Origin of the sequence: Janthinobacterium sp. PSRC1-1, from assembly GCF_049897525.1 — a bacterium.
In the GTDB taxonomy this organism is placed as follows: Bacteria; Pseudomonadota; Gammaproteobacteria; order Burkholderiales; family Burkholderiaceae_D; genus Janthinobacterium; species Janthinobacterium tructae.
Window position 1 is genome coordinate 147214 of record NZ_JAFCWK010000003.1, and the last position, 56007, is coordinate 203220.

The window sequence follows — 56007 nt, forward strand, 5'->3', positions numbered from 1 at the left end:
TTTCCTGTCGCACGGCGGCGGCCCGTGGCCGTTCATGAAAGAGCAGTTCGGCGGGCGCTACGACGTGCTGGAAGCGTCGTTGCAGGATATCCCGCGCCAGATCGGTGCGCGCCCGAAAGCCGTGCTGGTGGTCACGGCGCACTGGGAAGGGCCGCAGTTCCTCGTCTCGGCCAGTCCGCAGCCAGGCATGATCTACGACTATTCGGGCTTTCCTCCGCATACCTACCAGATCCAGTATCCGGCACCGGGCGCGCCGGCACTGGCGGCGCAGGTAAAACAGTTGCTCGATGCGGCTGGCCATCCGGCGCGCCTGGACCACGAACGCGGTTTCGATCACGGCACCTTCAGCGCCCTGTTCCCCATCTACCCGCAAGCCGACATGCCGCTGGTGCAATTGTCGCTGAAACACGGCTACGATCCGCTCACCCACGTCGAGGTGGGCCGCGCGCTGGCCAGCCTGCGCCGGCAAGGCGTGCTGATACTCGGCAGCGGCCTCAGTTATCACAACCTGCGCCAGTTCGGCCAGGCGGGCGCCGTCGCCTCGCACCAGTTCGACGCCTGGCTGCGCCAGACGATGGCCTTGCCGCCAGAACAAAGGCTGGAGCAATTGCTGGCCTGGGACCAGGCCCCCGGCGCGCGCCAGGCCCATCCGCAGGAAGATCACTTGCTGCCGCTGATGGTGGCGCTCGGTGCGGCCGAGCAGGAAGCGGCGCACGTGGTGTACCACGAGGACGATTTCTTTGGCGCGCTGGCGGTGACCAGTTTCAAATTCGGATAATCGGGCAGCGCATGAAAAAAGCGCCGCGACAGTGATGTCGCGGCGCTTTTTGCATGGCTGTCGCTTGAATTACGTGCCGCGCTTGCCGCGCGCCGCATTTTTTGCTTTTTCGGCGGCAATCGCTGCCGCTATGGCCGCTTTTTCCGCCATCTCGGCCGCGTGCTGGGCCAGCAAGGCCGCGCGCGTCTCCGGCGTTTCCAGCGAGATACGACCGAGGATACCGCTGCGGTAGTCGAGCAGCAAGGTGTGCGAGGCTTTCTCGAAATCGTAATCGCCGCCCTTGATGCGGAAACCGCGCTTGGCGGCGATGCCTTCAACCACGCCGATGGCGTCGACTTCATCGACCTTGGTGCCATAGCGCGCCGCCAGCAAGGCCGGATAGCGCTTGAGCAATTCCTCGGCCAGGAACACGGCCACTTCTTCTTCGATCAGCGCGTTCGAGCCGATGGCGTGGCTGGCCGCCAGCATCAGGCCATCGCTGGGGATGGCGATCTTCGGCCACAGCATGCCGGGCGTGTCGACGAGGATGGTGTTCTTGTCCAGATACAATTTCTGCTGCATTTTGGTCACGGCAGGCTCGTCGCCCACCTTGGCCACGCGCTTTTTCAGCAGCGCATTCATCAGGGTCGACTTGCCCACGTTGGGGATGCCCATGATCATGATGCGCAGCGGTTTCGTTGGCACGCCGCGGTGTGGCGCCAGCGATTTGGCCAGCTCAGGGATACGCGCCACGTCGCCCGGCTTCTTGGTCGTCATCGCGTACGCGGTCACGCCTTCCTGGGCATTGAAATAGGCGACCCAGGCGGCCGTGGCGGCAGGATCGGCCAGGTCGGTCTTGTTGAGGATCTTCAGGCAAGGGCGCTGGCGGAACAGGCGCAACTCGTCCACCATGGGATTGCAACTGGCTGCCGGCAGGCGCGCGTCCACCACTTCAATCACCAGGTCGGTGTTTTCCATGGTCTCGGCCGCTTTCTTGCGGGCCGCGTTCATGTGTCCTGGGTACCATTGTATCGCCATGCTCTTGCCTTCAGTTCGTTCAGTCAATCCGCTATTTTACGTGGTTGCCGCCACGACGTCGCATTTTCCGCCGCCAGCGCCAGCCGTGCGACGCGAACGAGACAATTGGTGATAATTTGGCAGTTACTTGAATGATAAGATCCGCAGTCCGTCCAGCCTGGCCGGTTTCCCCATTGCACGCTTAACCTGGCACGCATTCCATGCATCTTCCCCGTTTTTTCCTCCTCGCCCCCCTTTGCGCCTGCCTGCTGCCCGCCCTGGCCCAGGAACCAACGGCGGTGCCTGGCGACACGGCCAGCCAGGAAATACAGCAGGTTGTCGACGTGCAAAGCACGCGCGATCCTGACTTGCGCCCCTACCGCACCATGCTCAAGGGACTCGACGCGTATGCCGACCACCAGCGCCTGGCGCCGGGCGCGCCGCTGCGCTTCATGCTGGTCCCCGCCACGCCCCAGGCCAGGCTCGATGGCGTGACCCTGCACCTGTCGGCCGACAACCTGTCGATCCCCGTGCCGCTGGCGGCCGATGGCGGCTTCACCTTGACGCGCGACAAGACGGCCTACGATGCGAATGCCGACCTGGTCAGCAACAAGAAGCGCGACACCCTGCGCTGGCGCGCCGACATCCACACGCCGGGACTGCCCGCGAACGTGCGCCGCCTGGGCGACTTGCGCCTGGAATGCGAAATCCGCTGGGCCGTCGAGCAGGACCAGCTGCCGTTTGTGCGGCGCAACCTGTTCCGCCTGGCGGGCGGACCGTGCCACTCGTCGCTGATCCACGTGCTGTATCCCGTGCCGCGCAACCTCGCCGCCGTGCAGGCGCGCTCGGGCGAGCGCGCGCTGGAGATCCGCGTCACGCAAGACCGCCAGCGCTACGTGCCGCCGCTGCATGACCAGAGCTGGGACGACAATACCCTGCTGACACTCACTTACGCCGACGACGGCCACCTGGCCGAAGCCGCCCCCGCAGCGCCCTTGAAGGCGGCGCAGCGCCAGTGATACGCCCCGGGAAGCCGGGCAAAATATTTCCACAAGGATTTTCATATTTACTGCAAGCAATAAAAAAGTATGCTCTAATATCGCCTCTTAAATGAAAAGCAATTATTTCCAGGCTGGCTCCGGCAGGTGCAGGGAGATACGCGATGGGGATAGGTCGATATGATGATGGAACACACTGGCATGGCGCCCAAGCGCATGCCGCGCAATGACTGGAAGAAGGAATGCCGGCAGTTACAGGGGCAAGTGGCGCAGCTGAAAGAGCGCCTGAAACGCCAGAGCGCCGACAGCTATGGCTTGCAAATGCTGTATGACCAATTGGTCAATGAAATCAAGCACCACCGCGACATGCTCCAGCTCGACAGCTTCGACGCGGAGAAATCATCGCTCGTCTACACGCAAGCCTGGCGCCGCTTCATGGCCGGCGACGCGCTCGACTACCAGACCCACCGCCACACCAATTCCAGCAGCCTTCCTAGCTTGCTGTAGTTCGCTGCAGCGTTACAGCTCCGCCAGCGCCTTCACGTGCGCCGCCACGCTGCGGCCCAGCGACGACAGGTTGTAGCCCCCTTCGAGGCAGCTGACGATGCGACCCTTGCCATACTGATTGGCCACGGCCATCATTTGCTGCGTCAGCCACGTGTAGTCGGCCTCCACCAGGCCCATGCCGCCCACATCGTCTTCGCGGTGGGCATCGAAACCGGCGGAAATGAAAATCATCTGCGGCTGCTGCCGGTGCAGTGCCGGCAGCCAGTGGTCAAGCACCAGTTGGCGCACGGCATCGCCCTTCGAGCGGGCTGGCACGGGCACGTTGACGCGCGTATCCGTGTAGGACTCGACGTCGCTGTACGGATAAAACGGGTGCTGGAAAAAACTCACCATCAGGATGCGTGGATCGTTTGCCACGGATTCGGCCGTGCCATTGCCATGATGTACGTCAAAGTCGACGATGGCGACTCGGTCGAGGCCGCGCACGTCGAGCGCATGCTTGGCGGCGATGGCGACATTGTTGAACAGGCAGAAACCCATGGGCTCGCTGGGCCGCGCATGGTGGCCAGGCGGTCGGATCGCGCAAAAGGCGTTGCTGATCTCGCCATCGATAACGGCGTCCGTGGCAGTCACGGCCGAGCCAGCGGCGGCCAGGGCCGCCTCGTAGCTGTGCGCATTGAGCAAGGTGTCGCCGTCGAGCGGATAGTAGTCGCCCTCGGCCGGCACATTGTCGCGCACCAGGCCGATGGCCGTGGCACTGTGGTTGCGCTCGATGTCGGACAATTGCGCGCGCACGCCGTCGCGGTGCTCGACCAGGTCGCTGATATGCGCGAGGATCAATTGATCGTTGATGGCCTGCAAGCGGGCCGGCGATTCAGGATGCCAGTCGCCCATTTCATGGCGCTGGCAATCGGGATGGGTATAAATGGCTGTGCTCATGCGCTGTACTGGTTACCTCTGTCTCTGCTCTCTATCCATACCGGGAACGCGCGCCGGAATCACTGCAGAGCATTCCTGCCTGCCTGGCGCGTTCTCGCATAAAATCACTGGCTGGTCTGTGCTGCCCTTGCCGCCTTTGCTGTGACTCTAATCTACCACGAGCGCGCAGCTGGCGGGCGGCGCCGTTTGACCTGGCCAAAGCGATTGTAAATTAAATAATCCCTTGTACTGTGATAGAAATAACATGTTTTCGAAAATACACCAGGCCGCGCAGCAAATCGGCGAAGTTCTCGTCGGCAAACACTTGCAGATCCGCCAGACCCTCGCCTGCGTGCTGGCGGGCGGCCACCTGCTGATCGAAGACGTGCCCGGCGTGGGCAAGACCACGCTGGCGCATGCGCTGGCCATCTCGCTGGGCCTGCAATGGAAGCGCCAGCAATTTACCAGCGACCTGCTGCCTGCCGACGTGGCCGGCATGAGCGTGTATGACCGCGCCAGCACCAGTTTCATTTTCCACCCCGGCCCCCTGTTCACGCAAGTACTGCTGGCTGACGAGATCAACCGCGCCACGCCGAAGACGCAATCGGGCTTGCTCGAAGCGATGGAAGAGCGGCAAGTAACGCTCGATGGCGTCACGCACGCGCTGCCGCAGCCGTTTTTCGTCATCGCCACGCAAAACTGCGCGCACCAGCTGGGTACTTTCCCCCTGCCTGAATCGCAGCTCGACCGTTTTCTCATGTGCGTCACCCTGGGCTACCCCGATGCGGCAGCCGAACGGGCGCTGCTGCTGGGCGCCGACCGCCGCGCCATGCTGCACACCTTGCCGGCCGTGATGAACGCGGAAGAATTGCTGCAGGCGCAAGCGGGCTTGCGCGCCATCCACGCCTCACCCGCCGTGGTCGACTACGTGCTGGCCCTCGTGCATGCCACGCGCGCGCCCGGCGTGTTTGCCGACGGCCTCAGCCCGCGCGCCGCGCTGGCCCTGTTGCAGGCGGCGCGCGCCTGGGCCGCCCTCGCCGGACGCGACCACGTCACACCCGACGATGTGCAAGCCGTGCTGCTGCCCGTCTGCGCCCACCGCCTGCATGCGGCGCAAGGGACCACGGACAGCCGCGCGCTGCTGCAGCATCTGCTGTTGAGCATCCCCGTCTGAGCGGCATGCGCTGGCGCACTATTCCATGGCTGCCGGCGCGCCCCTGGCTGGGCGCGCAGCGCGTGCACATCCGCCCCTCGCGTGCGGGCCTGGCGTTTGCCGTGCTGCTGCTGGCACTATGGATCGCCGCCGTCAATTACGGCTTGGGCCTGGGCTATGCGCTCACGTATGTCGCGGCCGCCTGCGCCATCGCCGACATGCTGTTTAGCAGCCGCAACCTGGCGGGCCTGGCGCTGGCCGCCACGCCGGGCAAGCCCGTCTTCGCGGGCAGCCATGCCTTGTTTACCTTGCGCCTGATCAACCGCAGCAGCCGCCCGCGCCATGCGATCCACGTGGCCGTCAGCGATTCGCCAGCGGCACCCGGCCTGGCCGATATCGCCGCCCACGGCGAAACGGCCGTCAGCATCGGCATGCCGGCGCAACAACGGGGCTGGTTCCATGCGCCCGCCGTGCGCCTGTCCGGCAGTTTTCCGCTGGGCCTGTTTGTTGCCTGGTGCCATTGGCAGCCCGAGGCGCGCGTGCTCGTGTATCCGCAGCCCGAGCAAGATGCACCGCCACTGCCCTGGCCGGCCGGCACAATACAGCAGGCACGGCAGCCAGGCTGGCCAGGCCGGCCAGACTTGCCCGGCGGCGCCCTGGAACTGGCCGGCGTGCGCGCCTACCAGCCGGGCGACCCCTTGCAGCGCCTGGCCTGGCGCCAGATCGCCCGCCATGATGGCGAGCATTTATTCAGCAAGCAATTCCAGCCTGGCGCCGATGCACCAAAGGGCGCAGCGCACGGCACGCATGGCAAGCTCATGCTCGACTACGCCACGCTGCACGCGCTGGCGCCGGAAGCGCGCCTGTCGCGCCTGGCCGCCTGGGTGCTGCAGGCGGAAAGCACGGGCGTGCCATATGGCTTGCGCCTGGGTGTGCTGACCCTGGCGCCGGCCGTGGGCGCCGGCCAGCGCGACGCCTGCCTGCGCGCACTGGCGCTGCATGACTTACCTCCCAGCAAGGAGTCACCATGATCCGCTGGTTCAACAGCTTGCCGCGCGAGAAGGCCGACATGCTGCTGCTGTTGCTGGCCGCCGCCATGGTGCTCGCGCCCCACGCGCTGCACCTGCCCCCATGGCTGTCAGTAGCGACAGCCGCACCGCTGCTGTGGCGCGCCGTCATCACCGTGCGGGGCCGGCGCCAACCGCCGCTCGCCGTGCTGGCGCCGCTGGCCCTGCTGGGCATCGCCGGCGTGTACGCCAGCTATGGCACGCTGCTGGGACGCGATCCCGGCGTGGCCATGCTGGCCCTGCTGCTGGCCTTGAAGTCGCTGGAAATGCATGGCCGGCGCGACATCTTCGTGCTCGTCTTCCTCAGTTTCTTTTTGCTATTGGCAAACTTTTTCCATACGCAAGGCATCCTCGGTGCCGCCTGGATGCTGGCCACCGTGCTCGTGCTGCTGGCGGCCCTGCTGTCGGCCCAGTACGGCACGCTGCAACCACGCCTGGCGCAAAGGCTGGGCTTGCTAGGGCGCATGCTGGCGCTGGCCCTTCCCCTGGCGGCCGTGCTGTTTCTTGCCGTGCCGCGCCCCGGCGCCCCCCTGTGGGGCGCGCCGCACGAGGGCTTGCAGGCGCGCACGGGCTTGTCCGACAGCATGCAGCCGGGCGCCATCGCCTCGCTGGCCGTATCAAACGAGCCCGTCTTCACGGCCCGCTTTTCCACGCCGCTCCCGCCGCAAGACCAACTGTACTGGCGCGGCGTGGTGCTGGGCGACTACGACGGCGCCACCTGGACGCGCCGGGGCGCTGGCCGCGCACCCGCCAGCGACAGCCGCATCGACATCGCGCTGGAAGGACCACCCAGCCACTACGAAGTGACCTTGCCAGCGAGCGGCCAGCGGCGCATCTTCGCGCTCGACGTGCCGCGCAGCATCGAACGCCTGCCTGGCAATCCGTATGTCGTCTCGTCTGCGCTGGAAGTGCTGACCATACAGCCCATTACTTCGACCGTGCATTACCGCGTCAGTTCCCAAGCCCGCTACCGGCTGCAGGCCAAGCTGCCGTTGGCCCAGCAACAGCCATGGCTGGCCTTGCCCTCTGGCAGCAACCCGCGCAGCATCGCCTGGGCCCGCGCACTGCGCGGCAGCGGCGCGCAGGCGCTGGCGCCCGCCGCCGCCATCGCCGCCGTCCTCACGCACTTCCGCCACGCGCCCTTCCGCTACACCCTGCAGCCACCACTGCTGGGCAAGCATGGCGTCGACGACTTCCTGTTTACCACGCAGGCGGGCTTTTGCGAGCATTACGCGGGCAGCTTCGTCGTGCTGATGCGCGCCATGGGCATTCCTGCGCGCGTCGTCACGGGCTACCAGGGCGGCACACGCGATGGTGGCGACGGCAGCCCCAGCCTGACTGTGCGCCAGTCCGACGCCCATGCCTGGAGCGAAGTGTGGCTGGCCGGCCGGGGCTGGGTGCGCGTCGATCCCACCAGCGCCGTCGCGCCCCTGCGCACGCAGCGCAACCTCGATGCCGCCCTGCCAGCGGCCGCGTCGCCGCTGACGGCCTGGCGCGCCCTGGCCGGCCTCGATGGCGGCGCGACAGGGGCGCTGGCCGCATGGCGCCAGCAATGGCAGCAGGCCGAGCACGCCTGGAGCAGCTGGGTGCTCGACACCACGCCGCAACGCCAGCGCGCCATGCTCGATGGCTTGAAAAACCTGCCGGCGACGACCCTGGCACTCGCTTGCGCCGCGCTGGCCCTGCTGTCCGCCGCGGCTGGCGCACTGGTCTGGTGGCGCCAGGCCAGGCAAGGCGATCCGCTCGACGCCCTGTACCTGCAGTTTTGCCACCAGCAGGCGCGGCGCGGCTACAGCCGTGCGCCGCATGAAGGGCCGCACGGTTATGCTGCGCGCCTGGCCGCAGGCATGGCCACACCCGAGGCGCACGCCGCCATCGCACAGTTTCTGGCAATCTATGCCACGATGAAGTATGGTAATGCCAGCCCAGACGAACAATCCCGCGCGCGGCGCAGCTTGCGCCACCTGTTAACCCAATGCCGATGAGACGCTCCTTGTTACCGATCAAAACCTCCGCCCTGTGCCTGCTCCTCTCCCTTCCCCTGTGCCTGGCGACAGCGCATGCTGGCGAAAACAGCAACATTTCCGCCGCCGACCGCGCCCGCGCCGTGCGCGCGGCCAAGGCCCCGCCCGCCAAGGCGACGGCCAAAAAAGCACCGGCGAAATTCGACTTCGAAGGCGAATTTGTCGACTATGCCAACTGGAAAGAAGTGCGTGCCTTCCTCGACGAGATGTCCGCCAAGCATGGTTTTGACCGCGCCGAACTCGATAGCCTGATCGGCAAGGTGCGCTATGTCGAGTCGACCGTGCAGCTGATGAAACCGGCGCCGCCGGGCAAGCCGAAGAACTGGCAAGCGTACAGCGCCCGCTTCATCGAGCCGGTGCGTATCAATGCGGGCGTGAAATTCTGGGAAGAGAACGCGGCAGCGCTGGCGCGCGCCGAACGCGAATATGGCGTGCCGGCCGACATCATCGTCGGCATCATCGGCGTGGAAACCGTGTACGGACGCAACACGGGCCGTTTCCGCGTGCTCGACGCGCTGACGACCCTGGCGTTTTCCTACCCGGAAAGCCCGACGCGCGCCGCGCGCATGGAATTTTTCAAGGGTGAACTGGAAAACGCGCTGCTTTATGCGCGCAAGGATGGCATCGATCCCTTGACCCTGCTCGGCTCGTATGCGGGCGCCATCGGCCTGCCCCAGTTCATGCCCAGCAGCATCATGAAATACGCGGTGGACTTCGATGGCGATAGTCACATCGACTTGCGCAATTCCACCGCCGACGCCATCGGCAGCGTGGCGCATTTCCTCGTCGAACACGGCTGGCGGCGCGATGACCCGGCCATCAGCACGTATCGCGTCACCGTCTCGTCCAGCCACGCCTGGGAAAAATTCATCAGCCAGGGCTTGCAAGCCAAGTACCGGCTGGAGGAATTGCAGGAAGCCGGCGTCAGTACGGTCTCGGCCACGCCCCAGAACATGTTGTACGGCCTGATCGATCTGCAAAATGGTTCAGAAGCAACTGAGTATCACTTGGCAACCAATAACTTCTTTGCTATAACTCAGTACAACAGAAGTTATTTTTATGCCATGTCAGTGATTGACTTGGGCAAGGCCATCAGCCAAGTGCGCGCACGCTAACCGAAAGTCAGTGTAAAGTTATAATATTACTTGTAAGAAAGCGTAAGCGATGTTGAAGCGACCAGCAAACAGGTCTATGGTGGGGCCGATAACATGTGCCAGCCTCGCTCGCCAGCCTTTGTGCGGCACGGAATACAGAAATGGTTTTATACTTAACTTTTGTCAAAGTACAATTTTTGTTCTATCATAGAGCATAATAAAGAATAAATAGCTGTTGCAACATGACAACAGTTATTTTATCCAAAGCAAGATTACAGAGCTTTCCGGCCTGAAATGGAATCCTGCTGTACAATTGTGTATATATCATGAAAAACTGTATCCCGGATCGTACCGTGTGTGAATTTGTTCCTTTTAGTAAAGAATGAACATGAACGCAGCAAGAGCGAGCTCCGAGTGTTTTTTACTTTGCAGTGCAACTACAGAAGGAACATTAACATCATGACAAACCAAGTCGGCATTGATATGAACAGCGATTCGGACTCCGACGATCTGCTCCAGTACAACCCAAACAGATTGCTCGATACCCTGATCGAAAACCTGCGCCTGAAAAACGACGCAGCCCTGTCCCGCGCGCTGGAAGTGGCGCCACCGGTCATCAGCAAAATCCGCCACCACCGCCTGCCGGTCGGCGCATCGCTGCTGATCCGCATGCACGAAGTGAGCGACCTGAGCATCCGCGACCTGCGTTACCTGATGGGTGACCGTCGTAACAAATTCCGCATCAGCGACAAGCAATTCAAGCCAAAAGAAGGCGAAACGCCACAAGGCTGATCCTGCCAGTTTCGCAGGTTTTCCCTCCCCGCCATGGGGAGGGGGTAATTTTCAGGCCGTCCTGGCCGACCCGAATTTCCATTTTAAAATTGAACAATCAGGCTGGGAATACGCCCGTGGACAAGTAACGGTCGCCGCGGTCGCAGACGACAAACACGATCGTCGCGTTTTCCACCGTTTGCGAGATGCGCAGCGCGATTTCGCAGGCGCCGGCCGCCGAGATGCCGCAGAACAAGCCTTCTTCCGCCGCCAGGCTGCGCGCCATGCGCTCGGCCACGCCCTGGCTCACGTATTCCACCTGGTCCACGCGCGACTTGTCGTAAATTTTCGGCAAGTACGCTTCCGGCCACTTGCGGATGCCGGGAATCTGCGAACCTTCCTCGGGCTGTGCGCCGATGATCTGGATGGCGGGATTCTGCTCCTTCAAATAGCGCGACACGCCCATGATGGTGCCCGTCGTGCCCATGGCGCTGACGAAATGCGTGACCTGGCCATGCGTATCGCGCCAGATTTCCGGTCCCGTGCTTTCGTAGTGGGCGCGCGAATTGTCTTCGTTGGCGAACTGGTCGAGGATGATGCCACGGCCATCCTTCTGCATCTGCTCGGCCAGGTCGCGCGCATATTCCATGCCGCCCGTCTTCGGCGTGAGCAGAATGTCGGCGCCGTAGGCGGCCATGCTCTGGCGGCGCTCCACGCTGAGATTGTCTGGCATCAAGAGCAGCATCTTGTAGCCGCGCAAGGCGGCGGCCATGGCCAGCGCGATGCCCGTATTGCCGCTGGTGGCCTCGATCAGGGTATCACCCGGCTTGATGACGCCGCGCTCTTCAGCGCGCTTGAGCATGGACATGGCGGCGCGGTCCTTCACGGAGCCGGCCGGGTTGTTGCCTTCCAGCTTGCCGAGGATGACGTTGTTGCGCGCAATCGCATCGGCGCCCGGCAAGCGCGTCAGTTGCACCAGCGGGGTGTTGCCTATCGTATCTTCAAGTGTCTTGTAAGCCATCGTGTCTGTTTGAGTAATTTCAACAAAGACCCATTCTAATATGAGATGCTGGACGGCGTATGGCTAAAAACCGCCGCCGCGCCAGGCCGCCTCCACTACGGCCGCCCGCGCGCCAGGCCGCATGGCGCCTGGCGTTGCGCCATGCCAGGACTGCCGCGCGCGGTGCGCCAGCGGGCCGCGCGCGCATGCGCTAGACTCGTGACGGTTAGTTATTTTAGTAATTTGCTTATTCAATCAATGGATATGTCATGAGCGCAAGCGCCCCCGAATTCATCCCCGAAACCACGCAGGACGATCCCGTCCAGGCCAGCAGCCTCGACATCCAGGGCCGCATGCACCAGATTTCCCCCGTCTTCAGCGAGACCGAACTGCGCCGCCTGCAACGCTATGGCAAGGTCTGCCGATACGCGGATGGCGCCACCCTGTTCGAGGCGGGCAACAGCAGCTTCGGCATGCTGGTCATCCTGGCGGGCCACGTCGCCGTCACGCGCCACGAAGGCCTGGGCCGCACCTCGCTGATGCGAGAAGTCGGCCCCGGCCACTTCATCGCCGAAGTGGCGCAGCTGTCGGGCCGCCCCGCCCTCGTCAACGGCCATGCCGTGGGCGACGTGGAGGTGCTCGTCATCAGCTCGGAATCGCTGCGCGCGCTGATCGTGGCCGAGGCGGAAATGGGCGAACGCATCGTGCGCGCCCTGATCCTGCGCCGCGTGGCGCTGATCGAAGCCAATTCGGGCGGCCCCGTGCTGGTGGGGCCGCGCGGCAATGGCAATCTGTTCCACCTGCAAAGTTTTCTGTCGAGCAATGGCCACCCGCACACGGTGCTCGATCCGTCCACCGATGCGGCCGCCGCTGCGCTGGCCCAGCGCTACCAGCCCACGCCGCAGGAATGGCCGCTGGTGGTCTGTCCCGATGGCAAGGTCATGAAGAATCCCGGCAATGCGGAACTGGGGCGCTGCCTGGGCATGCTGCCCGATTTGTCCGGCGACAAGATCTTCGACGTGCTGGTAGTGGGCGCGGGACCGGCCGGCCTGGCCACGGCCGTGTATGCGGCCTCCGAAGGGTTATCGGTCCTGGCGCTGGAACAGCGCGCGTATGGCGGCCAGGCGGGCGCCAGCGCGCGCATCGAAAACTATCTCGGCTTTCCCACCGGCATTTCCGGCCGCGCCTTGGCCGGGCGCGCCTATGTGCAGGCGCAAAAATTCGGCGTCGAGATCGCCACCCCGGCCAGCGCCGCCAACTTGCTGTGCGACAGCTGGCCCCTGCGCGTCAAGCTGTGCGACGGCACCCAGGTGCGCGCCCGCACGGTGGTGCTGTCGTGCGGCGCGCGCTACCGCCGCCCCTCGCTGGCCAACCTGAAAACGTATGAAGGACGGGGCGTGTATTACTGGGCCTCGCCCATCGAAGCCAAGCTGTGCAAGCAGGAAGAGATCATCCTGGTCGGCGGCGGCAACTCGGCCGGCCAGGCGGCTGTGTTTCTCTCCGGCCACGCGGCCAACGTCCACATGCTGATCCGCGGCGCAGGGCTGGCGGCCAGCATGTCGAGCTACCTGATCGAGCGCATCGCCGCCACGCCCAACATCACCTTGCACACGCACACGGAAATCATCGCCCTCGAAGGCGACGACGATGGCTTGACGGGCGCCCGCTGGCGCAATAATCAAACGGGCGAAGAGTGCGACTGCGCCGTGCGTCGCGTGTTTCTCTTCGTCGGCGCCGATCCGAACACGGACTGGCTGCACGACTGCGCCGTCGCCGTCGACGAACAGGGTTTCATTCGCACGGGCTTCGACGTCACGCGCGCCGAATGCCGCGCCCAAGGCCATGGCGCGCTGTTGGCCGCCCCGCCGCCCGACCTGCCCGAGCGGGCCGCGCTGGAAACGAGCGTGCCGGGCGTCTTCGCCATCGGCGACGTGCGCGCCGGCTCGACCAAGCGCGTGGCGGCCGCCGTCGGTGAAGGCGCGGCGGTCGTGTCGCAGATCCACGGTTTTCTGGCGCGCCTGCCCGTCAACAGCGCCTAACGCAGCGGCGTGGGGTATGTTGCCACGCTGACATTACCGTCGCGGTCGATAGCCTGGACGCCAAAGAAATAGTTATCTTTCGACAGCTTGAGCCTGGCCTCGGTGACATTGCCCACGTCCTGCGCCCCCTGCCACTGGTCGGCCGTGGTGGCGCGCCAGACGATGCGGTAGCCGGCCAGATCCGGCTCCGTGTTCGGCTGCCATTGCAAGGTCGTGGCGTTTTCCAGCTGGGCCGTGCGCACCTGCACACCAAAGGGCGCGGCCGGCGCCAGGGCCAGTGAAGCGAGCGCCGCCGCATTCACCCTCGCCACTTTCGCCACGTAATCGTAGTCGACGAATTGCGGCAGGTCGCCATACTGCACGCCATTTTCCACGCGCACATCCTGATGCTGGTGGGTGAAATCCTCGTTCGGCTCCGTGAAACGCAGCGCCGCATACCCTTGCGCGAGGAAGGGCATATGGTCGCCGCCGCGCAGGTAGCGGTCGGCGCGCTGGATGACGTTGATCTTGAAACCGGGCACATAGCGCTCGCCCACCTGCTTCACGTGGCGCGCCAGCTGGCGCGAAATCGAGTCGTTCTCGCCGCCCGTCGCCACCAGGGCACGCACGCCATCGCTCATTTCCTTCACGGCAGGGATGCCCTCGGCAAACAGGCGCACCTGGCCAGCGTCGACGGTGCCATCGTCGGCGCGCGAACTGCCGATGATGTCGTTATTGAGCATGCCGGCGATATTGAGCTTGTTCAGCTTCGCCTGCTGCGCCCAGTGGCCGGAACCCAACAAACCTTGTTCCTCGGCCGCCACGGCCATGAAGACGAGCGTGGCGTCGAACTGGTAGCGCGCCATCGCGCAAGCCATCTCGATCACGGCCGCCGTGCCCGAGGCGTCGTCGTTGGCGCCGGGCGCGTCGCCGTGCGCATCCATCACGTCGGTGGCGCGCGAATCATAGTGGCCGCTGACGACATAGATGCGCCCGGCAGACTGCGGCTGGCTGCCCGGCAGGGTCGCCACCACGTTGACGATTTCCGTCGGCCGCGCGATGCGCTTCGACACGGGCGCCATATGGCTGTCGAACGCCACCTGCAGGCGTGCGCCCGCCTGCGCGCCGCAGCGCTCCAGCTCCGCCTTGATCCAGCGCCGCGCCGCGCCGATGCCGCGCGTGTCGGACACGGTATCGGACATGGTGTGGCGCGTCTGGAAACTGACGAGCTTGCGCACGTGCGCCTCAATGCGCTGCGGCGAGATGTCGGCCACCAGCTGGCGTATCTGCTGCTGCGCCGGTTCGGCGCCCGGCGCCGCCGCCACACTAGCCGACAGCATGGCTGCCGTCATTGCCGTCAAAATCCGTACCATGCCTGCATCCCCCGATGATTGATTGAGCTGGCCATTCTCGCATTTTTGACGGCAGGCAAGGATGTTCCAGGATGAAAATCGTGCATTATAGAAACTGCTACAATCGGCCACTTCCCGTTCCGCTCACGAAAGACATCCGCATGCGCCAGCCCATCCTCCACCCCGCACGCCGCAGTCTCCGCCTGCGCGCAGTCCGCTGACGGTGCGCCGCATGCTCGTCAAATTGCTGCTGCTGGCCACCCTGTTTGCCGGGCTCAGCATCGCCGCGCTGTACAGCTACGGGCGCTTCGCCGAACGTTCGCTGGGGGCGCCGGGAACGGCCTTGCCGGTGGCAGCCGACGCTACCCTGCTCGACCGCGTGCTGGCGCCGCAGCTGGCGCAACGCCCGGAACAGAGCGGCACGGCCCTGATCGACGACAATCTGGAAGCGTTCGCCCTGCGCGCCCTGAGCGCGCGCGAAGCGGGCCGCAGCCTCGACCTGCAGTACTACATCTGGCATAACGACGTCACGGGCCGCCTGCTGGTGCGCGAACTGCTGCGCGCGGCCGACCGCGGCGTGCGCGTGCGCGTGTTGCTTGACGATATCAATGCGCGCGGCCAGGACGCCGCCATCCTCGCGCTCGACAGCCATCCGCTGATCGACGTGCGCATCTTCAATCCTGGCCGCAACCGTGACGGCATCTGGTGGCGCGCCGTGGAAATGGCCTTGCGCGCCGTCAGCCTGAACCGGCGCATGCACAACAAGGCCTGGATCGTCGACGGCAGGGTGGCCCTGGTCGGCGGGCGCAATATCGGCGATGAATATTTTGATGCCGCCGAACAAGTCAATTTCCAGGATGCCGACTTGCTGCTGGTGGGCCCCGCGGTGCAGCAGACGAGCGACATCTTCGACCGCTTCTGGAACAGCCGCGCCGTCATCCCCATCGGCGCCTTGCACGCCGGCAAGAACGCGGGCGCGCCGGAACTGCAGGCGGTACGCGCCCGCCTCGATGCGCTCACGGGTGAACTGGGCGCCTCGCCCTACCTGCGGCAGCTGACCGATACGGGCCAGCTGCAGGCCCACCTCGATGGCCGGCTGCGCCTGCACTGGAGCGCGCAGGTACAAGTGCTGTCGGACCCGCCGGAAAAAGCCGCGCCCGTGGCCAGTTTGCAGCGCAGCGAGCACTGGCTCATGCACAGCTTGCTGCCCCTGCTGACCGAAGCGCGCGAAGAAGCGCTGCTCACTTCGCCCTACTTCGTGCCAGGCGCGGCGCTGACGCAGAGCCTGGCCGACAAGGTCGCCGCCGGCGTCAAGGTCAGTGTGCTGACCAACTCGCTGGCCGCCACCGACGTGGCCCTCGTGCATGCGGGCTATGCGCGCTACCGCGAAGTGTTGCTGAGCGGCGGCGTCGACCTGTATGAATTGAAGACCCTGCACCGCAAGCGCATCAGCCTGATGGGGTCGAGCCGCGCCAGCCTGCATACCAAGGCCGTGGTGGTCGATGGGCAGCGGGGCTTCGTCGGCTCCTTCAACCTCGACCCCCGCTCGGCCCAGCTGAACACGGAGATGGGCGTGCTGTTCCACGATGCCGCGCTGGCGGCCGACATGCGCGCGCTGTTCCTGCACTCGACGGCCAGCGACACCAGCTACCGCTTGCTCCTCGACAACGGCACCCTGCGCTGGTCCGACGCCACCGAAGTGCCTGCCAAGGTGTGGACGCACGATCCGGAGTCAGGCTTCTGGCGCCGCCTGCTGGTATCCGTGATGCGCTGGCTGCCGATCGAGTCGCAGCTGTAGGCGCATAAAAAAAACCCCGCGCGGCCGGTACCGCGCGGGGTTTTCTTCCCGTGCTGCGCGGCACCACCACGCAACACGCTTTACAGCAACACGCTTACTTTTTCTCGGCTTCAGCCTTCTTCGCCTCGGCAGCAGCCAGCTTCGCTTCTTTCTTCGCGGCAGCAGCGGCAGCCTTCGCTTCTTTCTTGGCAGCAGCAGCTTCTTTTTTCGTTTCAGCGGCCGTCTTGGCTGGCGCCGCAGCGGTGTCGGTCGCAGCAACTGGCTTCGGTGCGGCTTCTTTCGCTGCAACTTCCTTCACAGCAGCTTCCTTTTTTGCCGGGGCAGCTTTCGCCACCGGAGCCGCTGGCGCGCCAGACTTGGCCTGACCATTCACCTGCAAGCCCGCTTCCGACAGTTTCACGGAACTTTTCGGTCCAATACCTTTTACGCGGCTTTCGAAATCGGCCCAATCCTTGAAGGCGCCGCCCTTGGCGCGTTCATCAAGGATGGCTTTCGATGTGACGGGGCCGATGCCCTTGACGCCGTCGAGTGCCGCCTGGTCCGCCTTGTTGACATCGACCTGGGCAAAGGCAAAACCCATCGTCGCGATCAGGGTGACGATGGCCAGCAGTATTTTTTTGAACATGGGTATCTCTCCGTGGTGTGGTTTCAAGATGACTCGAACGCAAGGGAGGAGCAGCGCCTTAACGGCTTTAACGGCTGTGGCGTGATACGGTTGACAAGACGGGACAGCGGAAGGACGGGAAAACCTGCGCCAGATCAAACGATGCGGCGCAGGCGAAATGCGGAATACGGCGGCGATTACTGCGCGAACAGCTCTTCGCGGGTGACAGTGGCCGTGCCCAGCTTGCCGACGACGATGCCGCCGGCCCGGTTGGCCGTGCGCACGGCGTCGCCCAGGCCCATGCCGGCGCCCAGCATGGCCGCCATGGTGGCGATCACCGTGTCGCCCGCGCCCGAGACGTCGAATACTTCGCGCGCATCGGTAGGCATATGCAGCACCTCGTCGGCCGTGTACAGGCTCATGCCCTCTTCCGAGCGGGTCAGCAGCAAGGCGTCCAGGCCCAGCTGCGCACGCATCTGCTGCGCGCGTTCCGTCAATTGCTCTTCCGTGCTCCAGTTGCCGATCACGCGGCGCAGTTCCGATTTATTCGGAGTGAGCACTGACGCTCCCGCATAGCGGCTGAAATCGTCCCCTTTCGGGTCGACCATGACGATCTTGCCGGCCTTTCTCGCCGCCTTGATCATCTCGGCCACGTTCACCAGGCTGCCCTTGGCGTAGTCCGACAGGACCACCACGTCGTAGTGCGGCAGTAGCGCATTGAATTGCTTGAGCTTGTCGCGCAGCACCGTATCGCTGGGCGCATCCTCGAAGTCGATGCGCAGCATCTGCTGCTGGCGGCCGATCACGCGCAGCTTGATGATGGTGGAAATGGCCGCATCGCGCTGCAGATAGCTGTGGATGCCGCCCCCCTCGAGCAGGCGTTCGACCTGGCTGCCGGCCTCGTCGTCGCCGACCACGCCCAGCAAGCTCGTCTTCGCTCCCAGCGCGGCCGCGTTGCGCGCCACGTTGGCCGCGCCGCCGAGGCGCTCTTCGCGCCTCTCGATGCGCACGATGGGTACCGGCGCTTCCGGCGAAATACGGCTGACATCGCCGAACCAGTAGCGGTCCAGCATCACATCGCCCACCACCAGCAGGCGCACCTGGGCCAGCGCGGCCGGCGCCGTCAAGGCGACCACCTCTTGGGCGCTCATGCGCGCGTCAGGATCGAGCGGCCGATCCCGTGGTATTCGATGCCATTCTCGGCCATGACAGCCGGCTCGAACAGGTTGCGTCCGTCAAAGATCACGGCCTGCTTCAGGCGCGCCTTGACCTGGTCGAAATCGGGACTGCGGAAGGCTTTCCATTCGGTCACGATGACCAGCGCATCGGCGTCCTGCAGCGCATCCTTCGAACTGTCGGCAAAGCGCACCCTTGCCAACTGCTCCGGCGTCAAGTCCAGTTGCAGCACGCGGCGCGCCTCGGGCATGGCGACGGGGTCATACACGGCCACCGTGGCGCCGCGCGCCAGCAAGTCCGCCAGCAGCACGCGGGCCGACGCTTCGCGCATGTCGTCCGTGTTGGGCTTGAAGGCCAGTCCCCAGACGGCGAAATGCCGGCCCGTCAGATCTGTGCCGAAGCGAGTGACCACTTTGCGCCCCAGCACCTGCTTCTGCTGGTCATTGACGGCTTCGACGGCACGCAGGATCAGCAACTCCTGCCCGTAGCCGCGCGCCGTGCGCTCGAGCGCCTGCACGTCTTTCGGGAAGCAGGAACCGCCATAGCCGCAACCTGCGTACAGGAAGCTGTGGCCGATGCGCGGGTCGGAACCGATGCCGTGGCGCACGGCCTCGATATCGACGCCCACCTTGTCGGCCAGGTTCGCCAGTTCATTCATGAAGGAAATACGCGTGGCCAGCATGGCGTTCGCCGCATACTTCGTGAATTCGGCCGAGCGCACGTCCATCCAGTAGGTGCGTTCGCGGTTGCGGTTGAACGGCGCGTACAGGCTTTTCAGCAATTCGCGCGCGCGCTCGCCGTCCGGCGTGCTGTCGCAGCCGATGACGATGCGGTCCGGGCGCATGAAATCTTCGACAGCCGCGCCTTCCTTGAGAAATTCCGGGTTCGACGCCACCGAGAACGTGGCGGCCACGCCGCGCGCGTCCAGTTCGCCCTGGATGGCGGCGCGCACTTTTTCGGCCGTGCCGACGGGCACGGTCGACTTGTCGACGATAACCTTGAAGTCCGTCATGTACTTGCCGATGCCGCGCGCGGCCGCCAGCACGTATTGCAGGTCGGCCGAGCCGTCTTCATCGGGCGGCGTGCCGACGGCGATGAATTGCATCACGCCGTGCGCGGCGGCTGCCTCGACGTCGGTGGAAAAGGTCATGCGGCCGGCGGCGCGGTTACGCGCCACGACTTCTTCCAGCCCCGGTTCATGGATGGGGATGCCGCCGCTATTGAGCAAGTCGACCTTCCGTGCGTCCAGGTCGAGGCAAAAGACATCGTTGCCCAGCTCCGCCAGGCAGGCGCCCGTCACGAGGCCCACATAGCCCGTGCCGATAATGGTGATTTTCATGGTTGTGCCGTATTTGTAAATATAGATGCTGCAAACAAGGACACGCCACGTTGCACTAAGGCAAGGTGGCGTGTCGGGTTAGTTCATGACGTTGAGTTCTTCGGTGCGGCGCGGCGGGTAAGTCTCCCACTTGTTGCAGCCCGGGCAGTGCCAGTAGAACTGGCGTGCCTTGAAGCCGCAATGGCTGCACTGGTAGCGGGCCAGCTTCTGCGTGTAGCCGTGCACGAGGTTTTTCACCATCGACAGCTCGGACCAGATGGCGGCCGGCGCATCCATCATGCGCGCTTCCAGCAGTTTATCGAGGCCCAGCAGGGTCGGTGTGCGGCGCAGCTCGGCGCTGACCAGCTGCTTCGCCGCTTCCACGCCGTCGAGTTCGATGACGGCCTTGAAGACGACTTCGATCAAGTCGATCGACGACGCCTCTTCCAGGTAGGAGCGCAGCAGGTTGACGCCTTCCTGTGCGCGGCCCACCTTGGTGTAGCCATCCATCAGGCGCTGCGCCACCAGGGCCACGTGCGGCACGCTTTGCTGCTCCACGCGGCGCCAGGTGGTCAGCGCGCCTTCCACGTCGCCGCGCGCCAGCAGCACGTCACCCGTCAGGATGGTGGCGCGCACGCTCTTGCGGTCCGTCTGCAAGGCTTTTTCCAGCAGCGGCATGGCGTCGTCCGGCTTCATGTGCACGAGGGCATCATGCGCCAGTTCGCAATAGAACTGGGCGATTTCCTTCTGCCGCGCGCCGGCGCCCGATTCCTGCAAGCCCACGGCCGCTTCGATGGCGCGTGGCCATTCCTTTTCGCGCTGGTAGATTTCCAGCAGCGCGCGGCGCGCCTGGGCCGCATATTGCGTGTCGACCAGGCTGTTGAAGGTTTCCTCGGCGCGGTCCAGCAAGCCCGCCTTCAGGTAATCCATGCCCAGCTCGTAGGCGGCATGGCCCTGCTGTTCCAGCGGCAAGTCCGGGCGCGCCAGCAAATTCTGGTGCACGCGGATGGCGCGCTCCGTCTCGCCGCGGCGGCGGAACAGGTTGCCCAGCGCAAAGTGCATATCGGCCGATTCCGGATCCAGTTTGACGACTTCGATGAAGGCGTCGATGGCCTTGTCATGCTGCTCATTGAGCAGGAAATTCAAGCCCTTGAAGTAATTGCGCGGCAGGCTGCGCGATTCGGACACCAGTTGATGAATGTCGACGCGCGCGGCAATCCAGCCCAACGCGAAAAACACCGGGATACCCAAGAGCCACCAGAGTTCAAAATCCATGCGATTGTTTTTATTCGAGTAAGAGAGATAGGAGCGACGGCGCCGCTTACTGCGCGCTCACGCTGTCCGGTTGCGGCTGGACATTGCTGGCCACGCCAACGGTTTGCAGCGCGGCAATGGTGGTTTTTTGCTTGCTCGCTTCGCGGCGGTGACGGAACACGGTCGGCGTCAGGGCCAATACGCCCAGGCTGGCGCCGGCGACAAAAAAGCCCAGCAGCATCAAGACCAGGGGGCCGCGAATTTCATAATTGAGGAAAACATGCAGGTCGACAACCTGCGCATTCTTCAGCGCAAAACTGAAGAACAGGACGAAGAGAACACAGCCAACGATGGTGGAGATGATTTTCATCGATACGCCCAGAAAGTACAAAAAATGCCCGTATGGCACAACCTTGGAATGCCTGACAGAAGCGTAGCGAGCGTCAGTGAGGCTCGGCGCCCCCTTGTGGCCAAGAAGCGCAACCGTACTTTAGTACGGTGAGCATCGCCGGCCGCAAAGCGCGACGCGCAGTAGCTTATGTCAGGCATTCTCAGCATATTAACAAAAAAAAGCGGCATCCAAGGACGCCGCTCTTTGTGTCGCCTTCCAGCAGACGATTAATCCTCGATAATCGGTTGCCCGACCATCGCGTCCACGCGCTCGCGCAACTGTTTGCCCGGTTTGAAGTGGGGTACCCGTTTTTCGGGAACCATCACCTTGTCGCCGGATTTCGGGTTGCGGCCGATGCGCGGGGGCCTGCTGTTCAGGGCAAAACTGCCAAAACCGCGGATCTCGATACGCTGACCGGTCGCCAGGGCGTTGGTCATCGCATCGAGAATGGTCTTGACGGCATACTCCGCATCTTTCGCCACCAGCTGAGAATAACGCTCAGCGAGGCGGTTGATCAGCTCGGACTTTGTCATCTGCCGTATCCGCAGTCTTAGTTCTTGTTATCGAACTTAGCTTTCAACAAGGCGCCCAGGCTGGTGGTGCCCGAAGCTGCGTTGTTGTCGGTAGCTGCCATCTTCTGCATGGCTTCCTGGGTTTCCACGTTGTCTTTCGCTTTGATCGACAGTTGGATACCACGGGCTTTGCGGTCGATGTTCAACACCATGGCTTCGACGGTATCGCCGACTTTCAGGTGCGTACCAGCATCTTCAACGCGGTCACGCGAGATTTCGGAAGCGCGCAGGTAGCCTTCGACTTCTTCGGACAGTTGGATCACGGCGCCTTTAGGCTCAACCGATTTAACGGTACCGGTGACCAGCGAGCCTTTGTCGTTCATGGCTGCGAAGTTGTTGAATGGATCACCTTCCAGTTGCTTGACGCCCAGGGAAACGCGCTCGCGCTCAACGTCGATGGCCAGAACGATGGCTTCCAGTTCGTCACCTTTCTTGAAGCGACGCACGGCTTCTTCGCCGGTTTCGGTCCAGGACAGGTCGGACAGGTGCACCAGACCGTCGATGTTGCCGGCCAGGCCGATGAACACGCCGAAGTCGGTGATCGATTTGATCGCGCCGCGGACTTTATCGCCCTTCTTGTGGGTAACGCCAAAGTCATCCCAAGGGTTGGCTTTGCACTGTTTCATACCCAGCGAGATACGACGACGCTCTTCGTCGATTTCCAGAACCATCACTTCTACTTCGTCGCCCAGTTGGACAACTTTGTTAGGAGCAACGTTTTTGTTCGTCCAGTCCATTTCGGAAACGTGTACCAGACCTTCGATACCCTGTTCCACTTCAACGAACGCGCCGTAGTCGGTCAGGTTCGTTACTTTACCGAACAGACGGGTGCTTTGTGGGTAACGACGGGACAGACCGGTCCAAGGATCGTCGCCCAGTTGTTTCACGCCCAGCGAAACACGGTTTTTCTCTTGATCGTATTTCAGGACTTTGGCGGTGATTTCCTGGCCAACCGTCAGGACTTCCGACGGGTGACGTACACGGCGCCATGCCAGGTCGGTGATGTGCAGCAAGCCATCGATACCGCCCAGATCCACGAACGCGCCGTAGTCGGTGATATTTTTGACGACGCCGGTCACGACCGTGCCTTCTTTCAGCGTTTCCATCAGTTTCTGACGCTCTTCGCCCATCGAAGCTTCGATGACGGCGCGGCGGGACAGAACCACGTTGTTACGCTTGCGATCAAGCTTGATCACTTTGAATTCGAGGGTTTTGCCTTCGAATGGGGTCGTGTCTTTGACAGGACGGGTATCAACCAGCGAGCCCGGCAGGAATGCGCGGATGCCGTTGGTCAACACGGTCAGACCGCCTTTGACTTTACCATTGACGGTACCGACGACGATTTCGCCCGATTCCATCGCTTTTTCCAGAGCCAGCCACGAAGCCAGACGCTTGGCTTTGTCGCGCGACAGGATGGTATCGCCGAAACCGTTTTCCAGCGATTCGATCGCCACGGAAACGAAGTCACCAACTTTGACTTCCAGTTCGCCGTGGTCGTTCTTGAATTCTTCGACAGGGATGAATGCTTCGGATTTGAGGCCAGCGTTCACGATCACGAAATTGTGGTCGAGGCGCACGACTTCAGCGGAAATAACTTCGCCGGAGCGCATATCTTGACGCGACAACGATTCCTCGAAGAGCGCAGCAAAACTTTCCATACCGGTAGATTCGTTAGTTGTAACAGTAGACATAGGGTTCACACAGGTTATCCAGCAGAGATCGCACCATGCGACTTAAACTGGGTTAGGTTTTTGACACACCCGGACAGGCCAGGAGCCGTCAACGGGCACCACATAGCACAACAACACGCTATTTTGCTGCAGCTGCATACCATTTCAACACGGTTTCAACGGCAACATCTGCCGTCATTTCCGACGTATCGAGAACATGCGCCCCTTCCGCAGGGACCAGCGGCGCAATCGCACGGTGAGTATCACGTTCGTCCCGCGCCTGCAAATCCATCAGAAGGTCTTCCATATTAGCAGAAAAACCCTTGTCTATCAATTGCTTGTAGCGCCGTTGCGCGCGCGCCTCGACGCTGGCCGTGAGGAACACCTTCAATTGGGCGTGCGGAAAGATCACCGTGCCCATGTCGCGCCCGTCGGCCACCAGGCCCGGCGTCTTGCGAAAACCCAGCTGCAAGCCCACCAGCGCATGGCGCACCGTTGGCAACACGGCAATCTTCGACGCCGTATTGCCCACTTCTTCGGCACGGATCTGCTCGGTGACGTTTTCCTGCGCCAGCAGGATCTCGCCGCCCGCGAAATGGCAGGGCAGATGCTCGGCCAGCTTGGCCAGCGCGTGTTCGTCGCGCAAGTCCGTGCCGCGGCGCAGCGCGCTCAAGGCCGTCAGACGGTATAGCGCGCCCGAGTCCAGGTAATGAAAGCCCAGCTTGTCGGCCACGCGGTGCGCCACCGTGCCCTTGCCGGATGCGGTGGGGCCGTCGATGGCGATGACCGGGATGTTGGAGGTTGACATAGTATTAAGCAATCAATTAAATCAAGGAATCTTTGGCAATCCCCGCGAATGCGGCGAAATACTCGGGGAAGGTCTTGGCCACGCATTTCGGGTCGTTGATGCGCATGGCGTTGCCGCGGCGCGCGGCGCCATCGAGCGAGGCGAGCGAGAAGCACATGGCCATGCGGTGGTCGTCATACGTGTCGATGGTCGCTGCGGCGATTGAGGCCGGTGGCGTCACGCGCAGGTAGTCCGCGCCCTCTTCCACTTCGGCGCCCAGCTTGCGCAACTCCGTCGCCATGGCGGCCAGGCGGTCCGTTTCCTTCACCCTCCAGCTGGCGATATTGCGCAAGGTCGAGGTGCCGTCCGCGTACAGGGCGGCCACGGCGATCGTCATGGCCGCGTCGGGAATGTGATTGAAATCCATGTCGACGGCTTTCAATACGCCGTTCGAGCGGGCCTCGATCCAGTTCTCGCCCATGGTGATGGTCGCGCCCATCTGCTGCAAGGCTTCGACGAAACGCACGTCGCCCTGGATGCTGTCGCGCCCCACGCCTTCCACGCGCACGGGACCGCCGCCGATGGCGCCGGCCGCCAGGAAATACGAGGCCGATGAGGCGTCGCCTTCCACGTGGATCGTGCCCGGGCTTTGATAGTGCTGGCCCGGCTGCACGGTGAACGACTGCCAGCCGTCATGCTCGACCGTCACGCCGAAACGGCGCATCAGGTTCAGGGTAATTTCAATGTATGGCTTCGAGATCAACTCGCCCGTCACGTCGATGGTCACCGCATGGTCGCGCGCCATCAGCGGCGCCACCATCAGGAGGGCCGTCAGGAACTGGCTCGACACGTTGCCGCGCACGGCGATGCGCTGCGCGTGGATATGGCCACGACGGATGCGCAGCGGCGGGAAGCCCTGCTCGCCCGTGTATTCGATCTGCGTGCCGACGGCGTTCAGCGCGTCGACCAGGTCGCCGATCGGGCGCTCGTGCATGCGCGACACGCCGTGCAGCGTGTAGTCGCCGCCGATCACGGCCAGCGCCGCCGTCAGCGGACGAATCGCCGTGCCGGCGTTGCCCATGAACAGGTCGGCCGCGTGATGCGGGAACACGCCGCCGCAGCCTTCCACGTGATGCACCTGGTGGGCCGTGGCCGGGTCGCCCGTCATTTCATCCTGCGTCCATTTCACGCCCAGCGACGTCAACGCCGTGAGCATGACGAAGGTGTCGTCGGAGGCGAGCAAGTCGATGATTTTCGTCGTGCCCCTGGCCAGCGCGGCGAGCAGCAGCACGCGGTTGGAAATGCTTTTCGAGCCGGGCAAACGCACCGTGCCTTCGGCGTGCATCACCGGCTGCAAATCGATATGGTGAGGGTAGTGCTTGGTCTGGGTCATGCTGGAATCCTTGAGTATTTATCGTGTGGGCGCGGCAGGTATTTCCGCCGTTTCAATCGCCTCGATCCATTGTTGCCGCGCGTGCTGGGCGTTCGCATACACGCCTTCGATGGCGGCGCCGTCGTTCGCGGCCAGGTGGGCGCGCAAGGTCGTCAACTGCGCCAGGTAGGCGTCCAGTTCATGCAGCAGCGCCGGCTGGTTGGCCAGGCTGATGTCGCGCCACATTTCCGGCGATGAGCCGGCGATGCGCGTAAAGTCGCGAAAGCCGCTGGCCGCATATTGAAACAGCAGGCCCGCGTGCGGTTTGTTGGCGATGTCGTCGACCAGCGCAAAGGCCAGCAAATGCGGCAGATGGCTGACGGCGGCAAACACCTTGTCATGTTCTTCGGCGCTCAAAGTGTGCAGGATGGCGCCGCAGGCGCGCCACGCGGCCGCCACCCGTTCCACGTCAGCCGCAGCGTTTTCCGCCAGCGGTGTGAGCACCACTTTCTTGCCTTGATACAGATCGATGATGGCCGCGTCAGGCCCGTTCGTCTCGCGTCCCGCGATCGGGTGGCCGGGCACGAATTGCGCCACCTTGCCACCGAGCGCAGCGCGCGCGGCCGCCACCACGTCGCTTTTCGTGCTGCCCGCATCGGTGACGATGGTGCCGGGCTGCAGATGCGGCGCGATGGACGCCAAAATAGCGCCCGTCTGCGCCACGGGCGCGGCGACCAGCACCAGATCGGCGTCATGCAAGGCATCGGCCATGTCGCCGCCGATTTCGTCGATGATGCCCAGCTCCAGCGCGCGCGCCAGCGAGGCCGCCGAGCGGCCCATGCCGACCACGGTTTGAACCGCGCCCGCGTGTTTCAGGGCGCGCGCGAACGAGCCGCCGATCAGGCCCACGCCGAAGATGACGACCTTATTGACAACCTTTTTCAGTGCAGGCGTCGTCATATCGTCAGGCCAGCGCTTTCGTCAGCGCGGCGATGAAGATGGCGTTTTCCTGCGGCAGGCCAATGGAAATGCGCAGCCATTGCGGCAAGCCATAGCTGCCGACGGGGCGCACGATCACGCCCTGCTGGAGCAGCGCCAGGTTGACTCGCGCGCCGGCGCCGTCATCGTCGCCCACTTTCACCAGCACGAAATTGCCGTGCGACGGCACGAATTCCAGGCCCAGCTGCGTGAACGCTTCGATGAACTGCTGGTAGCCGGCCGCGTTGTTGCGCGCGCTTTGCTCGAGGAAGGCCTTGTCGTTCAGGGCGGCAATCGCGGCCGCCTGCGCCAGCGAATTCACGTTGAACGGCTGGCGGATGCGGTTCATCAGGTCCGTCAGCACCGGCTGGGCGATGGCGAAGCCGATGCGCAGGCCGGCCAGACCATACGCCTTCGACAGGGTGCGCGAGACCACCAGGTTCGGATACTGGCGCACCCACGCCGTCGATTCGTACTGCTCGTCGGCCGAGAGGAATTCGTTGTAGGCCTCGTCCAGCACGACGACGACGTGCTGCGGCACCTTCTTGAGGAAGGCTTCGAGCTGCGCGGCCGAAAGGAAGGTGCCGGTCGGGTTGTTCGGGTTGGCGATGAAGACCAGGCGCGTGTCGTCGGCGATCGCCGCCGCCATGGCGTCGAGGTCATGGCCGTAGGCTTGCGCCGGCACGACGATGTGGCGCGCGCCCAGGCCTTGCGTGGCCAGCGCGTACACGGCAAACGAGTACTGCGAGTACACGACGGACTGGCCATGCTCGACAAACGCGTGCGCGGCGATTTCCAGGATGTCGTTGCTGCCGTTGCCCAGAGTGATCCAGTCGGCCGGCACGTCATAGCGCTTCGACAGCACGGCTTTCAGGTCGAAGCCGTTGGCGTCCGGGTAGCGGCCCAGGTCATCGATGGCGGCGATCATCGCCTGCTTGGCCGATTCCGGCATGCCGTACGGGTTTTCATTCGACGCCAGCTTGACGATGGCTGCCTCGTCGAGGCCGAATTCGCGCGCGACTTCCGCGATCGGTTTGCCGCTCTGGTAAGGGGCGATGGCGCGGACGTATTCTGGACCGATATTTTTAGACATGGTGTTCTTTAAAAGTTGGTGAATGATTAGGCTGATGGCTGTTGTTGGGTTACGCTGCGCTAACCCAACCTACGACATATTCGCACACGTCGGGTAGGTCGGGTAGGTCGGATTAGCGCAGCGTAATCCGACACCACCACAAACATCAAACGAAGTCACAAACTGACCGGATACGACCCCAGCACCTTGAAAAACGCCGCGTTGCTCTGCAGCTCGGCCAGCGCCTGGGCGACGGCCGCGTCGTGCACGTGGCCTTCCACATCGACATAGAAATAATACTCCCAGCTGCCCATGCGCGCCGGGCGCGACTCGAAGCGCGTCATCGACACGCCGTGCCTGGCCAGGGGCGCCAGCAACTGGTACACGGCGCCCGCCTTGTTCGGCACGGCCAGCACCAGCGAGGTCTGGTCCTTGCCCGACGGCGCCGTTTGCAGGGTGCCCACGACGGCAAAGCGCGTGCGGTTATGCGGGTCGTCCTGGATATGGCCCTTGACCACGCCCAGCTTGTACTGCGCGCCCGCCAGTTCGCTGGCAATCGCTGCAACAGTACCATCTTCGCCGGCCATGCGGGCCGCTTCGGCGTTCGAGGCCACGGCGTGGCGCGCGATGTTCGGATAATTCTGGTTCAGCCACACCTGGCACTGCGCCAGCGCCTGCGAATGCGCGCAAATCGAGGTCACTCCATCCATGTTGCCGCTCTTCGTCATCAGGCTGTGGTGCACCGCAATGGCGACTTCACCGCTGATGATGAGGCTGGTCTGCAGCATCATGTCCAGGGTGCGGTTGACGGCGCCTTCCGAGGAGTTTTCGATGGGCACCACGCCAAAGTCGGCCGTTCCCGCCTCGGCGGAGCGGAACACTTCATCGATGGACGCGCACGGCAAGCCTTCGACGGCGCTGCCGAACTGCTGATATACGGCCTGTTCGCTGAAGGTGCCGGCCGGGCCAAGGTAGGCCACGGTGACGCGCTTTTCCAGCGAGCGGCAGGACGACATGATTTCGCGGAAGATGGTCTGCACTTCGCGGTCGCCCATCGGACCGGGATTGCGTTCAGCCACGCCGCGCAGCACTTGCGCTTCGCGCTCGGGACGGAACACGGGCGCCTGCGTCTCGGCTTTCACGTGGCCCACTTGCTGGGCGATTTGCGCGCGGCGGTTCAGCAGTTCGAGGATTTGCGCGTCGATCGCGTCGATCTGTTCGCGCAGCGGTTTCAATTTATCGGTCATGGTGGTTTGTTTCGTCAGCTGTACTTCAATCATGGCCGCGCGGCCTGCGCCGGCGGCGGGCCGGCGCTCGTCGATGCGACTCAGCGTCCGGCAAACTCGTTCAGATAATTCACTAAGGCTTGCACGCCCTCGATCGGCATCGCGTTATAGATCGATGCACGCATGCCGCCGACGGACTTGTGGCCCTTCAGTTGCAGCAGGCCGCGCTGCTTGGCGCCGGCCAGGAATGCGTCGTTCAGACTTTCATCGCGCAGATAGAACGGGATGGTCATGCGCGAGCGGTACGCGGGATCGACCCGGTTCTGGTAGAAGTCGTCCGCATCGAGCGCCGCGTACAGCAGCGCCGCTTTCTCAATATTACGCTGTTCCATGGCCGCCACGCCACCCTGGCGTTTGAGCCACTGGAAAACCAGGCCGGCGATATAGATGCCGTAGGTGGGCGGCGTGTTGTACATCGACTCATGTTCGGCCACGATGGTCCAGTCAAAGGCGGACGGACAGATCGGCAGCGCCTTGCCCAGCAAGTCCTCGCGCACGATGACCACGGTCAGGCCGGCAGGGCCGATATTCTTTTGCGCGCCGCCAAAGATGACGCCGTATTGCGACACGTCGATCACGCGCGACAAAATGTGCGACGACATGTCGGCCACGATGGTGGTGCCCGCCGGCACGTTCGGCGCCTGCTGGAATTCCACGCCGTCGATGGTTTCATTGGTGCAGATATGCAGGTAGGCGGCGCCCGGCGTCAGCTGCCACTCGGAGACGGGCGGCACACCCGTGAAACGCGTGGCCTTGGACGACGCGGCCACGTTGACGTTGGCATACTTGGCCGCTTCCTGGATCGACTTGCCCGACCACGAACCCGTATGCACGAAGTCGATGGTGGCCGGCTGCTGCGCGGCCAGGCCCACCAGATTCATCGGGATAATGGCGTTCTCGCCCAGGCCACCGCCCTGCAGGAACAGGATCTTGTAGTTCTCGGGCACGGCCAGCAGTTCGCGCAGATCGGCTACTGCCTGCTGGTAGATGGAGATGAATTCGGGACCACGGTGGCTCATTTCCATCACCGACATGCCGCTGCCATGCCAGTCCTGCATTTCCGCGGCCGCTTGCGCCAGCACTTCCTTGGGCAGGACGGCGGGGCCGGCTGAAAAATTGTAGATATGGGTCACGATACGGTCCTTAGTAAAATGAAATTATTGGGGCGGCTGCGTGGCCGCCCGCATGACCTGGTCAAGCACGGCGTTCACGCGCGGAATCAGCACGCGCTGGCTGATGGCCATCGATTCGGCCGACAGCTGCGGCATGGTGGCCAGCATCTTGCGGCCCAGCGGCGTCTTGTAGAAGGCCGTCAGCTGCTCGACTTCCGGCACCGTGTAAAAGCGCGCGTACAGGGGCACCATTTCGGCGCTCAACTCGTCGATCAGGGTCGGGTCGGCCAGCACCTGCGTCAGGGTGGCGATGGCGACGGGAATTTCCTCCTCGGCGCTGGCCAGCGCACGCGCCTTGCGCTGCTCGTCCAGTTTCGGGTTGCTGTTGATTTGCTGCTGCGCCGACTGGCGGATCATGGCGGGCACCGATTGCAGCATCTGGTCGAAGATGCTGCGCGTGAGCTGCGGGAACTGCATCGCGTCGAGCATGCGCCGCACGGCCACTTTCATGGCGGGGCTGGGCGCGGCCTGGCGGGCAGGCGTGGCTTGCGCGCTCTGAGCCAGGGCCGGCAGGGTCGGAAGGAAGGCCAGCGAAAACGCGGCGAAGAAGGTGGCGACGATTTTTCTCATGGCATGCGGGACTTTACAAAAGCGGGGAACAATCTGGGGGACGCAGGCTGGCGCCGCAAGTGGCGCACCCATAGCAATTGGGGCTCCCTAAAGAGCCCCAATCATCTTACTCCGGCTGGGCCGGATCGACAGGATCAACGGGATCGGCTGGTTCAGCCGCCGCCGGCGCAGGCGCGGCGTCCGCCTCCGTCGTCAGCTCGACTTCGTCGATATCCGTTTCCACCACGCGCTGCAGGCCGGACAGCTTGGTGCCGTCTTCCACGGCGATCAGGGTGACGCCCTGCGTCGCGCGGCCCATTTCGCGGATTTCCGACACGCGGGTGCGAATCAGCACGCCACCGGTGGTGATCAGCATGATTTCATCGCTGGTATCGACCAGGGTCGCGGCAACCACTTTACCGTTGCGCTCGCTGGTCTGGATGGCAATCATGCCTTTCGTGCCACGGCCATGGCGCGTGTACTCGGTGATCGGCGTACGCTTGCCGTAGCCGTTCTCGGTTGCCGTCAGTACCGACTGCTGCTCGTTCTCGGCCACCAGCAGGGCGATCACGTGCTGGCCTTCTTCCAGGTTCATGCCGCGCACGCCGCGCGCCGTGCGGCCCATCGGACGCACATCGTTTTCGTCGAAGCGCACTGCCTTGCCCGAATCGGAGAACAGCATCACGTCGTGCTGGCCGTCGGTCAGCGCCGCGCCGATCAGGAAGTCGCCGTCGTCCAGGTCGACCGCGATGATGCCGGCCTTGCGTGGATTGCTGAAGTCCTTCAGCGGCGTCTTTTTCACGGTACCGAGGCTGGTCGACATGAACACGTAATGGTCTTCCGGGAACGTGCGGTTCTCGCCCGACAGCGGCAGGATCACGGTGATCTTTTCGTTGTCCTGCAGCGGGAACATGTTGACGATCGGCTTGCCGCGCGAATTGCGCGAGCCTTGCGGCACTTCCCACACCTTCAGCCAGTACATGCGGCCACGATCCGAGAAGCACAGGATGTAGTCGTGCGTGTTGGCGATGAACAGCTGGTCGATCCAGTCTTCCTCTTTGGTGGCCATGGCCTGCTTGCCGCGTCCGCCGCGCTTCTGCGCGCGGTATTCGGAAATCGGCTGCGCCTTCATGTAACCGGTGTGCGACAGGGTCACGACCATGTCCTGCGGCGTGATCAGGTCTTCCGTTTCCAGGTCGGTGGCATTGAGCTCGATCTGCGAGCGGCGCACGTCCTTGTTGCCGGCGCCGTATTCGTTCTTCGCCGCCGTCATTTCATCGGTGATGATGACGGTGACGCGTTCCGGCTTGGCCAGGATGTCGAGCAAGTCGGCGATATGTTCCATCACGTCCTTGTACTCGTTGACGATCTTGTCCTGCTCCAGACCGGTCAGGCGTTGCAAACGCATTTGCAGAATTTCCTGCGCCTGGTCATCCGACAGCTTGTACAGGCCATCGCCCTGCATGCCGTAGTGCTTCGGCAGGTTTTCCGGGCGGTAGGCATCGATGCCGCCTGGCGTCGTGCCGTCGCCCGTGCGGGCCAGCATTTCGCGCACGACGGACGAATCCCAGGCCTTGGCCATCAGCTCGACCTTGGCGATCGGTGGCGTTGGCGCGGCCTTGATGATGGCGATGAAGTCATCGATATTGGCCAGCGCGACAGCCAGGCCTTCGAGCACGTGGCCGCGTTCGCGCGCCTTGCGCAGTTCGAACACGGTGCGGCGCGTGACCACTTCGCGGCGGTGCGACAGGAAGCATTGCAGCATCTGCTTGAGGTTCAGCAGCTTCGGCTGGCCATCGACCAGGGCCACCATGTTCATGCCGAAGGTGTCTTGCAACTGGGTCTGCTTGTACAGGTTGTTCAGCACCACTTCCGGCACTTCGCCCCGTTTCAGCTCGATCACCACGCGCATGCCCGACTTGTCGGATTCGTCGCGGATGTCGGAAATGCCGTCGAGCTTCTTGTCGCGCACGTTTTCAGCGATGCGTTCCAGCAAGGATTTCTTGTTGACCTGGAATGGCAGCTCGTCGACGATGATGGCGATGCGGCCGCCATCCTTGCCGTATTCTTCGAAGTGGGTCTTGGCGCGCATGACCACGCGACCACGGCCCGTGCGGTAGCCGTCGCGCACGCCCGACACGCCATAGATGATGCCGGCGGTAGGGAAATCGGGGGCGGGAATGATCTCGATCAATTCATCGATCGTGCAATCGGGATTGCGCAGCACGTGCAGCGCACCGTCGATGACTTCGGTGATGTTGTGTGGCGGAATATTCGTCGCCATGCCGACGGCGATACCGGACGAGCCATTGATCAGCAGGTTCGGGATACGCGTCGGCAAGACCGTCGGTTCCTTTTCCTTGCCATCGTAGTTGGGCTGGAAGTCGACGGTATCCTTGTCGATATCGGCCAGCAGTTCGCCGGCGATCTTGTCCAGGCGGCACTCGGTGTAACGCATGGCTGCGGCGCCGTCGCCGTCGACGGAGCCGAAGTTGCCCTGGCCATCGACGAGCATGTAGCGCAGCGAAAAATCCTGCGCCATGCGCACCAGTGTGTCGTAGATCGAGGCATCGCCGTGGGGATGGTATTTACCCATGGTTTCGCCGACCACGCGGGCGCACTTGACGTAAGGGCGGTTCCACACGTTATTCATTTCATGCATCGCGAACAAGACGCGGCGGTGCACTGGCTTCAAGCCATCACGCGCATCGGGCAAGGCGCGACCGACGATCACGCTCATGGCGTAATCGAGGTAGCTCTTGCGCATCTCTTCTTCGAGGGAAATAGGAATTGTTTCTTTTGCGAATTGATCCATTGGCGGTTCGACTGATCTCAGGCTGTGGTTAACTTATCTGTTACGCAATGTATGACGCAATACTGCATATCCTGGGTGGCTGTCGTCGTGGACGCTGCGCCGTGCGCTGCTGGCGCGGCCCGGCTTCCATGTCGCAGAGTGCCGGAACAAATCGGCGCACTGGCGGCACGGCCAGTACGCATACCGCAAGGGTACGTGCTGGTCATGCGGTGCCGCAGTGGGCATTTGCTCGACACTCTTAACAGTCAAGCGCACGATTTTAGCATGCGCGCCCAGCTACCTGTACAAATTGGCCATACCAACAAGATTGGCAGTTTGCACCGGGGGCGTGCATGTTGACCTGTCGATAATGCACAATGACAATATCAGTTCAAGACACCTGCCCTTCAAAGTGGCAAAAAAAGCGATCAAATGTTACAGATGCGTTACAAATGGGCATTTTCGTTGCGCAAATACAACGCACGGTCTAAAATCGGGCAAGCTTTGATTTAACCACCGTCGTGCGCCCCTGATGCGTGTGGCAAAATGACTGAGAAGTTAATTGCTAGTTTCGCAATCTGAAACGAGCGCATATGGTCTACATGATAAAATCTTGGCACGTAGCACCAGTAGCGCAGTGTTGTTCTGCGGATATCACCCCCCGAAAGGAAAAAAGAATGAATAAATTTGTAACGCTGTTTTTCGCTGCATCCGCAGTGATTGCTGGCTCGGCTTCGGCCCAAACCCCAACCTCCCCACCATTCGCGCCAGTTACCACTGACATCAAAGCACCAAGCCCGAAAAGCGCTTACGTGCAAGATGCCCGCGGCGTGATCGTGCGCGATCCATTCGGTCTGTGCTGGCGCACCGGCTACTGGACACCTGCTGACGCAGTGCCAGGTTGCGACGTGCCACTGTGCGTAGAGCCAGAAACCCTGCAAGACGGCAAATGCGTGGCTCCTCCAGCGCCAGTCGTACCAGCACCGGCACCAGTCGTTGTCGTACCAGTACCAGTCGTTGTTGCTCCTACCTCGGAAAAAGTCAGCTTCGCCGCTGATGCATTCTTCGATTTCGACAAAGCTACGCTGAAGCCAGAAGGCAAAGCCAAGCTGGACGAGCTGTCCGCACAACTGGGCGGCATCAACCTGGAAGTCATCATCGCTGTGGGTCACACCGACTCCGTCGGCACCGATGCTTACAACCAAAAACTGTCGGTACGTCGTGCTGATGCTGTCAAAGCCTACCTGGTCTCCAAAGGCGTTGAAAGCAACCGCGTGTACACCGAAGGCAAAGGCGAGAAACAACCTGTTGCTGATAACAAAACTGCCGAAGGCCGTGCGAAAAACCGTCGCGTGGAAATCGAAGTTGTTGGTACCCGCAACAAGTAATAGCTGATCCCCTGGACTTGCCGCAAGTCATCGCGCAAGTCAAGAACAGCATGAAAAACCCCGCCACGGCGGGGTTTTTTTTCGTCCGTGGCTGCCCGATTGTAAAATTGCCGCTATTATTCGACCTATGAACGCCGACCCTCTCGAAATCCAAAAATTCAGTGAGCTGGCCCACCGCTGGTGGGACCCCACTTCCGAGTTTCGTCCCTTGCACGAAATTAACCCCCTGCGCCTGGAATGGATCAACGCGAAAGTGCCGCTGGCCGGCAAGCGCGTGATCGACATCGGCTGCGGCGGCGGCATCCTGGCCGAATCGATGGCCCGCAAGGGTGCCGACGTGACGGGCATCGACCTGTCTGACAAGGCCCTGAAAGTGGCCGACCTGCACAGCCTGGAATCGGGCGCCAAGGTACGCTACAAGCTGATCGCCGCCGAAGCCATGGCCGAGGAAGAGGCGGGCCAGTACGACGTCGTGACCTGCATGGAAATGCTTGAACACGTGCCGGACCCCGCCGCCATCGTCAAGGCGTGCGCCACCCTGGTGAAACCGGGCGGCCACGTCTTCCTGTCGACCCTGAACCGCAACCCGAAGGCGTACCTGTTCGCCATCCTGGGCGCCGAATACATCCTGCGCCTGCTGCCGAAAGGCACGCACGACTATGACAAATTCATCACCCCGTCCGAACTGTCGCAATACCTGCGCAGCGCCGGCCTGGACGTCAACAGCATGCGCGGCATGGGCTACAATCCGCTGACCAAGATTTACTCACTTAATAGCGATACCAGCGTCAATTATCTGGTGGCCTGCACCCGGCCGCTGTAACCATCACGCACAATACAAGGCGGCTGCGGCCGCCATTTTTCATTCTTACTTGACACACTTTGCCCGCCATGATCACAGACCATCTGCCAGCCCCGCGCGCCATCCTGTTCGACCTCGACGGCACCCTGGCCGACACCGCGCCCGACCTGGCGGCGGCCATCAATCTGCTGCGTGCGCGCGCCGGCCTGGCGCCGACCCCGTATGACATCCTGCGCCCCACCGCCTCGGCCGGCGCGCGCGGCATGATAGGCGCGTCGTATGGCATAGGCCCGGGCGAAAGCGGCTACGAAGCCCTGAAAGACGGCTTCCTGAACAATTACGAAGCGGCCCTGGCCGTGGAAAGCCGTTTATTCGACGGCATCCCCGCCCTGCTCGACGGCTTGCAAACGCTGGGCCTGGCCTGGGGCGTGGTCACCAACAAGGCGGCCCGCTTCACCGACCCGCTGGTGGGCCAGATCGGCCTGGGCGCGGCCGGCTGCGTGATCTCGGGCGACACCATGCCCCACCCGAAACCGCACCCCGCCCCCCTGCTGGAAGCGGCGCGCCGCCTGGAGCTGGCGCCGCAAGACTGCTGGTACGTGGGCGACGACCTGCGCGACATCCAGGCCGGCCGCGCCGCGGGCATGCGCACGGTCGCCTGCGCCTGGGGCTACTGCGGCCCCGTCGAACCGCAGCACTGGAAGGCCGACCACCTGCTGGACACGCCGCAGGCGTTGCTCGAGCTGGTCAGTGCGGTGGTGAAGGCGGCGCAGGCGCGGCAGCTGGCAGCATAAATCGGCCTCCACTTGATCTGGCGCGCCAACAAACGAATGCATCATGCAAGAGTGGGCAGATTGCGCTACAATGAAGGTTCTGTGGGGACGACCTGGTTTCGACGTGGGTTGCAAAGCAGCGCAGGGCATACCGAGGGCGGGCTACCTCGTAAATACAACCTGAAAAAACTTAACTGCAAACGATAACTCGTACGCACTGGCAGCTTAATTGCTGTTAGCTCTAGAACACCTCGTCCCTGGGGTGGGCCGTTAAAAGCTCTAGAGTCATTTACAGGGACTCGTCTGATGCTGGGTTACTTAGCGTCCGACTAAATAATAGGTAACTCGCTTGCCCATAACGTGCACATCCGTGCTGGCTGAGTTAAATTAAATGATAGTGCTAAGTATGTAGAACTGTCTGTGGAGTGCTTGCGGACGCGGGTTCGATTCCCGCCGTCTCCACCACTTATTCGTTTTAAGCAGTCTCAGCAAGTACAAAAACCCGCCTCCGAGCGGGTTTTTTACTATGGGGAGTGTCCGTCATCGTTGCAGGACTTCCGCTGGCATCCGGCGGCAACATGGGGTAGTGGCTCGGGGTAATAGCGAACAGCAGCATGGCCTTACCCCACATTATCTCATCCGTCGCTTACCGCGGACTCCTTATCTGGGAAAGCGAACTCTACCGGCTTGAGACCGATCAATCTTTGATGGGAACTATTAATCGAGTGGGTTACTCCAACGCGTCAGACGGAGATACCCCATGCCTCTTACCGATGTGAAGATCAAGTCCTTCAAGCCCGGCGCAAAACCATACAAGCTGTACGATGAACGCGGGCTTTTCCTGATTGTCACCCCAACGGGGGGCAAATGGTGGCGCTTTAAATACCGATTTGACAATAAAGAAAAATTGCTTTCCCTGGGGATTTATCCCGAGATCGGATTGAGGGACGCCAGGGACAGGCGGGATGAGGCACGCAAGCTTCTGGCGCACTCAATTGATCCTGGACTGCATCGCAAAGCGCAAAAAATGCTGAAACAGGCGCAGGCCGCCAACAGTTTCGAGGCCGTGGCCCGCGAATGGCATGCGAAGTACGCGCCCACTTGGGCAGAGCATCACGGCGATCGTATTCTCCGCAGACTTGAGCGTGACATTTTTCCCTGGATCGGCAACAGGGCCATCGCCGAGATATCGGCCCCAGAGGTGCTTGCGGCCGCCCGTCGAATCGAGCGCCGTGGAGCGCTTGAAACAGCCCATAGGGCGCTCGCAAATTGTGGCCAGGTATTCCGCTATGCGGTGGCCACTGGCCGCGCCCTGCGTGATCCCACAGGAGATCTGCGAGGAGCGCTGCCTCCGGTCCGGGTTGCGCATTTCTCCGCAGTGACCGAACCCGGCAAAGTGGCCGCTTTGCTACGCGCATTGGATCAGTATGAAGGATCGTTGGTCGTCTCCTGCGCCTTGCGTCTGGCGCCCCTCGTTTTCGTTCGGCCAGGGGAACTGCGCACGGCTAAATGGCGCGATGTCGATCTGCATACGGCGGAATGGCGATTTCATGTTTCCAAGACTGATACGCAGCATATTGTTCCACTGTCTTTGCAAGCACTGGGTGTCCTGCAGGAGGTAAATGCATTGACGGGTAGCGGAGAGTACGTTTTCCCCAGTGCCCGCACCAACGAGCGCCCGATGAGCGACAACGCGATTCTGGCGGCGATGCGCAGGATGGGCATCGAGAAAGACGAGATGAGCGGACACGGTTTCCGGGCGATGGCGCGAACGATCCTTGACGAAGTGCTTGGCGTGCGTCCAGACCTGATCGAGCACCAATTGGCACATGCGGTGAGGGACCCCAACGGCAGGGCGTATAACCGTACTGCGCACCTGCCCGAGAGGAAAAAAATGATGCAGCAGTGGTCGGATTATCTGGACCGCTTAAAAACGTTGGAGCCGGCTACGGGAGAGACTTAAGGAAACAGAAAAGACTAGCGCCCAAGGTCTGCAGTCGCCCCAAGTCAGACCTTCGCATATTTCCTCTGTTGCAACTCCCTTTTAAGACGTTGCTGCCGAAGTCACAGGAGCTAGCATCGGACCTCGCACGATTCGCCCGTCAGAATCGAACTGTGGACTCAGGGATTCTTCTTGTAGAGCGGGACCTGCCCCCAAAATTCGTACCAGTCTTAAGTAGAAAATTCCGGAGGCTGGTCAGGGCCGTGTCGCCTACTAACATGTGCGATACCGAAATCTAGAGAACCTCAAACTATCCCCGCAAGTTGTGAGACAATAAGGTATGGCTAAAACCACCATCACTGCTGTTGTTGCGAAGAAGTCCTCCGCAAAGAAGAAAGCTGCCAAAAAGGCAACTTCAGAAACGGCTGCACATACTCCCGCAGGTCGATCTGTTGCCGTGAAAGTGGTAGCTGCTGAAGATGCAAAACCTGCACGAAAAACGACTTACGGAGCTCTGGTTCGCCGCCTAGCTAGAGATTACGGTGTAAAAGTCGCTGCGGCACCAGCTGCTTCTCCTGCCAATCCTTATAGCGTGAGTGAGGCGGTAACCAAAAAAGCCCTGCGGAGCGTCGGGGTATTGAATCGTGACGGCAAGCTTGCCTCGCACCTCAAGTGAAGACCGGGCAGCTGCTATTCGCTTATCACGGCTGTGATATTACCCTGCGTGACGATCTCGTCAGCGGCCGTATCGTCGGACTCAACCCGAGCACCAACAAGTATGATTGGCTGGGCGGTGGTGCATACTTTTTCGAGAATGATTACCAGCGCGCGTTGATGTTCGCAAACGCTGCGCGAGCAAATCCTGAGAAACGTTTCACAAAGCAACCAATTGCTACTCCAGCTGTAGTCGGCGCAGTGCTGCAATTTGACTTTATCCTGGATATGACCACGCAAGAAGGTATTGAAGAATACAGCTTGGCGTATAAAGCAATGGTCGAGTATCTGACTAAAAATGGCCAGCCGGAGCCGAAAAATTCGAAAGCCTATGATGATGACGCAGACGTCATCGTCCGACAATTAGATAGCGACGTATTTAACTTCATGCATCGAATTCGTCACGATACTGGCTTAGAGGCGTTTCAAGCTGTTCGGTCAGCATTCCCGCAAGGTGAAGAGGTTGCACCATCGTCAGCTTTTAAACGTAGCTCGCACATTCAGATCGCTCTGCGCGAAAACGCCTGCGTCCGCGCCTGGTTCTTGCCAGCTGGTGCGCAACTCATGACCGAAGCGAAATATGCAACGGCTAAGACAGATCTCAACGCGGCAAAGACCGCATATGCTGCTAAAAAGCCGCGAGTTCGAGTACCTAATACCCAGAAATAAATCCACTTCCTCCATGCCTGCACAGTGATGGAAATTTTGCCTTACAAAGCATCGATAGCCTTTGCTCATCAGTTCCTGTTCGGCATCCTCACCCGTAACCATTCACTCTGGAAACTGGCACAAGACTCAGCTGCGCGGAATTGATAGGTGATTGCAATGGAGTCTATTCGCCCTGGTATCTGTCTGCTGTTGGCCGTTAGCGAACTAGAGTATCCTCGGCGAATCTGTCGATCAGGCCCCATACCTTCGACAGCGACGCCCCCCCCCTCCTTGAAGGTTAAATGGCCCTTGAGCTCCGGCAGCGCAAACAACCGTTCCAAAGTCCAGCACACCCAGAAGTCCTTTTCCGCACTGGAGGCCACACAGCCATTGCGGGCTCCTGTCTGCTCGATGGCAAGCTTCTGGTCTTCCCTGGACAATGCCAAAAACTCTTGCATGGATCAACCCTTGTCTTGCGCTATTCGTCGCATGACATCTGCAATCCATACCGGCGCCAGTGACGCATCGGCCAGCAGCACGGCCTTGTCCTCGGTGGTCAACTTGGCCCTGAGTGCAGCGACTACCTGGCCGTCGATATGCGCTCGCTTGAAATGCCGCAATGCCTGGATCACTAGGCCGCTGATACGACCAGCCGTCGCCATATTGCGAGGCGTGGTGTGCTTCAGCAGAATGCTCTGATTGCCGACATGGACTGTACGCGAGACGCCATCGGTCAGGAAGGCCAACTTCATCGGCACTTGCTCCGTCAACCCCAGTAGATTGGCGGCGTAGGCCCCTGATGGTTGCAGGCGCAAGCTCCCTTTGCCGGCAATCGCCTTGGCGATATCGTCGGCCGACGGTAATAGCGGTCCCAGAATCGCGTGCGTGCGCGGGACGTCGTACAGTCCTCGCGCTACTCTTCGCAACGCCCCCGTCGCCGTGAGACGCGATAGCACCTTATCAACGGCCGCTCGGCTGCCCAGGTGGAGAAAATCAACCGGACTGAAGACCTTCCCCGCTTCGCTCGCGGCCAACTCGGCGCGGATAGCCGCGTCCACACTGCCTTTTGCAGGCGGCGGGGGCTGAACGGATCGGCTTCTACCGGAGGAAATGGAATTGGTGCGCATGTCAGAAAATATAGCACGTTTTTCTGACAAAGCAAGCGAGGAGGAGGTGTGGCCCAGCATGGCGAGTTGGCGTTAGGCGAGCGCAGCGAGATCGGCCCCGCAGGGCAAGCCGGTTTGAGCGAAGCGAAAACATGGCTTGCTCCTCACCTGCGAGCGCACCGTCCGCCCCGACCGCAGGGTGTATGCATTGGCCAGCGCCGCCGAGTCGCCCGGCACGCCACGCCGATCAGACGGCATTGCGTGAGCTGGACCATGCATCGCCGACGCTCCACGGCACAGGCTGCGTAGTGGGTACGTTTTAGGGGTAACTGGGCTGGCCAATGACACCAAATTTTGCTCTTTCCCCTATGACGCGCCTGTGCGATTCAATTGACGCCGTCTCCACCACTGAATTGTTTAAAATCAAGTAGTTAGCAAGAAGAAGGCTGTCATTATTTGGGTTGTTTTTGGGCTGTTTTAGCCTAGGAATGACAACAAAATGACAGCCTTTTTTACTTTGAGTCGTGCACGACTTCCTCACTCGACCGCACGAAGTTTGCTAGACATCCAAGCAACACCCCAAGCCTGCTCACCATTAAGCTACAAAATAGAAGGCATCTTTAGTGCTGGTTCGCGCAGCGAACAAATGTGTATTTGTAGAGCTCGCGCATGGGGCGCCATCCCTTGCTGATAGTAGCCGCACTTTGCATGTGGGTTTGAGCAGCAACAATGACAGAACTTTGTTGTCGGTTGATGAGGTGAGAAGTCCGTCGTTTTTAGGGTGCAACATTCATCGAAGTCAATGGCAAAGCTGATCGGTTAATCAAATATGAGAAACATGGTGCTATAATCGGGACGTAACTAACAGAAAAAAGGGAGTGAGCTATGGCTAACTTCATCATCGAACACACAGTACATTCAGCACGAAAAACATTGGTACGCAAACGCGTGAGACCAATGACGGATCGGCTTGCCAAAGATAGCAAAGTGGCGCACGAGCTACAAGATGAGTTGTGCGCGCGCGTAAACGCACCCTACGACACAAGCAATATGACAAGATTTACCGGCGCAATGAGCCTAGATGAGATCATGACAAAGATCATGGGAACGTCGCTGAATCCTGAAAAAATTGCTACTAGGTAATTTATTAGAACACCTTATCAAGGTCCGCGTTGCGGACCTTTTTTTATATGACAATAATAAAAGAAGTCTATCTGCATCCAAAATTTGAATATGGTGTTTCTGACAAGGACTTCCTGACAGATTTACCATTCATGACCCCTGATGAAAAGGTTCGACTAGCTCTCTGGGTGAGCGGTATAGTCCAAGGCCTCTCCCATGAAGGAATGAATAAACCATCATGGCTGAACAACGGCCAAATGATACCCGCAGCGCAAGATTACAAAAAAAATAATGTTTGGCACTATCATTGCGGCCCGTATGAAAATGCGTCTGAAACAGACAAAATTACCGAAAACACCTTCGATGAAAACACCTACGGCAGGCGATCATCTCAGATTTTTCATTACACAAAACAAAAAGACATAATCATTGTGCTGGGTTATTCGCGAAAGCACATACCTTTCCCTGCGGGAAATAGTAGAAGCAATCCACTTCGTAATAGAGGCCATGCCTGGCATCTGGCACTTCCTCGTAGCAAATGATCAAATCCGGTTACGAACTCAGGCGATCAAGAACACTCTTACCTGAGTTTCAGTCTATAGACGAAAACCGCTCAAAGTGCGTCAAAATTCGTCAAATCGCACGCCCCCTCTTCGCCCCGCCGCGCCAGTCCTCATGCGCCTTCGGCCATGGCGCAAATTTGAGTCAAAAGAGACCTATATAGCGGGCAGGTGTGGAGGGGGGACAACTGCGCGCGCCGGGCCGAAACGGGCTTTTTTCTTGCCTCAAGTGCAACATCAATCGTCGGGACGTGAAAAAGCCGCCTCGTGGGCGGCTTGTGCGGTGGCTGGGCAGCTTGGCGCGGCTGGACGGTCGCGGCCCTTGCCCTGCGAGCTATCGCAGCGTGGCGGTCATCCTGGGCGGCCGGCGCGAATCATCGCCGCCTGTTCCTTGTCGTAGTCGTCGCGGCAATCCGCATCGCAGAACAGCAGCGCGGGCGCCAGCGCCTCGTCGCAATAGTGGCAGGCGCCGTGCGCCACCAGGGCGGGCCGGCGCCGCACCGCGGCCAGGCCGCGCGCCACCTCGGCGAAGATGATCTTGTCCGTGTTGTCGATATGGTCGCTCATGCCGCACCCTCCTTGCCAAGGCCCAGGTCATACGGCGCGAACCTCACCACTTCCACGCCCGCCCACTCGTTGATCGCCATGAACTGCGCCTGCAGCGGCACCAGCTCATTGCGGGCGAAGACGCGCGCGGCCGGCTCCACGGCGCCGAAGCCGCCGGCATTGTTCGGCAGGATGCCCATGAGCTGGGGCGGCACGCGGTGCGCGGCCAGCTGGTCGTCGCGCGTGACGCTCTTGATGTTGAAAAACTCGTCCTTGGCGGCCACGTCCGACACGGGCAGAATCTGGATGCCGTCCTTCTTGCCGTTCGGTGCGTACATGAACAGGTTGCGGAAGTTGCCCGGCCCCTTGCTGTCGCGCATGGCCTGGCGCAGGTTGTCCACGTCCTGGGTGTTGGCGGCGGCATCCGTCATGTAGAACACGAAACCGGCATGCGAACCGTTCTTGTAGTACTTGCGGCGAAACAGGGTGGCCGCCTCGTTGAGCCAGGCCGACTGCAGCGCGCTCAGGTACTGCGGCACGCCGTACAGCTCCTGATTGACGTCCGGTTCCATCAGGTGAAACACCCGGCCCTTGTCGAACTGGTGCACGGCCTGGTAGCCGTTGACGAAAAAGTAGGTATCCAAGTCGACGCCGCGCCGCATGTACTTGGCCAGCGCATGCTGGTACGCCAGCGCCTTGCCGCTGCGGCTGGGCCGGTCTTCCAGGTAGGCATTGCCGAACGTCAGGAAGTCCAGGGCCATGCGTTTAAAAGCGTCGCGCGACAGGTACTTGCTGGGGATCAGGGTCGATGCCAGCACGTTGGCCTTGAAGTGGATGGCGCTGCTGTGGTGCACGCCGGCATTGAAGGACTTGGCCAGGCCCGCCAGGTTGACGGGCGGCTCATACCAGTGCCCGTTCTTCCAGCATTCGAAGCAGTCGAGAATGTCGGCATGCTCCAGCACGGGCGTGGGATCGCCGAAGGAAAACGCCTCGATGCCGGCGGCGGCCGGCGCCGTGGCCGTGGCCGTGGATGCTGTTGATGGTGCGCTCTCGGCCTGGCGGCCGCGCGCGCGCAAATGTCGTGCTTTGCTCAAGAATAAATCTCCATGAAAGAGTGGTGGTTGTCAGTCGTGCCTTCGAAGGGCTCGTGATCGAGGGCATGCATGCAGGCCCACGCCAGATCGGCGTGGCCGGTTTCATCGCTGCGGCCGGCGACATACGTCACGTGCCGCCCGCTGGGGGTGAGGGTCTTGTGGATGGCCATGAACGACTGCGCGATGTCCGTCCAGCCGGCGTCAAACTCCAGCCGGCCCTTGCTGATGATGTTTTTGGCCTTCAAGACCATGCGGGTTTTGACTTCGGGCGAGTAATTCAGGGCCGTGACGGCCGGGAAGAAGCCGCGCACGATAGGCAGCACGCCGATGCCCATGCCCGTGGTGTCGATGCCGATGTATTCGACGTTGTAGCGCTGGGTCATCTGGCGGATGGCGTCGGCGTGGTCTTCGAAGCTCTGCCCGCGCCACTGGTGGCGCTCCAAGATGCGGAACTTGCCGCCGGCCGTCATGGGCGGCGCCAGCACCACGCAGCCGGCGCTGTCGCCGTTCAAGGCCGGGTCGTAACCGATCCACACGGGCCGGTTGCCGAACGGGCGCAGGCCCAGCAAGGGCTTGTAGTCGTCCCACTCCACCCAGGAATCGACCATGCAGCGCTGCAGCTCAGCCAGCGGAAAGACCGAGGCCGAATCGTCAATAAAATTGCACATCAGCAGGTTGTCGAACTGGTCCGGGCTGTATTCGAAGTTGCGCAGCTCGTCGATGTCGAACAGGTTGCAGCCGCCGCGCTCGGCGTCCAGGATGGTGACGATCTGGCGCCAGATCTTGTCCTCGCCCGTGAAGCCCGACGACAAGCGGCCATGACTCACATCGATATTCACCTGATCCATCTTGGCGCGGCGCTTGTTGAACAGCTCGCCCGTCCAGAACGGGTAAGCCTGGTGCGTGGTCGAGGATGGCGTGGAAAAATACGTCTTGCGCCACTTTTTGTGGATGGCCATGCCCGAGGCTACCTTGTTGAGTTCCTGGAAATTCTGCGTCCAGAAAAATTCATCGAAGTAGAAATTGCCGTGGTAGCCCTGCGCCGTGCGCGCGTTGGTGCCCAGGAAATACAGATGCGCGCCGTTCGGCAGCACGATGGGGTCGCCCGTCAGCTCGATGCCGGCCGCCTCGCGCGCGAATTGCACGATGTATTGCTTGAAGACGTGCGCCTGGCTCTTGGAAGCGGACAGGAAGATCTGATTGCGGCCCGTCGCCATCGCGTCGGCCAGCGCCTCGCGCGCGAAGTACCAGGTGGCGCCGATCTGGCGGCTTTTGAGAATGGCGCGCGTGCGCTGGTCGCCGTTACGGAACCAGACCTTTTGATAGTCGAACAGCGAGTCCTGGAAGGCGTCGAGCAGCTGGATTTTCTGTTCTTCGCTGAAATCGTTGCGGGTCGGCTTCTTCTTCGGGCCGGCATTGCGGTTCGCCAGCTTGGGATTGAGATCGACCTCATTGCCGCCCGGTTGCTCGTAGCGGCGCACGCGCGCCATCTGCACGATGGTGCGCGCCAGCAGATCAATTTCCTTGTAATCGCTACCGCTCTTGACCTCTTTTTCGATCAGTTTCACCAGGCGCAGCTCGGCCGACGCCTCGACGTGCTCGATGGCCTGTGCCTTGTCCCATTCGTCGCGCTCTTTCCAGCTGTTGATGGTGCTGCGCTTGATGCCCAGATGGCGGGCGATGGACGAAATGCGCCAGCCCTTCCAGTACAGGGCGCGCGCGGCGCGGCGCGGCTCGGATTCGGGCACGGCCAGTTCGGCGATTATTTCTTCGGGTTTTTGTTCAATTGCTAGCATGCCGCCAGCGTAGGCCGCGCGCGCGCGGAGCGGGGAAAGGCAAAAGTCGCTATGGCCCATAGCAACCCGCACCGCATTGAATCGCAGCGCCAAGACGTTGACCATGGCGTTATCCGATCAACCGAGAACGCCCACCATGCCTAAATCCCAATTCTTCCGCGTCGCCACCGAAGGCGCCACCACGGACGGCCGCAACATCGACCGCGCCACGATCGAGCAAATCGCCGCCACCTACAACCCGAAAACCTACGGCGCGCGCATCTGGCTGGAGCACATCCGGGGCATCCTGCCCGACAGCCAATTCAAGGCCTACGGCGACGTGATCGCCGTGAAAGCGGAGGAAGTGGACACCGACAGCGGCAAGAAACTGGCCCTGTTCGCGCAGATCGAACCCACGCCGGAACTGGTGGCCATCAACAAGGCAAAGCAAAAGCTGTACACCAGCCTGGAAATCCAGCCCGACTTTGCCGACTCGGCGCAGCCCTACCTGGTCGGCCTGGGCGTCACCGACAGCCCGGCCAGCCTGGGCACCGATGCACTGAAATTCTCCGCCAGCCGCAAGCTGCAAAGCGCCAACCTGTTTACATCGGCCGTCGAGGTGACGCTGGAATTTGACGAGCCGCACGGAACCAAGCTGGCCGACGCCGTGAAAAACCTGCTGTCGCGCTTCTCCAATAAATCCGGCGCCGACGCCGCGCAGTTCGCCGACATCAGCGAAGCCGTCGAGGCGCTGGCCGGCCACGTCGTCACCGTCAACGACAACTACACGGGCACCCTGGCCCGCCTGGAGAAAACAGAAACGGCATTGCAAGCCACGCAGGAAGAGCTGGCCGCCTTCAAGGCGCAGATGGACGAAGCGCCCGGCAACGGCCCGCGCCGCCCTGCCGCAACCGGCAACGACGGCGCCGTGCAGACCGAGTTTTAAGCGCCCGCGCTATCCACCTCCCCCAATTCAACAACGGAGCACCGAACCATGAAAAAGCAAACGCGCCAGGTCTTTGGCCAATATGAAACCCGCCTGGGCCAACTGAACGACACGGACAACGTGGCCAAGACGTTCAGCGTCACGCCCAGCGTGCAGCAAAAGCTGGAAACGAAGATGCAGGAATCGAGCGAGTTCCTGACGAAAGTGAACATCATCGGCGTGACCGAGCAGGAAGGCGAAAAGCTGGGCCTGGGCGTGTCTGGCCCGATTGCCGGCCGCACCAACACCAAGGACAAGGAACGCAAGACGCGCGACCTGTCCACCCTGGACGGCACCAAGTACCGCTGCGAACAGACCAACTTCGACACGCATTTGAACTATGCCAAGCTGGACGCCTGGGCCAAGTTCCCCGACTTCCAGTCGCGCGTGGCCAATGCCATCCTGACGCGCCAGGCGCTGGACCGCATCGTCATCGGCTTCAATGGAGTGAAAGCCATGGCTGACACCGATCTGGATGCCAATCCGCTGCTGCAGGACGTCAATAAAGGCTGGCTGCAGCACCTGCGCGAGCTGGCGCCCGAGCGCGTGCTGGGCCTGGTGGCCAATGGCATGCCGGGCAAGGTCATCATCGGCGACGTGGCCGACGCCGACTATGCCAACCTGGACGCGGCCGTCACCGATGCCGTCAACCTGTTGGACCCGTGGTATCAGGAAGACACCAATCTGGTGGCCATCGTCGGGCGCAAGCTGTTGAATGACAAGTATTTCCCATTGGTCAACACCAAGCAGGCGCCCACGGAAACCCTGGCGGCCGACATCATCATCAGCCAGAAACGCATCGGCGGCTTGCCGGCCGCGCGCGTGCCCTTCTTCCCGGACAACGCCATCCTGATTACCCGCTTCGACAATCTGTCGATCTACTTCCAGGAAGGCGCGCGCCGTCGCCGCGTCGAGGACGTGCCCAAGCGCGACCGCATCGAGAATTACGAGTCGTCGAACGACGCCTACGTGATCGAGGACCTGGGCCTGGCCGCGCTGGTGGAAAACATCGAGCTGAAAGACAAATAATGGCCAATCAATCCCCTGCCCTGCGCCACCGCGCGCGCATGCTGGCCGAGCGCACGGCCGGCGCCGCCGCGCCGCAAGGCGTGACCACCGGCACGGCCTACGAAATGATGCTCTACAAGCTGGCCGACGACCGCCGCCGCCTGAAAGCCATCCAGTCCGTCGAACGCAAGATCGAAGTCAAGGCCACCTTGCTGCCGGATTACGCGCAATGGATCGACGGCGTGCTGACCGGCGGCAAGGGCGCCCAGGATGACGTGTTTGCCACCCTGCTGGTGTGGCACATCGACACGGGCGAGTACGAGCGCGCCCTGGTCATGGCCGAATACGCCCTAGCGCACAAATTCACCCTGCCCGAGACTTACAGCCGCGACATCGCCACCCTGATGCTGGACGAATTTTCCGAAGGCTACTTGCACGGCAAGCTGGCCGCCGATCCGCAGCACGCCGCCCAGGTACTGGGCCAGGTGGAACAGTTGACGGCCGCCAGCGATGCACCCGACCAGGCGCGCGCCAAGCTGCACAAGGCCATCGGCCTGGCCATGATCGCCGTGCTCGACCAGGCCGACGACACGGACATCGCCCCGGCGCTGGTGGCGCAGGCGGAAACGGCCATGGCCCAGCTGAAACGTGCGCGCGCCCTTTCCGAGTCGTGCGGCGTCAAGAAAGATATGGAACGGCTGGAGCGGCGCATCAAGCGCGCGGCCGGTTCCGCGTAAGAGCATCCCCCGCAGCACGGCGGCACGGGGGGATTCTGGCCAACGCATTGGCAACAATCTCGGCCTGATGAACCCCGTCCACCGCCCCATTTTTGAAAGCGTCCCGTATGTCCTTCATGGCCCTGCCCCCGTCCATCCCGCCTGGCAGCACGACCACGCTGCCAGCACCGGCCACCGGCATCATCGAGAACGACGGCTGGTTTCCCGATATTGCGCTGGCCGATATGCGCGACGCCATGCGCCTGGACGGCACAGTCACCGACGCGCGCCTGGTGCAAGCCGTGGTCGATGCCATCCTGCAGGTCAACCGCGAGCTGGCCGACTGGCAAGGCCAGCATGCCGCTGCCGGAGTCGCTGCCCTGGTGGACGTGCCGGCCACGCGCATCAACCGCGAGTCCCGCCTGCTGGCGCAGTACCGGCGCGCCGTCTACAGCACGGCGAAAGCGGACCTGATCGAGCGTTACCGCGACTACGACAGCACGGCCACCTCCGTCAGCGACAAGAAAAGCATGGAGTGGCTCGACGAGGCGCCCGGCGCGCAGCGGCGCAACGCGCAATGGGCCATCGCCGATATGGTCGGCCGCACGCATTTGACCGTGGAATTGATCTGATGCAGGTGCGCACGCGGCAGCACGACACGGTAGACGCCCTGGTGTGGCGCTACCTGGGCGACGGCGCGGGATACGTCGAGCAAACCCTGGAAATGAATCCCGCACTGGCGCGCCACGGCGCCGTGCTGCCGGCCGGCCTGGTCGTCACCCTGCCCGAGCCGGCGCCCAGCACCGCCACCGTGGCCGCCGCCGATCTTGTGCAGCTATGGGATTAACGCAGCAATCCACCTTTTTACCCTGATGAAAAATCTATCTACCCTCTCACCGGAGAATCAAGCAATGTCCGCAGAATCGTTTGGTGGTTTCGCCACCCTGGTCAAACTGTACGGCTTCAAGGCGGCGCTGGGCATGGTCGGCGCCGCCATGCTGTACATCGTGCTGCCGCCGTTGAACAGCGACGGCACCTTCAACAAGGGCGAATTCGTCGCCCGCCTGGCCTGCGCCGGCGTGTTCTCGTGCCTGCTGGGCGGCACCGTGTACCAACTGCTGTGCGCGCAGCTCCCGGCGATTGGCGCCATGGTCAACGCCAGCGCCATCGATCTGATCGTCGGCGCGCCCGGCTGGTGGGTATCGCGCGCCGTGGCCCTGTGGTTCCAGCGCCGCAGCGACAAGGATATCGCCGAGCTGGTCAAAGACGCGAAGGAACACTGATGGCCGCCACCGACAATCCCCTGATCGCGCGCACCATCGACGCCATCCTGCGCGCCGAAGGCGGCTACGTGAACGACCCGCAAGACAAGGGCGGCGAAACCAATTACGGCATCACCGTGGCCGTGGCGCGCGCCAACGGCTACGCGGGGCCGATGCGCGATATGCCCGTGGCCGTGGCGCGCGCCATCTACACGACCCGCTACATCACGGAACCGAAGTTCGACCAGGTGCTGGCCCTGCATGCCGGCATCGGCGCCGAAGTCATCGACACAGGCGTGAACATGGGGCCACACCGCGCGGCCGAGTTCCTGCAGCGCTGGCTGAACGGTTTCAATGACACGGGCGCGCGCTATCCCGCCCTGTTCGTCGACGGCCGCCTGGGCGCGCAATCGCTGGGCGCCCTTGCATCCTTCCTGAAATGGCGCGGCCAGGACGGGGCCACCGTGCTGCTGCGTGCCTTGAACGGCTTGCAGGCGGCGCGTTACCTGGAAATCACCGAAGCGAACAAGACCCAGCGCCGTTTTCTATTCGGCTGGATCAAGGAACGGGTGGCCATGTGATAGCACCCACCTGGCGCCCGCTGGCCGCCTGCCTGCTGTTTGGTGCCATCGCAGGCTGGACGACGCAGGGCTGGCGCAAGGACGCCAGCATCGCAGAACTGCAGCGGGCGGCCGCCACCAGCAAAACCAATGCCGCCACCGCACTGGCCCAGGCCACCGCCCGCGTGCTGACGCTGGAGCACGTGGCCGGCGCCGCCTTGGCGCAGCGCGCCGACCACCTCACCCAGGAGCAAACCCATGCAAAAACCGAGCGTGACCGTTTTAACGATGACGTGCGCAGCGGTACTGTGCGCCTGTCAATCCCCGTCGCCAGCGGCCACTGCGCCGCAAGCGCAGATGCCGCCGCTGCCGCAAGCAATCAGCACCAAGCGCGAGCCGAACTTGACCCGGCGACTGCGGCAGCTCTTGACGCCATTGCCGGCGACGGCGACGACGCCGCCCGCCAGCTGAACGCCTGCATCGACGCCTACAACACCATGCGAGACACCTACCATGTACAAACCGAATAGCCTGCGCCAGCACCTGGCCACCGCCATCCCCGACCTGCAGCGCGATCCCGACCGCCTGCTGGTCTTCGCCGATGAGGGCAACGTGGTGGCGTCGGCCACCGCCTCCCTCTCCTTCGAATACCGCTTCAAGCTCAACCTGATCGTCACCGACTACGCGGGCGACGCGGACGCCATCATGGTGGCCCTGATCGCCTGGCTGAAAGTCCACCAGCTCGACCTGATGGCAAACGAGGAAACCCGCAAGCACGGCATCGCTTTCGAGGTGGATTTTAATAACCATGAAACAGTCGACATTTCCATCAAGCTGGACTTGACCGAGCGGGTGGCCGTCAAGACCGGCGAGGCGGGCCGCCTCGACATTAAGCACCTGGCCGAGATACAGCACATGCCGGCCTACGCGGACGAGTTCTGGAAGCTGTACGACGGCGAGAAACTGCTGGCCGAATGGCGCACGCCCGAGGCGACAGCATGAGCGACGACCTGCACGCGCTGGAAGCCTGGGCCGGCGCCCTGCTGGCCAAGCTGCAGCCGGCCCAGCGCCGCGCAATCAATCACAAGGTGGCCATCGACCTGCGCCGCAGCCAGGCGCAGCGCATCAAGGCGCAGCAAGGACCGGATGGCGCAGCCTATCCAGCACGCAAGCGGCGCAAGGAATTCAAGGGCAAAAATGGCCGGATCAAGCGGCAGAAGGCCGCGATGTTCGTCAAGATTCGCACCGCCAAGCACTTGAAAGTGAAGGCGACCGGCGACCAGATCGAAGTCGGCTTCTTTGGCTGGGTGGCGCGCGTGGCGCATGTGCATCAGTTTGGGCGACCAGATCGGGTATCGAAAAAGGGGGCGATATACACCTATGTAGCGCGGCCCCTTATTGGAATCAACGAACAGGATCAGAGCTTAGTACGTGAATCCTTATTACGACATATATGTCAAATCTAGAATCCGAACAATGATTCTTGCTGATATTAGTTGCCAAATGAGTTAGAGTCCAGCGAGCACTAATTGTCACATATTGATCAGGTCAAATATGTACACGATCTTTGCTCGCCTATTATTTTAGTCACCACAACACTCATTTGGAGCAACAATGCGTCACTTTCTTTCAATCACCCTTCTTGCTATTCCTCTACTGGTCAATGCGCAAGAACAAGCCGACGCAACCAAGGCCCCTCCAGCGACGAAACTAGAAGCATTTTCAGCACGAACTGGTATCGTAATCGTAAAAGGCTTCTCGACTATAGGTGTTGTCAATGGCATGGGACGAGTATCAATAGACGTACGCGAGTTTCGAGACGCGAGTAACCCAAAATCTGTCCAATACGGAGTTTCGTTTGAAGTCAAAGAATCGGGACGGCTTGAACGCCAAAGTACTTCATTCATTGACGAGGAAGAAATTGATTCTCTTATTCGGGGCTTAGACTACATCAGCAAAATAGAACGAAATGTGACAACATTGGGTAACTTTGAGGCCCAGTATAGAACAAAAGGCGACTTATCCATGACCGTATTCTCCGGCACTAATGGCGAAATAAGTTTCGCAGTGTCGAGTGGCAGAATTGGTAAGACCTCAGCATTTCTCAAGCTGGCCGATGCTGAAAAAATCCGTTCTTTATTAAACGAAGCTAAGGCCGCCATTTCAAAGGCAAAGTCGTCTAGCGTGAAATCTTGATCGCTCAGAAATAAGACCTACCAACCTCAAATTTCACCCCTGATCACAAGACAACAAAAGCCCACGAAGAACCGCAAAAGCCACTAATCCGCTTATCAACCCGCCCCCGCGTGCATCCGCACGCGGACTTCGGCAACATGCACTGCATGAACGCCGACCTGTCCGACCTCCTCCGCTTGCTGCAAAACCTGATCCGCCTGGGCACCATTGCCGAGGTCAAAGGGGCCAAGGCGCGCGTACGGCTTGGCCCGACTCTCACCACCGAATGGCTTAACTGGGCCACCCGGCGCGCCGGCAGCACGCGCACCTGGTCCGCGCCCACCGTGGGCGAACAGGTGATCGTCTTTTCTCCAGGCGGCGACCTGACACGCGGCATCATCCTGCCGGCGCTGTACTCGCAGGCGTTTGACGCGCCCGAGTCCAGCCCCACCGTCCACACCACGCATTACCCCGACGGCGCCGTGGTGCAGTACGACCATGCGGCCCACGCCCTGACAGCAGTGCTCCCCGGCGGCACGGCCACCATCACGGCCGACAAGGTAACGTCGAACGCGCCCAGCACCATCTGCACGGGCGACCTGACCGTCATGAAAAACCTGATCGTCAACGGCGCCACCACGCTGAACGGCGGCGTGAATGCCAAGGCCGGCGCCGCTGGCGGCGTGGCCATGGCCGTGCAAGGAACAGTAAAGGCCAGCGAGGACATGCTGGCCGGCGCCATCAGCCTGGCCAAGCATGCGCACGGCGGCGTCAAGGCCGGCGGCGACAAGTCGGGCGGGCCGCAAGCATGATGGGCATGCACGCCGCCACCGGGCGCAGCCTGACGGGTCTTGGCCATCTGCGCCAGTCCGTGACCGACATTCTCACGACGCCGATGGGTTCGCGCATCCGGCGCCGCCGCTATGGCTCCGAAGTGCCCGAGCTGATCGACCAGCCCCTGAACAGCGCCACGCAGTTGCGCATCTATGCGGCTACCGCCTTTGCCCTGCGCCGCTGGGAACCGCGCCTGCAGCTCGCCAGCGTACAGTTGACGCGCGACACGGACGGCGCCATCGCCCTGCTGCTCGATGGCACGGCGAACGGCCAGGGCATCACCCTGTCCGTACCCGTCAAACAAGGCGGCAGCGTATGAGCACGCCTATCGACCTGACTCAGTTGCCCGCGCCCAGCGTGGTGGAAGTGCTGGACTTCGAAACCATTCTGGCCGGCCGCAAAGCCCATCTGGTCAGCCTGCTGCCGGAAGCCCAGCGCGCGGCCGTCACGGCCCTGCTGGAGCTGGAATCAGAACCTGCCACCAAGCTGCTGGAAGAGAATAGCTATCAGGAAACCATCCTGCGCAACCGCGTCAACGAGGCGGGCAAGGCCGTCATGCTGGCGTTCGCCCTTGATGGCGACCTGGACCAGCTGGGCGCCAACGTCAACGTGGAGCGCCTGACCATCACGCCGGCCAATCCGAGCGCCCTGCCGCCCGTGGCCGCCATCATGGAAGACAACGACGCCTACCGCCTGCGCATCCAGGAGGCACCGGACGGCCTTTCCGTGGCCGGCCCGAAAGCCTCCTACGAATTCCACGCCCGCAGCAGCGACGGGCGGGTCAAGGACGCGAGCGCCACCAGCCCCGCGCCCGCCAGCGTCACCGTCACGGTGCTGGCCAACAACGACACCGGCATCGCCGACGCCGCGCTGCTGGCCATCGTGGCGCGCGCGCTCAATGCCGAGGACGTGCGCCCCCTGGGCGACCGCCTGAGCGTGCAGGCCGCCCAAGTCATCGACTACCAGATTGAGGCCACCTTGTTTATCGGCGTCGGCCCGGAAGTGCCGATCCTGCTGGACGCCGCGCGCGCCAACGCCGTGCGCGTGTCGCAGCCGCGCCGGCCGCTGGGCCACAGCATCTACCGTTCCGCCTGCAGCGCCGCCGTCCACGTTGAAGGCGTACGCAAGGTCGTCTTGACCAGCCCGGCGGCGGACATCGAACTGAACGCTACCCAAGCCGCGCGCTGCACGGCCATCAAGTTGAATGTCGTGGTGCGCGATGAATAAGCTTGTTCCGACCCTGCCGCCCAACACCACGGCGCTGGAGCGCGCCATTGCAGTGGCTTGCGCCGAGCTGGTCAACGTGCCTGTGCCGCTGCGCGACCTGTGGAGCGCCGACCGCTGCCCGGTCGCCCTGCTGCCGTTCCTGGCCTGGGCCTGTTCCGTTGACCGCTGGGACGACACCTGGCCCGAATCGACCAAGCGCGGCAGCATCAAGGCGGCTTATTTCATCCACAAGCACAAGGGCACGATTGCCGCCGTGCGCCGCGTGGTGGAGTCCCTGGGCTATTTGATCCGTATCACCGAATGGTGGCAAACCACGCCGCCGGGCGTGCCGGGCACCTTCCGCCTCGACGTCGGCGTGCTGGACACGGGCATCACGGACGCCATGTTTCAGGAAATGGAGCGCCTGATTGCCGACGCCAAGCCCGTCAGCCGCCACATGACGGGCCTGGCCATTTATCTGGAAAGTCGCGGCAACGTCTACGCGGGCGCTTGCGCCTACCACGGCGACAGCATGACCGTGTATCCCTGGATCGCGGAAACCATCGAAGTGCGCGGCACGCTGTTGCAGGCCGGCGCATCCCATACCATCGACACCCTGACCATCTATCCATGAGCACATATTTCGCCATTCTCACCGAAGTGGGCGAGGCCAAGCTGGCCAACGCCATCGCCCTGGGCCAAACCCTGAAACTGAAAAGCCTGGCTGTGGGCGACGGCAACGGCAATTTGCCAATGCCTGTGCGCACGCAAAAGGCGCTGGTGCGCGAGGTGCGCCGCGCGGGCCTCAACCAGCTGAAAATCGACCCGGCCAACACCAGCCAGATCATCGTCGAGCAAGTCTTGCCCGAGGACGTGGGCGGCTGGTGGATACGCGAAATCGGCATCTTTGACGAGGCCGGCGACCTGTGCGCGGTCGCCAACTGCCCGCCCAGCTACAAGCCATTAATGGCCGAGGGCAGCGGCCGCACGCAAGTGGTGCGCATCGTGCTGATCGTCGCCAGCACGGCCGCCATCGAACTGAAAATCGATCCGTCCATCATCCTGGCCACGCGCAAGTATGTCGATGACCAGGACATTACCGTGCGCGCCTACAGCGATGCACAACTGGCCAAGCACCTGGCCGCCGCCGACCCGCACCCGCTCCTGGCCAAGGTCGCCTACGTCGATCAGAAAGACACCAGTGCACGCACCTACGGCGATCAGCAACTGGCCAAGCACCAGGCTGCCATCGATCCGCACCCGCTGCTGGCCAAAGTCGCCTATGTCGATCAGCAAGACACCAGTGCCCGCGCCTATGGCGA

57 protein-coding genes and 1 other RNA gene (2 of these 58 cut by a window edge) are annotated in these 56007 nt (G+C 62.1%); 35 read left to right on the top strand and 23 right to left on the bottom strand.

The window, feature by feature from the left end; genetic code table 11:
• A protein-coding gene (locus ACP7DW_RS07115) for a DODA-type extradiol aromatic ring-opening family dioxygenase (RefSeq protein ID WP_426054757.1) crosses the window boundary here: on the top strand, window positions 1–778 show its 3' portion. 26 nt of this gene lie to the left of the window's left edge; 778 of the gene's 804 nt are visible here — the last part of the coding sequence; its start codon lies beyond the left edge, outside the window; the stop codon is at window positions 776–778.
• Between the two features lie 69 nt (window positions 779–847).
• Here the strand turns inward: ACP7DW_RS07115 and ylqF are convergent, their stop codons facing one another.
• Window positions 848–1795 (bottom strand): ribosome biogenesis GTPase YlqF, encoded by a 948-nt coding sequence (ylqF, locus tag ACP7DW_RS07120; RefSeq protein WP_426054756.1) that lies wholly within the window; start codon window positions 1793–1795, stop codon window positions 848–850.
• Between the two features lie 200 nt (window positions 1796–1995).
• On the opposite strand from ylqF, the gene ACP7DW_RS07125 reads away from it, so the two are divergent.
• The gene (locus ACP7DW_RS07125; protein WP_426054755.1) at window positions 1996–2793 is read left to right on the top strand and encodes a hypothetical protein; all 798 of its coding nucleotides are present in this window, start codon (window positions 1996–1998) and stop codon (window positions 2791–2793) included.
• A 162-nt stretch (window positions 2794–2955) separates the two neighbouring features.
• Window positions 2956–3279 carry a hypothetical protein gene (locus tag ACP7DW_RS07130; protein WP_426054754.1) on the top strand — a complete coding sequence of 108 codons (324 nt, stop codon included), beginning with the start codon at window positions 2956–2958 and terminating at the stop codon, window positions 3277–3279.
• 12 nt (window positions 3280–3291) lie between these two features.
• On the opposite strand, the gene ACP7DW_RS07135 is transcribed toward ACP7DW_RS07130, so the two are convergent.
• Window positions 3292–4218, bottom strand: a complete 927-nt coding sequence (locus tag ACP7DW_RS07135; protein ID WP_099760275.1) for a histone deacetylase family protein — start codon at window positions 4216–4218, stop codon at window positions 3292–3294.
• Between the two features lie 244 nt (window positions 4219–4462).
• Here ACP7DW_RS07135 and ACP7DW_RS07140 point away from each other — a divergent pair, with 244 nt between their 5' ends.
• The 5 genes from ACP7DW_RS07140 to ACP7DW_RS07160 all read left to right on the top strand — a co-directional run bounded on the left by ACP7DW_RS07140 (window position 4463) and on the right by ACP7DW_RS07160 (window position 10327).
• Window positions 4463–5371, top strand: coding sequence for an AAA family ATPase (locus ACP7DW_RS07140; RefSeq protein ID WP_426054753.1), 909 nt, complete (start codon window positions 4463–4465; stop codon window positions 5369–5371).
• Between the two features lie 5 nt (window positions 5372–5376).
• Entirely contained in the window at window positions 5377–6381 is a 1005-nt protein-coding gene (locus tag ACP7DW_RS07145; RefSeq protein WP_426054752.1) for a DUF58 domain-containing protein, read from the top strand.
• A complete protein-coding gene (locus tag ACP7DW_RS07150) occupies window positions 6378–8402 on the top strand; it encodes a transglutaminase TgpA family protein (protein WP_426054751.1) in 2025 nt (674 codons plus the stop codon). Before ACP7DW_RS07145 ends, ACP7DW_RS07150 begins: the two co-directional genes overlap by 4 nt.
• A gap of 8 nt (window positions 8403–8410) precedes the next feature.
• The gene (gene mltB / locus ACP7DW_RS07155; protein WP_426054750.1) at window positions 8411–9556 is read left to right on the top strand and encodes a lytic murein transglycosylase B; all 1146 of its coding nucleotides are present in this window, start codon (window positions 8411–8413) and stop codon (window positions 9554–9556) included.
• A 438-nt stretch (window positions 9557–9994) separates the two neighbouring features.
• Window positions 9995–10327 (top strand): hypothetical protein, encoded by a 333-nt coding sequence (locus tag ACP7DW_RS07160; RefSeq protein WP_034751784.1) that lies wholly within the window; start codon window positions 9995–9997, stop codon window positions 10325–10327.
• A gap of 97 nt (window positions 10328–10424) precedes the next feature.
• On the opposite strand, the gene cysM is transcribed toward ACP7DW_RS07160, so the two are convergent.
• On the bottom strand, window positions 10425–11327 hold the full coding sequence (gene cysM / locus ACP7DW_RS07165) for a cysteine synthase CysM (protein ID WP_099760280.1): 903 nt from the start codon (window positions 11325–11327) through the stop codon (window positions 10425–10427).
• Window positions 11328–11575: 248 nt separating this feature from the next.
• Between cysM and ACP7DW_RS07170 the strand changes: the two genes are divergently transcribed.
• Entirely contained in the window at window positions 11576–13345 is a 1770-nt protein-coding gene (locus tag ACP7DW_RS07170) for an FAD-dependent oxidoreductase (RefSeq protein WP_426054749.1), read from the top strand.
• On the opposite strand, the gene ACP7DW_RS07175 is transcribed toward ACP7DW_RS07170, so the two are convergent.
• Window positions 13342–14697, bottom strand: a complete 1356-nt coding sequence (locus ACP7DW_RS07175) for a M20/M25/M40 family metallo-hydrolase (protein WP_426054748.1) — start codon at window positions 14695–14697, stop codon at window positions 13342–13344. The two genes, ACP7DW_RS07170 and ACP7DW_RS07175, sit on opposite strands and share 4 nt — an antisense overlap.
• A 211-nt stretch (window positions 14698–14908) precedes the next feature.
• Between ACP7DW_RS07175 and ACP7DW_RS07180 the strand changes: the two genes are divergently transcribed.
• Window positions 14909–16474: a phospholipase D family protein gene (locus tag ACP7DW_RS07180; protein WP_426054747.1), complete on the top strand. Its 1566-nt coding sequence runs from the start codon at window positions 14909–14911 to the stop codon at window positions 16472–16474.
• A 94-nt stretch (window positions 16475–16568) separates the two neighbouring features.
• On the opposite strand, the gene ACP7DW_RS07185 is transcribed toward ACP7DW_RS07180, so the two are convergent.
• The 15 genes from ACP7DW_RS07185 to gyrA all read right to left on the bottom strand — a co-directional run bounded on the left by ACP7DW_RS07185 (window position 16569) and on the right by gyrA (window position 33490).
• Window positions 16569–17099, bottom strand: coding sequence for a ComEA family DNA-binding protein (locus tag ACP7DW_RS07185; RefSeq protein ID WP_426054746.1), 531 nt, complete (start codon window positions 17097–17099; stop codon window positions 16569–16571).
• Window positions 17100–17275: 176 nt separating this feature from the next.
• Window positions 17276–18229: a D-glycero-beta-D-manno-heptose-7-phosphate kinase gene (gene rfaE1, locus ACP7DW_RS07190; protein WP_426054745.1), complete on the bottom strand. Its 954-nt coding sequence runs from the start codon at window positions 18227–18229 to the stop codon at window positions 17276–17278.
• The gene (locus ACP7DW_RS07195; RefSeq protein ID WP_426054744.1) at window positions 18226–19593 is read right to left on the bottom strand and encodes a UDP-glucose dehydrogenase family protein; all 1368 of its coding nucleotides are present in this window, start codon (window positions 19591–19593) and stop codon (window positions 18226–18228) included. Before ACP7DW_RS07195 ends, rfaE1 begins: the two co-directional genes overlap by 4 nt.
• 78 nt (window positions 19594–19671) lie before the next feature.
• Complete coding sequence (gene lapB / locus ACP7DW_RS07200; protein ID WP_034782020.1) at window positions 19672–20847, bottom strand: lipopolysaccharide assembly protein LapB; 1176 nt, start codon at window positions 20845–20847, stop codon at window positions 19672–19674.
• A 46-nt stretch (window positions 20848–20893) separates the two neighbouring features.
• Entirely contained in the window at window positions 20894–21196 is a 303-nt protein-coding gene (locus ACP7DW_RS07205; RefSeq protein WP_077400759.1) for a LapA family protein, read from the bottom strand.
• Between the two features lie 248 nt (window positions 21197–21444).
• Complete coding sequence (locus ACP7DW_RS07210; protein WP_008446215.1) at window positions 21445–21750, bottom strand: integration host factor subunit beta; 306 nt, start codon at window positions 21748–21750, stop codon at window positions 21445–21447.
• A 17-nt stretch (window positions 21751–21767) separates the two neighbouring features.
• Window positions 21768–23480, bottom strand: coding sequence for a 30S ribosomal protein S1 (gene rpsA / locus ACP7DW_RS07215; protein WP_071650172.1), 1713 nt, complete (start codon window positions 23478–23480; stop codon window positions 21768–21770).
• A 118-nt stretch (window positions 23481–23598) separates the two neighbouring features.
• Window positions 23599–24267, bottom strand: coding sequence for a (d)CMP kinase (gene cmk / locus ACP7DW_RS07220; RefSeq protein WP_426054743.1), 669 nt, complete (start codon window positions 24265–24267; stop codon window positions 23599–23601).
• A 16-nt stretch (window positions 24268–24283) separates the two neighbouring features.
• On the bottom strand, window positions 24284–25639 hold the full coding sequence (gene aroA, locus ACP7DW_RS07225; protein WP_426054742.1) for a 3-phosphoshikimate 1-carboxyvinyltransferase: 1356 nt from the start codon (window positions 25637–25639) through the stop codon (window positions 24284–24286).
• A gap of 18 nt (window positions 25640–25657) precedes the next feature.
• Window positions 25658–26578 (bottom strand): prephenate dehydrogenase, encoded by a 921-nt coding sequence (locus ACP7DW_RS07230; RefSeq protein ID WP_426054741.1) that lies wholly within the window; start codon window positions 26576–26578, stop codon window positions 25658–25660.
• A gap of 4 nt (window positions 26579–26582) precedes the next feature.
• Window positions 26583–27689 (bottom strand): histidinol-phosphate transaminase, encoded by a 1107-nt coding sequence (hisC, locus tag ACP7DW_RS07235; protein WP_426054740.1) that lies wholly within the window; start codon window positions 27687–27689, stop codon window positions 26583–26585.
• A gap of 155 nt (window positions 27690–27844) precedes the next feature.
• Complete coding sequence (gene pheA / locus ACP7DW_RS07240) at window positions 27845–28915, bottom strand: prephenate dehydratase (protein WP_426054854.1); 1071 nt, start codon at window positions 28913–28915, stop codon at window positions 27845–27847.
• A gap of 80 nt (window positions 28916–28995) precedes the next feature.
• A complete protein-coding gene (gene serC / locus ACP7DW_RS07245; RefSeq protein ID WP_426054739.1) occupies window positions 28996–30087 on the bottom strand; it encodes a 3-phosphoserine/phosphohydroxythreonine transaminase in 1092 nt (363 codons plus the stop codon).
• Window positions 30088–30111: 24 nt separating this feature from the next.
• Window positions 30112–30696 carry a DUF2059 domain-containing protein gene (locus ACP7DW_RS07250; RefSeq protein ID WP_426054738.1) on the bottom strand — a complete coding sequence of 195 codons (585 nt, stop codon included), beginning with the start codon at window positions 30694–30696 and terminating at the stop codon, window positions 30112–30114.
• A gap of 106 nt (window positions 30697–30802) precedes the next feature.
• Complete coding sequence (gene gyrA / locus ACP7DW_RS07255; RefSeq protein WP_426054737.1) at window positions 30803–33490, bottom strand: DNA gyrase subunit A; 2688 nt, start codon at window positions 33488–33490, stop codon at window positions 30803–30805.
• Between the two features lie 656 nt (window positions 33491–34146).
• Here gyrA and ompA point away from each other — a divergent pair.
• The 7 genes from ompA to ACP7DW_RS07290 all read left to right on the top strand — a co-directional run bounded on the left by ompA (window position 34147) and on the right by ACP7DW_RS07290 (window position 39757).
• Window positions 34147–34857: an outer membrane protein OmpA gene (gene ompA / locus ACP7DW_RS07260; RefSeq protein ID WP_071078971.1), complete on the top strand. Its 711-nt coding sequence runs from the start codon at window positions 34147–34149 to the stop codon at window positions 34855–34857.
• Window positions 34858–34984: 127 nt separating this feature from the next.
• The gene (gene ubiG / locus ACP7DW_RS07265; protein WP_426054736.1) at window positions 34985–35680 is read left to right on the top strand and encodes a bifunctional 2-polyprenyl-6-hydroxyphenol methylase/3-demethylubiquinol 3-O-methyltransferase UbiG; all 696 of its coding nucleotides are present in this window, start codon (window positions 34985–34987) and stop codon (window positions 35678–35680) included.
• A gap of 68 nt (window positions 35681–35748) precedes the next feature.
• The gene (locus ACP7DW_RS07270; protein ID WP_426054735.1) at window positions 35749–36453 is read left to right on the top strand and encodes an HAD family hydrolase; all 705 of its coding nucleotides are present in this window, start codon (window positions 35749–35751) and stop codon (window positions 36451–36453) included.
• Between the two features lie 83 nt (window positions 36454–36536).
• Window positions 36537–36897, top strand: a transfer-messenger RNA (tmRNA) gene (gene ssrA, locus ACP7DW_RS07275).
• Window positions 36898–37192: 295 nt separating this feature from the next.
• Window positions 37193–38395, top strand: a complete 1203-nt coding sequence (locus tag ACP7DW_RS07280) for a tyrosine-type recombinase/integrase (RefSeq protein ID WP_426054734.1) — start codon at window positions 37193–37195, stop codon at window positions 38393–38395.
• 319 nt (window positions 38396–38714) lie between these two features.
• The gene (locus tag ACP7DW_RS07285; protein WP_426054733.1) at window positions 38715–39050 is read left to right on the top strand and encodes a hypothetical protein; all 336 of its coding nucleotides are present in this window, start codon (window positions 38715–38717) and stop codon (window positions 39048–39050) included.
• Window positions 39047–39757, top strand: a complete 711-nt coding sequence (locus ACP7DW_RS07290) for a hypothetical protein (protein ID WP_426054732.1) — start codon at window positions 39047–39049, stop codon at window positions 39755–39757. The genes ACP7DW_RS07285 and ACP7DW_RS07290 overlap by 4 nt, the downstream gene beginning before the upstream one ends.
• 440 nt (window positions 39758–40197) lie before the next feature.
• On the opposite strand, the gene ACP7DW_RS07295 is transcribed toward ACP7DW_RS07290, so the two are convergent.
• Window positions 40198–40923 carry a DUF6088 family protein gene (locus tag ACP7DW_RS07295; protein WP_426054731.1) on the bottom strand — a complete coding sequence of 242 codons (726 nt, stop codon included), beginning with the start codon at window positions 40921–40923 and terminating at the stop codon, window positions 40198–40200.
• Window positions 40924–41727: 804 nt separating this feature from the next.
• On the opposite strand from ACP7DW_RS07295, the gene ACP7DW_RS07300 reads away from it, so the two are divergent.
• Both ACP7DW_RS07300 and ACP7DW_RS07305 read left to right on the top strand, forming a co-directional pair.
• A complete protein-coding gene (locus ACP7DW_RS07300; RefSeq protein ID WP_426054730.1) occupies window positions 41728–41985 on the top strand; it encodes a hypothetical protein in 258 nt (85 codons plus the stop codon).
• A gap of 47 nt (window positions 41986–42032) precedes the next feature.
• A complete protein-coding gene (locus ACP7DW_RS07305; RefSeq protein WP_131687116.1) occupies window positions 42033–42506 on the top strand; it encodes a hypothetical protein in 474 nt (157 codons plus the stop codon).
• 369 nt (window positions 42507–42875) lie between these two features.
• Here ACP7DW_RS07305 and ACP7DW_RS07310 read toward each other — a convergent pair whose 3' ends face one another.
• From ACP7DW_RS07310 to ACP7DW_RS07320, 3 genes are read right to left on the bottom strand one after another with little or no spacing between them, the layout of a single operon-like run.
• A complete protein-coding gene (locus ACP7DW_RS07310) occupies window positions 42876–43091 on the bottom strand; it encodes a hypothetical protein (protein WP_426054729.1) in 216 nt (71 codons plus the stop codon).
• A complete protein-coding gene (locus ACP7DW_RS07315; RefSeq protein ID WP_426054728.1) occupies window positions 43088–44164 on the bottom strand; it encodes a phage portal protein in 1077 nt (358 codons plus the stop codon). The genes ACP7DW_RS07310 and ACP7DW_RS07315 overlap by 4 nt, the downstream gene beginning before the upstream one ends.
• Entirely contained in the window at window positions 44161–45960 is a 1800-nt protein-coding gene (locus ACP7DW_RS07320) for a terminase ATPase subunit family protein (protein ID WP_426054727.1), read from the bottom strand. Before ACP7DW_RS07320 ends, ACP7DW_RS07315 begins: the two co-directional genes overlap by 4 nt.
• Window positions 45961–46096: 136 nt before the next feature.
• Here ACP7DW_RS07320 and ACP7DW_RS07325 point away from each other — a divergent pair, with 136 nt between their 5' ends.
• From ACP7DW_RS07325 to ACP7DW_RS07400, 16 genes are all read left to right on the top strand, one after another.
• Entirely contained in the window at window positions 46097–46885 is a 789-nt protein-coding gene (locus ACP7DW_RS07325) for a GPO family capsid scaffolding protein (RefSeq protein WP_426054726.1), read from the top strand.
• Window positions 46886–46933: 48 nt separating this feature from the next.
• A complete protein-coding gene (locus ACP7DW_RS07330) occupies window positions 46934–47953 on the top strand; it encodes a phage major capsid protein, P2 family (RefSeq protein ID WP_426054725.1) in 1020 nt (339 codons plus the stop codon).
• Entirely contained in the window at window positions 47953–48669 is a 717-nt protein-coding gene (gene gpM / locus ACP7DW_RS07335) for a phage terminase small subunit (RefSeq protein ID WP_426054724.1), read from the top strand. Before ACP7DW_RS07330 ends, gpM begins: the two co-directional genes overlap by 1 nt.
• A 107-nt stretch (window positions 48670–48776) precedes the next feature.
• Window positions 48777–49280 carry a head completion/stabilization protein gene (locus ACP7DW_RS07340; protein WP_426054723.1) on the top strand — a complete coding sequence of 168 codons (504 nt, stop codon included), beginning with the start codon at window positions 48777–48779 and terminating at the stop codon, window positions 49278–49280.
• Window positions 49280–49495: a tail protein X gene (locus ACP7DW_RS07345; RefSeq protein WP_426054722.1), complete on the top strand. Its 216-nt coding sequence runs from the start codon at window positions 49280–49282 to the stop codon at window positions 49493–49495. The genes ACP7DW_RS07340 and ACP7DW_RS07345 overlap by 1 nt, the downstream gene beginning before the upstream one ends.
• A gap of 64 nt (window positions 49496–49559) precedes the next feature.
• Window positions 49560–49931 carry a hypothetical protein gene (locus ACP7DW_RS07350; protein WP_035820867.1) on the top strand — a complete coding sequence of 124 codons (372 nt, stop codon included), beginning with the start codon at window positions 49560–49562 and terminating at the stop codon, window positions 49929–49931.
• Window positions 49931–50491: a glycoside hydrolase family 108 protein gene (locus ACP7DW_RS07355; protein ID WP_426054721.1), complete on the top strand. Its 561-nt coding sequence runs from the start codon at window positions 49931–49933 to the stop codon at window positions 50489–50491. The genes ACP7DW_RS07350 and ACP7DW_RS07355 overlap by 1 nt, the downstream gene beginning before the upstream one ends.
• On the top strand, window positions 50488–51000 hold the full coding sequence (locus ACP7DW_RS07360; protein ID WP_426054720.1) for a lysis system i-spanin subunit Rz: 513 nt from the start codon (window positions 50488–50490) through the stop codon (window positions 50998–51000). The genes ACP7DW_RS07355 and ACP7DW_RS07360 overlap by 4 nt, the downstream gene beginning before the upstream one ends.
• On the top strand, window positions 50984–51472 hold the full coding sequence (locus ACP7DW_RS07365; RefSeq protein ID WP_426054719.1) for a phage tail protein: 489 nt from the start codon (window positions 50984–50986) through the stop codon (window positions 51470–51472). The genes ACP7DW_RS07360 and ACP7DW_RS07365 overlap by 17 nt, the downstream gene beginning before the upstream one ends.
• Entirely contained in the window at window positions 51469–51936 is a 468-nt protein-coding gene (locus ACP7DW_RS07370) for a phage virion morphogenesis protein (RefSeq protein ID WP_426054718.1), read from the top strand. Before ACP7DW_RS07365 ends, ACP7DW_RS07370 begins: the two co-directional genes overlap by 4 nt.
• A gap of 148 nt (window positions 51937–52084) precedes the next feature.
• Window positions 52085–52666: a hypothetical protein gene (locus ACP7DW_RS07375; protein WP_426054717.1), complete on the top strand. Its 582-nt coding sequence runs from the start codon at window positions 52085–52087 to the stop codon at window positions 52664–52666.
• 137 nt (window positions 52667–52803) lie between these two features.
• Window positions 52804–53457, top strand: coding sequence for a phage baseplate assembly protein V (locus ACP7DW_RS07380; RefSeq protein WP_426085198.1), 654 nt, complete (start codon window positions 52804–52806; stop codon window positions 53455–53457).
• Window positions 53454–53798, top strand: coding sequence for a GPW/gp25 family protein (locus ACP7DW_RS07385; RefSeq protein WP_426054715.1), 345 nt, complete (start codon window positions 53454–53456; stop codon window positions 53796–53798). Before ACP7DW_RS07380 ends, ACP7DW_RS07385 begins: the two co-directional genes overlap by 4 nt.
• Window positions 53795–54706 (top strand): baseplate assembly protein, encoded by a 912-nt coding sequence (locus ACP7DW_RS07390; RefSeq protein ID WP_426054714.1) that lies wholly within the window; start codon window positions 53795–53797, stop codon window positions 54704–54706. The genes ACP7DW_RS07385 and ACP7DW_RS07390 overlap by 4 nt, the downstream gene beginning before the upstream one ends.
• Window positions 54699–55319, top strand: a complete 621-nt coding sequence (locus ACP7DW_RS07395; protein WP_426054713.1) for a phage tail protein I — start codon at window positions 54699–54701, stop codon at window positions 55317–55319. Before ACP7DW_RS07390 ends, ACP7DW_RS07395 begins: the two co-directional genes overlap by 8 nt.
• Window positions 55316–56007, top strand: partial view of a phage tail protein gene (locus ACP7DW_RS07400; protein ID WP_426054712.1) — the 5' end (the start) only. Its footprint extends 937 nt past the window's final position; only the first 692 of its 1629 coding nucleotides appear in the window; it begins with the start codon at window positions 55316–55318; its stop codon lies beyond the right edge, outside the window. Before ACP7DW_RS07395 ends, ACP7DW_RS07400 begins: the two co-directional genes overlap by 4 nt.

Coding starts and splice junctions, on each gene's coding strand:
- ylqF (WP_426054756.1), bottom strand. CDS start 1,795: ATGGCGATACAATGGTACCCAGGACACATGAACGCGGCCCGCAAGAAA.
- ACP7DW_RS07125 (WP_426054755.1), top strand. CDS start 1,996: ATGCATCTTCCCCGTTTTTTCCTCCTCGCCCCCCTTTGCGCCTGCCTG.
- ACP7DW_RS07130 (WP_426054754.1), top strand. CDS start 2,956: ATGATGGAACACACTGGCATGGCGCCCAAGCGCATGCCGCGCAATGAC.
- ACP7DW_RS07135 (WP_099760275.1), bottom strand. CDS start 4,218: ATGAGCACAGCCATTTATACCCATCCCGATTGCCAGCGCCATGAAATG.
- ACP7DW_RS07140 (WP_426054753.1), top strand. CDS start 4,463: ATGTTTTCGAAAATACACCAGGCCGCGCAGCAAATCGGCGAAGTTCTC.
- ACP7DW_RS07145 (WP_426054752.1), top strand. CDS start 5,377: ATGCGCTGGCGCACTATTCCATGGCTGCCGGCGCGCCCCTGGCTGGGC.
- ACP7DW_RS07150 (WP_426054751.1), top strand. CDS start 6,378: ATGATCCGCTGGTTCAACAGCTTGCCGCGCGAGAAGGCCGACATGCTG.
- ACP7DW_RS07160 (WP_034751784.1), top strand. CDS start 9,995: ATGACAAACCAAGTCGGCATTGATATGAACAGCGATTCGGACTCCGAC.
- cysM (WP_099760280.1), bottom strand. CDS start 11,327: ATGGCTTACAAGACACTTGAAGATACGATAGGCAACACCCCGCTGGTG.
- ACP7DW_RS07170 (WP_426054749.1), top strand. CDS start 11,576: ATGAGCGCAAGCGCCCCCGAATTCATCCCCGAAACCACGCAGGACGAT.
- ACP7DW_RS07175 (WP_426054748.1), bottom strand. CDS start 14,697: ATGGTACGGATTTTGACGGCAATGACGGCAGCCATGCTGTCGGCTAGT.
- ACP7DW_RS07180 (WP_426054747.1), top strand. CDS start 14,909: ATGCTCGTCAAATTGCTGCTGCTGGCCACCCTGTTTGCCGGGCTCAGC.
- ACP7DW_RS07185 (WP_426054746.1), bottom strand. CDS start 17,099: ATGTTCAAAAAAATACTGCTGGCCATCGTCACCCTGATCGCGACGATG.
- rfaE1 (WP_426054745.1), bottom strand. CDS start 18,229: ATGAGCGCCCAAGAGGTGGTCGCCTTGACGGCGCCGGCCGCGCTGGCC.
- ACP7DW_RS07195 (WP_426054744.1), bottom strand. CDS start 19,593: ATGAAAATCACCATTATCGGCACGGGCTATGTGGGCCTCGTGACGGGC.
- lapB (WP_034782020.1), bottom strand. CDS start 20,847: ATGGATTTTGAACTCTGGTGGCTCTTGGGTATCCCGGTGTTTTTCGCG.
- ACP7DW_RS07205 (WP_077400759.1), bottom strand. CDS start 21,196: ATGAAAATCATCTCCACCATCGTTGGCTGTGTTCTCTTCGTCCTGTTC.
- ACP7DW_RS07210 (WP_008446215.1), bottom strand. CDS start 21,750: ATGACAAAGTCCGAGCTGATCAACCGCCTCGCTGAGCGTTATTCTCAG.
- rpsA (WP_071650172.1), bottom strand. CDS start 23,480: ATGTCTACTGTTACAACTAACGAATCTACCGGTATGGAAAGTTTTGCT.
- cmk (WP_426054743.1), bottom strand. CDS start 24,267: ATGTCAACCTCCAACATCCCGGTCATCGCCATCGACGGCCCCACCGCA.
- aroA (WP_426054742.1), bottom strand. CDS start 25,639: ATGACCCAGACCAAGCACTACCCTCACCATATCGATTTGCAGCCGGTG.
- ACP7DW_RS07230 (WP_426054741.1), bottom strand. CDS start 26,578: ATGACGACGCCTGCACTGAAAAAGGTTGTCAATAAGGTCGTCATCTTC.
- hisC (WP_426054740.1), bottom strand. CDS start 27,689: ATGTCTAAAAATATCGGTCCAGAATACGTCCGCGCCATCGCCCCTTAC.
- pheA (WP_426054854.1), bottom strand. CDS start 28,915: ATGACCGATAAATTGAAACCGCTGCGCGAACAGATCGACGCGATCGAC.
- ACP7DW_RS07250 (WP_426054738.1), bottom strand. CDS start 30,696: ATGAGAAAAATCGTCGCCACCTTCTTCGCCGCGTTTTCGCTGGCCTTC.
- gyrA (WP_426054737.1), bottom strand. CDS start 33,490: ATGGATCAATTCGCAAAAGAAACAATTCCTATTTCCCTCGAAGAAGAG.
- ompA (WP_071078971.1), top strand. CDS start 34,147: ATGAATAAATTTGTAACGCTGTTTTTCGCTGCATCCGCAGTGATTGCT.
- ubiG (WP_426054736.1), top strand. CDS start 34,985: ATGAACGCCGACCCTCTCGAAATCCAAAAATTCAGTGAGCTGGCCCAC.
- ACP7DW_RS07270 (WP_426054735.1), top strand. CDS start 35,749: ATGATCACAGACCATCTGCCAGCCCCGCGCGCCATCCTGTTCGACCTC.
- ACP7DW_RS07280 (WP_426054734.1), top strand. CDS start 37,193: ATGCCTCTTACCGATGTGAAGATCAAGTCCTTCAAGCCCGGCGCAAAA.
- ACP7DW_RS07285 (WP_426054733.1), top strand. CDS start 38,715: ATGGCTAAAACCACCATCACTGCTGTTGTTGCGAAGAAGTCCTCCGCA.
- ACP7DW_RS07295 (WP_426054731.1), bottom strand. CDS start 40,923: ATGCTGGGCCACACCTCCTCCTCGCTTGCTTTGTCAGAAAAACGTGCT.
- ACP7DW_RS07300 (WP_426054730.1), top strand. CDS start 41,728: ATGGCTAACTTCATCATCGAACACACAGTACATTCAGCACGAAAAACA.
- ACP7DW_RS07305 (WP_131687116.1), top strand. CDS start 42,033: ATGACAATAATAAAAGAAGTCTATCTGCATCCAAAATTTGAATATGGT.
- ACP7DW_RS07310 (WP_426054729.1), bottom strand. CDS start 43,091: ATGAGCGACCATATCGACAACACGGACAAGATCATCTTCGCCGAGGTG.
- ACP7DW_RS07320 (WP_426054727.1), bottom strand. CDS start 45,960: ATGCTAGCAATTGAACAAAAACCCGAAGAAATAATCGCCGAACTGGCC.
- ACP7DW_RS07325 (WP_426054726.1), top strand. CDS start 46,097: ATGCCTAAATCCCAATTCTTCCGCGTCGCCACCGAAGGCGCCACCACG.
- ACP7DW_RS07330 (WP_426054725.1), top strand. CDS start 46,934: ATGAAAAAGCAAACGCGCCAGGTCTTTGGCCAATATGAAACCCGCCTG.
- gpM (WP_426054724.1), top strand. CDS start 47,953: ATGGCCAATCAATCCCCTGCCCTGCGCCACCGCGCGCGCATGCTGGCC.
- ACP7DW_RS07340 (WP_426054723.1), top strand. CDS start 48,777: ATGTCCTTCATGGCCCTGCCCCCGTCCATCCCGCCTGGCAGCACGACC.
- ACP7DW_RS07345 (WP_426054722.1), top strand. CDS start 49,280: ATGCAGGTGCGCACGCGGCAGCACGACACGGTAGACGCCCTGGTGTGG.
- ACP7DW_RS07350 (WP_035820867.1), top strand. CDS start 49,560: ATGTCCGCAGAATCGTTTGGTGGTTTCGCCACCCTGGTCAAACTGTAC.
- ACP7DW_RS07355 (WP_426054721.1), top strand. CDS start 49,931: ATGGCCGCCACCGACAATCCCCTGATCGCGCGCACCATCGACGCCATC.
- ACP7DW_RS07365 (WP_426054719.1), top strand. CDS start 50,984: ATGTACAAACCGAATAGCCTGCGCCAGCACCTGGCCACCGCCATCCCC.
- ACP7DW_RS07370 (WP_426054718.1), top strand. CDS start 51,469: ATGAGCGACGACCTGCACGCGCTGGAAGCCTGGGCCGGCGCCCTGCTG.
- ACP7DW_RS07375 (WP_426054717.1), top strand. CDS start 52,085: ATGCGTCACTTTCTTTCAATCACCCTTCTTGCTATTCCTCTACTGGTC.
- ACP7DW_RS07380 (WP_426085198.1), top strand. CDS start 52,804: ATGCACTGCATGAACGCCGACCTGTCCGACCTCCTCCGCTTGCTGCAA.
- ACP7DW_RS07385 (WP_426054715.1), top strand. CDS start 53,454: ATGATGGGCATGCACGCCGCCACCGGGCGCAGCCTGACGGGTCTTGGC.
- ACP7DW_RS07390 (WP_426054714.1), top strand. CDS start 53,795: ATGAGCACGCCTATCGACCTGACTCAGTTGCCCGCGCCCAGCGTGGTG.
- ACP7DW_RS07395 (WP_426054713.1), top strand. CDS start 54,699: ATGAATAAGCTTGTTCCGACCCTGCCGCCCAACACCACGGCGCTGGAG.